Raw genomic sequence first — 42,052 nt, forward strand, 5'->3', positions numbered from 1 at the left:
CTCCGAGGCCGCGGCGCCGACCAAATCCTCAGACCAGCAGGACCCGGCGCCCGCGGGTGTGACCGGCCCGGCTGTCGATGTGCGCCGCCGCGGCCTCGGAGAGCGGGTACGACTTCTCGACCGGGATGTGGAGCCTTCCCCGCGTGATGAGGTCGACGGCCTCGGCGAGCGCTTCCGGCACGCTCCCGGCCGTGCCGGAGAACCGGACGCCGAGCCGGGGCGCGCTCAGGTCGGCGATGGAGACCACCTTCCGCGGATCCCCGGTCAGTTCGACGAGTTTGCGGATCACGCCCGACCCCGCCAGGTCGAGAGCCGCGTCGACCCGGCCGAGCCGCCGCACCCGCCCGACCCAGCCCTCGCCGTACGTCGTGGCAAGGGCCCCCAGGCCGCGCAGGTAGTCCTGGTTCGGGGCCCCGGCCGTGCCGATCACCGTGATGCCGCGGTCCCGGGCGATCTGCAGCACCGCCGATCCGACCCCTCCGGACGCGCCGCTGACCAGCAGCGTCCGCCCGGGCCGCACGCCGACCTCGCGGATGACGCGCAGCGCGGTCTCCACCACGGAGGGGTACCCCGCCGCCTCCTCGAACGACAGCCCCTCGGGCACCCGGGCCCAGGCCGACAGCACGGCGAACTCGGCGTAGGTACTCGCCCCTTCACCGAACACGCGGTCGCCGACCTCGACCCCTTCGACGCCCTCGCCGACCTCGTCCACCACCCCGGACGCGTCCAGCCCGACCCCGGAGGGAAGCTGGATCGGATGGGCGCCCAGGACCTGGCCCTCGCGGATCCTCCAGTCGACGGGGTTCACCCCCGCCGCCCGCACGGCGATGCGTATGCGGCCGGGGCTCGCGTGGGGCTTCTCGGCGTCCACGAGCCGCAGGACGTCCGGACCGCCGAACTCGGCGAAGCTCACTTTCTTCATGGTCTCCATGCCGACGACCATAACGCTAACGGTTAGTGTTTTGAAACAGTTACAGATTTGCATTTGGTAGCGTTACGGCATGACCGTCCCGACCGGGCGCCGTGAGCGCAAGAAGGCCGCGACCCGCCAGAAGATCGCGGACGCCGCCCTGCGGCTCTTCCTGGAACGCGGGTACGACGCGGTGGGCATCCGTGACGTGGCGGCCGAGGCCGACGTGGCCGTCACCACGCTCTTCTCCCACTTCGCCTCGAAAGAGGCCCTGGTGTTCGAGCGGGACGAGGAGTTCGAGCAGAGCCTCACGCGGGCGGTCACCGACCGGGCGCCGCACGAGCCGCTCGTCCCCGCACTGCGCCGCGCGACCGAGGCCCTGGTACGGCACTGCACGGCGGACGGCGCCGCCCCGATCTGGCACATGATCGACTCCTCGTCGGCCCTGCGGGAGTACGAGGAGTCGATGCGGCTGCGTCATGCGGAGTCGCTGGCCGCGGCCATCGCCGCCGACCCCGATCTGCGGCGGACCGCGACGGCCTGCCGGGCGGTCGCGAGGTTCGTGATCGACGCCTATTCGCTGGCCCGTGAGGCGGCCGATCCGGAGGCCGCGCTCGACGAGGTCTTCCGGATGATCGAGGCGGCCTGGGAGGCCGCCCGCCCCTCGGAGGACCACCGCCCGGCGGCTTCCTGACCCGGAACGGCCCTCTCCGACCCGGAACGACGTCCTTGCCGCAGTGGCGCCGTGGTGGCTACGCCGTCCGACGGAATGCTGTTCCGTCCGGAATGCCAGGGCTTCGGCGGCAAAGCCGGTTGAGATGGCACCCTTGGTGAGGAAAGCTCTGTGACCATGGAGTACTTCTGCTATCACCGGGACCGGCCGGGCTCCCTCGCGTTGCGCGAGGAGCTGCTGGAGGAGCACTGGTCCTACATGGACCGGTACGCGAAGGAACTGATCGCCCGCGGCCCGACCTTCACCGAAGACGGTGAGACGCTCACCGGGAGCGTGCACATCGTCGGTCTGCCCGACCCCGCCGCCGCCCGCGCATTCGCCTTCGACGAACCCAACTACCAGGCCGGAGCGTACCGGGACGTGCTGCTGCGCCGGTGGCACAACGTGCTGGGGCGCACCATGTGGGACTTTCCCGGCGACCGAAGCAGCGGCAGCCAATACCTGGTCCTCGGCCTCGGCGAAGGCCCGGCCGCAGACCTCACCCCACCACCCGACCAGGACGAACTGATCGCCTACGGACCACTGCTGTCCGACGACAACGACACATGGCTCGGCACCGCCGCACTGCTCCGGGCCCCGGACCCGGATGCGGCACGCACCGTCCTGACCCCGGACCGGTACGCGGACATCGAGGTCCACGCCTGGGAGTTCGGCGGACGCCGATGAACCACGAAGACACCGGCCCGATGGCACCCCCGGAACACAACGACCCGGGACAGGAACGATGACGGTGACGATGCGGACGGTCCCGCTGGTCGGCGGACCGGTGGAATTACGGGGCGCGCTGGACCTGGAGACCACAGCGGCAGGGGTGATGCCGCGCCGGCTGCCCGCGTGGACCAAGGAGCAGTACCAGGACCCGTCGGTCCACGGAGTGACCGTGATGCCTTCGGGAGTGCGGCTGGTGTTCCGCACCGATGCACGCGCACTGGAGCTGGAGATACTCACCTCCACCGGCCAGCTCGCCACCGACCCCCACCCCCGCCCGACCGGCATGCTGGAGCTGCTGGTGGACGGTGCCCTGGCCGGACGCCGACAGACACCGGTGGGCAACGTACTGAGAATGGCGGGCCCCAAAGCCGCACAGCGACTCATCCCGGGCAAACCCGGAACCGTACGGTTCGCCGGACTGCCGGCCGGCATGAAGAACGTCGAGCTGTGGCTTCCGCAACAGACCCCCACGGAACTGGTGGCACTGCGCGCCGACGGCGACGTACTGGCGCCACTGCAGGACGGGCGACGCCGCTGGGTGCACCACGGCAGCTCCATCAGCCACTGCATCGAGGCCGACGGTCCGACCGGGACCTGGCCGGTGGTGGCAGCCGCGCTCGGAGGCGTGGAGGTGATCAACCTCAGCCAGGCGGGCAACGCGCTGCTGGACCCCTACGTCGCCCGGACGATCCGCGACACGCCCGCCGACCTGATCAGCCTGAAGGTGGGCATCAACATCGTGGGCCTGTCCGCCTTCCGACTGCGGACGTTCGGCCCGGCCGTACACGGATTCCTGGACACGATCCGGGACGGCCACCCGGACACCCCACTCCTGCTGATCTCCCCGGTGAGCTGCCCGGCCCTTGAACAGGTCCCCGGCCCGACCAGGACCGGACCGGACGGAAGGATCACCGCCCTGGGCGACCCGGCCGACGTGGCCGACGGCGCACTGTCACTGACGGTGGTCCGCACCGAGCTGGCCCGGATCGTCGCAGCACGACAGGCATCCGATCCCCACCTCCACTGTCTCGACGGACGAGCACTGCTCGGCCCGGACGAGACGGACGACCTGCCCGACGGCCTTCACCCCACCGCCGCCGCGTACCGCCGCATGGGCAAGCGCTTCGCTGCCCACGCCTTCACACCCCACGGTCCCTTCCACTGAGCCGTTCTTGCCCTCCGGTGTCGAAACGCGCTTCGAACCGGGCCGCCGGCCCGGGCATTCGCCGGACGCCGGGGCGGCCTTCGTCTGATCATGTGCTCCGCCCCGGGACGGGTCAGGCGCGTCAGCCCGACCGCCGAGTGCATCGCACCCGGCGCACACAGCACCGCGTCCACCAGCTCGAACAGCTCATTGCCTCGAACGGTCGGACACGCGTACTTGCACACGGAGCTTGCCGGTCCGAGCGGTGTACTGACGTTGCCTCACGCAGCCCTGATGGTGCATGGCCAGGCTTGACGTTGCTCTGCCCAAGCGGATGGGCGAGGCTTCTTTGAACTCAAGGCTACTCAGATCCGGGGATCAGGAACACGTACTTCGAGACCCGGGACGTGACGCAGTGGCATGCCCGCCTGCGCCGTCTGCGCGCCGGGGAGGAGCGGATCGACTGGTCGACGACCCGGGTCGACACCTTCTGCGGACGTCTGGTGCGTCCGACCACCTATCGGCTGAGCCTGTTCGTACCCGACCCCCCCCCGCACGATCCGGACCATGAGCCCCGGGACCGTTCCTGGCCGTGAGCACCCGGATCGTTCCTGGCCGTGAGCCCCGGGACCGTTTCCGGCCATGGGTATCCGGGCCGTTGACCCTGCCGGCGCCCGGTCGGGGGATGTTCGCGGGACGGAGGAGGAAAGGCGACACAAGGTGTCCGGTTTCGGGCCGAGCATGGTTCCGTCGGCAGTCGAAAGGCGCCGGCGAGTACCGACGCGGGCCGACGCCCGCGGACGGAGAAGAGCGGAACCGAACGGACAAGGACACCGAGGGAACTCATGCCCGACAGGACGACACCGGACCTCGAAGGAAAGATCGCACTGGTCGCGGGGGCCACACGGGGCGCGGGACGCGGCATCGCCGTCCAGCTCGGCGCGGCGGGCGCCACCGTCTACGTCACCGGCCGCACCACCCGGGAACGACGCTCGGAGTACGACCGGCCCGAGACGATCGAGGAGACCGCGGAACTCGTCACCGCCGCGGGCGGAACCGGTATCGCGGTCCCGACCGACCACCTGGAGCCCGACCGGGTCCGCGCACTGGCCGAACGCGTCGACGCCGAACAGGGGCGGCTCGACGTACTGGTCAACGACATCTGGGGCGGCGAGCGGCTGTTCGAGTTCGACCGGCCGGTGTGGGAGCACGACCTCGACAACGGACTGCGGCTGCTCCGGCTGGGCGTGGAGACACACGCGATCACCAGCCACTTCCTGTTGCCCCTGCTGGTACGCCGACCGGGCGGCCTCGTGGTCGAGATGACCGACGGGACCGCCGCCTACAACACGGCGAACTACCGCAACTCCTACTTCTACGACCTGGTCAAGAACAGTGTGCTGCGCATGGCGTTCGTCCTCGGGCACGAACTGGAACCGCACGGCGGTACGGCGGTTGCCCTCACCCCGGGCTGGCTGCGCTCGGAGATGATGCTCGACGCGTTCGGCGTCACCGAGGACAACTGGCGTGACGCAGTGGCCACGGTGCCGCACTTCTGCATCTCGGAGAGTCCCGCGTACGTCGGACGGGCCGTCGCCGCGCTGGCCGGTGACCCCGACGCCACGCGCTGGAACGGCCGGTCGCTGTCCAGCGGCGGGCTCGCCCAGGAGTACGGCTTCACCGATCTCGACGGCTCCCGTCCGGACTGCTGGCGCTACCTGGCCGAGGTCGAGGCCGCGGGTGCACCGGCCGACGCCACCGGCTACCGGTGACCGACGCCACCGGCTGCCGGTGACCGGACTCACCGGCGATCGGCCCGGGTGGGGGCGGCGGCCGCCCAGCCGTCCGTGCGTCGAGCAGGCGCCGCCTGTGGTGCCGGTGCCTGCGCCGGGCGCGCGGAGCCCGATTCGTGTCCCCCGTGATCGGCCGGGCGCCGGGGCAGCCGCGACGCGGGCAGCAGGCCGAGCGCGGCGAGTGCGGCCAGGACCAGCAGGGCGGGACCCATCGTCGAAACGGCGGACCCGGTCGCGCCGGCCGCGACGGCGATGCCGAGGGTCGGCCCGATGTTCATGGCGGTCTGTTTGAGTCCACCGACGACCCCGGCGTACCCGGGCGGCGCGTCGCCGACGACGGTCCCGGTGGCGGTGACCATCACCGCGGCGAACCCGGCGCCGATGACGGCGAAGGCCGGGGTCATCGCCGTCCACGGACTGGTCGGGCCGAGCCGGGACAGCCACGCGATGCCGGCCGCGACGAGGGCCGTGCCGACGATCGCGGTGCTGCGCGCACCGTACCGGCGCAGTGCGGCGCCCGCGGCCGGTGCGCCGAGGACCATGAGCGCGGTCAGCGGAAGAACGCGCAGACCGGTGGCGAGCGGGTCGAGGCGAAGGGTGTCCTGGAGGTAGAACGTGGCTTTGAACAGCGCCCCGAACAGACCGGCGCCGATGACCAGCAGGATCGCCATCGACGCCGTCACCGGTGCGGACCGCGCCACGGCCGGTGGAACGATCGGGTGCGTGGTGCGGCGTTCGTGCCGGGCGAGCGCCGCTGCGACGCCCGCGACGGCGAGGAGTTCGAGCAGTGTCGGTGCGGCGGTCCACCCCCGCGCGGGCACCTCGGCCAGGACGTGGACCAGGAGCGCGAGTGCGATCGCGAGCAGGCCCGCACCGGTGAGGCCGAGCCGGGAGGAGTACGCACGCCCGGGTGCCGGCGCCCGCACGGCGAGGACGAGGGCCGCGATGACCAACGCGACGGGCACGTTGATCCAGAACACCGCGCGCCAGCCCAGATGCGCCACGAGCACACCGCCGAGGATCGGACCGGACCCCGCCGCCACCGCGATCGCACCGGTGCGGACGGCGATGGGCGTGCCGAGCCGGTCCGCGGGATGTGTCAGCCGCAGCAGCGCGAGCGTCGCGGGCTGCAGGAGCGCGCCGAACCCGCCCTGCACCGCGCGCAGGGCCACCACCCAGCCGATGGACGGCGCGAGCGCGATCCCGGCCGAGGCGGCCCCGAAGCCGAGGACGCCGACGAGCAGCAGGCGCGGATGCCCGTACCGGTCCCCGAGGCGCCCGGCGATGACGAGCAACGCGGCCACCGCGACCAGGTAACCGGTGCTCGTCCACTGGACCTGCGCCGTGCTCGCGCCGAGGTCACGCTGCAGGCCGGGCTGCGCCACGAGCAGGACGGTGCCGTCCAGCGCGACGATCATCGCCCCTGCCACGCAGACCAGGAGTGCGAGCCGCCGCTGTACGGGGGAGGTCACGGGGCCACCGGGCCGAGATGGGCGTCCAGAACCGCCGCGACGATCCGGTCGCGTCCGTCGTCTTCGGGTTCACCGTTCAACGGTTGGGCTCCGAGGGCGAGTTGCAGGCTGCCCCAGGACCACAGCTGGGCGACGCCGTGCAGGTTCGACCACAGGGCGGCGGCGACCACGGCGGGCGGCGGTCCGGCCCGATCCGGCCCGTCGGTGCGTCGCGCGGCGTCCTGCTCCGATCGGCACCGGGCGACGAGTTCGGTGATGTGCTCGAACAGCGGGAGGGTCGACTCGCGCAGCCGGGGCCCGTCCGACGCCTGCGCAGTGCTGTCGAGCAGGTCGTGCCGGAACATCAGCTCGAACATGCCGCGCCGTTCCAGCGCGTACCCGACGTACACGCGCGCGACGGCCTCCAACCGGCCGCGCGGTGTGGCCGCGTCGGCGACCGCGGCCTCGAACCGGGCTCCGAGGTCCTGGAAGCCGCGACGGGCGACAGCCGAGAGCAGCGCGTGGTGCGTGGGGAAGTAGCGACGCGGCGCCCCGTGCGACACCCCGGCCCGACGGGCCGTTTCCCTCAGGCCCACGGACGCGGAGCCCTCGTTGAGCACGAGGTCCACCCCGGCATCGATCAACCGCTCGCGGAGGGAGTTCTCATCAGCCATGGACACTGTCTACCAACAATTGGTAGACAGTGTCTACTCGCTTGGGTGATCATGCCGCTTGTTCGTGGGGACAGGGCTCCGGGGCGGGGCGCCGGGGTCAGGAAGGGGTGCACGCCTCGGCGATCGACATGCTGTTCTCGTAGAGGTGGTGCCGGGTGATCCGGCCCTCCTCGACGGTGAGGCGCAGCGCGAAGGGGCCCTCGAAGGACTTCCCCGTCGCGCGCACGGTCCCCGAGAGGTGCCCCATCAGGACGGCGTCGGTGCCGTCGACGAGGAACGTGTCGACGGAGGCCCGCGCGTCCTCGGCCACCGTGTGCTCGGCCAATTCCCCGGCCTGGGCGGCGCATTCGGCCCCGGTGGAGCGCGGCCTGATCCACGGGACCACGGGGTTCTCGGCGAGCATCCAGTCGACGTCGTCGGCGAAGAGCGCGACGATCCGCCCGGTGTCCCCGGCGATCCGGGCGGCGAGGAACTCCTGGACGACGCGGCGGGTGGTGTCGGCTACGGAACTCGCGTTGTTCTCGGCTGACTTGACGGTCATGGTCGCTCCTCGGTCCTGGGTGCCGGAATCCTCGTCGGGCATCTCGTCGACGTGCACCACACTGCCGCGGCGGGGGAGTGCGGTCGATTACGTCGGAAGTAATGGCCGGGCGGGGCCACGTCTTTCGCCCGCGCCCTGGTACTGCAACGGTTTTTGCGGTGGCGGTCGGGCAGGTCGGCCGTTGGTCTGCTCATGGGTGGGAAACCGTCTGATGTCCGGTCGTGGGCGTCCCCGCAACGAAGAAGTGCCTCGCACTCGGCGAGGCCACCGGCATCCCGGCCGGGATGCCGGTGGGCCTGTCCCGGACCAGCCGGTGGCCGGCCTCGGGCGAGGGCTCCCTCGTGGCTGTCCCGGCATGCTGAGACAGCTCATGGTGTTGCCCGGTGCGGTCCGTCTCACGGGCGGAGCGCTGCCATGAGGTTCTCGACCAGTTGGGTTTCCGCCCGCTTCACCGACTCGGTGGTCCGTGCCGCGTAGAGATCGTGCACGTCGATGCCCGGGACCCGGCGCACGGGGTCGCCGACGGCGTGAGCCGCACACGAGTCCAGGGCCACGCGGCCCGCACGGCCCGACTGCCAGGTGCGCAGGTCGCTCTCGGCCATGGGCAGGCCCAGTGTCGTCACGACGACGAAGGCGTCCCCGGGGATCAGGCGCAGGTCCTGGAGCGTGACGACGTGCCGGTAGGCCGGTGAGTGGAAGGACAGGCAGTCCGCGGAGCCGAGCACCTCGGCCAGCGGGGCCCAGCGCGCATCGCCCTCCGCCGTGGAGCGGGGAGTCGGCGTGTGGAAGAGGACCCGCATGCCCAGCGCGGCGGCGACCGAGGCAACGCGCCGGGCCACGGGGCCGTAGCCGATGAGCCCCAGGCGCCGCCCCGCCAGCTCCCCCGGCGCCTGCCCGCTGTGCCGCACGTGGGCGAGGAGCTGCTCGATCACGAACTCGACCGTGCCGATGTCGCCGTAGCCGTAGATGGGCGACACGGTGATGCCCTCGCGCCGCGCGTGGTCCAGGTCGACGCGATCGGTGGACGTGGCACGCAGACCCACGTACCGAAGGGCGGGCAGTTGGCTCAGGTGCCCGGCGTCGAGACGGTCCTTCCAGCCTGCCAGCAGGGCGTCCGTCCGCGCGAAGGACTCACCCGTGTCCGAGTCCGGTGACGGCCACTGGGTCAGGTGCAGCGGCGGCCTCTCGCTCAGCGGGCGCAGGGCGTCGAGGAGGCCTGGGGACGGCCATACGCCGGGCAGGAGGGAGACCTGCCGGAACACGGGAGTGGGCACCGTTCTTCCTTCCTTTTGGGGGTGGCAGTGGTCGGGGCGGTCGGGGAGATCAGGAACCGCCCGTCACGGGCGGCACCACCGCGTCGATGAGGTGCGGGCCCGGTTCCGCGACAGCCGCGCGCAGCTGACGGGTGAACTCCTCGGCCGTGCGGGCCCGCGTCGCCGGGACTCCCATGCCGTTCGCCATCGCCACGAAGTCGAGCCCCGGGATGTCGATGAACGACCGGCTGCGCCGCACCTCCTCGCCCTCGAACGCCCCGACCCGCCGCAGCTCGGAGTCGAGGATCGCGTACGAGGCGTTGTTGAAGACGACCGTGGTCACATCGAGGCCCTCGCGCGCCTGCGTCCACAGCGACTGGAGGGTGTACATCGCGCTGCCGTCCGCCTCCAGATTGAGGACGGGACGGTCCGGGCAGGCGACGGCCGCGCCCGTGGCGACCGGCATTCCCATGCCGATCGAACCGCCGGTGATGTTGAGCCAGTCGTGCACGGGCGCGCCGGCGGTGGCGCCCGGCAGCCACTGGTCGGACGTCATGGCCTCATCGACGACGACGGCCCCTTCCGGCAGCAGCGCGCCGATGACGGCCGCGGCCTTCCGGGCCGTCAGCTCCCCGCCCGGCAGCCCCGGCCTGTCCGTGTCGGTGACGAGTGGCGCGGTGCCGGGTGCCACCAGGTCGGCCAGGTATTCGAGGGCTCCGGGTGCGGCGCCGAGGTCGTGCACGTCGCACCCGGCCGGGATCAGGGTGCTCGGCTTGCCCGGGTAGGCGAAGAACGAGACGGGCTCGCGCGTGCCGGCCAGGACGAGATGCCGTGCTCCGGCGAGGCGTCGTGCCGCCAGGTCCCTGGGGTAGGGCAGCCGGTCGAAGCGCGGGAGGCCCGCCCCTCGCTCGTGCCGTGCCGGGGACTTCTCGGCCAGGACGTCGGCCCCGGTCGCCGCGGCGATGCGGCTCGCCGCCGCCAGGCCCGCGCGCCGCATGTTGCCGCCCCCGACGAGCAGGAGGCACTCCTCGTTCTCGCGCAGGGTCTTGGCGATCCGCTCCACCGCGACCTCGTCGAACGACGGGGCCTGCGCGGCGGGTACGGGCACGGGGATTCCGCCGTCGGACCAGCAGACGTCCGACGGCAGGACGAGCGTGGCGACGCCGCCCGGGAGGTGGCCGACCGGAGTCCGCGCGGCCCGGATGGCGTCGGCGGCGTCCTGCCCCGCGTCGGCGGAACGCTCGGTCCTGCGCACCCACGCCGACACCGTCCCGGCCATGCTCTCGATGTCGGAGTCCAGGGGCGCGTCGAACGGTTTGTGGTACGTCGCGTGGTCGCCCACCAGGTTGATCAGCGGCGTACCGGCGCGGCGGGCGTTGTGCAGGTTCGCGAGACCGTTGCCGAGGCCGGGCCCCAGGTGCAGCAGTGTCGAGGCGGGCCTGCCCGCCATCCGGCCGTACCCGTCGGCGGCGCCCGTCGCCACCCCCTCGAACAGACAGAGGACGCCGCGGATCTCCGGCGTCGAGACCATGCCTGCGACGAGGTGCATCTCGGAGGTGCCCGGATTGGTGAAACAGATGTCGATCCCGCCGTGCACAAGGGTGTTGAGCACTGCTCGAGCGCCGTTCATGGTGGTGCCTGCCTTTCGGGGTCAGCCTGCGATCTGGACGCGCTTGAGGTGCCGCTGTGGGTCCTCGAAGGCATTGCGGGAGTGCAGCATCCGCCAGTTGTCCCAGACCACGAGGTCCCTCTTCTCGTAGCGGATGGCGATGTGGTTCTCCTCGTAAAGGGCGCCGCCGCGGTCGATGAGACGTCGTGCCAGCTCGTCGCCCTCGGGTATCTCCAGGTAGCTGGTCGAGTACCGGAGGATCAGCTCGCCGTCGCGCTCCTCCAGGACCGGGTGCTCCGCGGTGGGCACCACGCCGCGGCGGGCGAGGCCCTCCGTGGACTTCCACCGGTACACGGTGTCGAGGAAGTGCTGCCGCTCGCTCGCGTCGAACTCCGCGAGCACGCGGTTCCCGTCGAGCATCGTGGTCTCGCCGCCGCGCCCCTCGGCCGGCTTGACGCACCACAGCGCGAGATACCGCGGCGGCGTGCCGCGGAACTCATATCCCTCCGTATGGGGCTGCAACCCCCCGCGGTTCTGGCCGTGGTTGACGTCGTCCATGCCGCGCTCGGGCTTCACGTCCCCGACGAGGGTGCCGGTGGGCGTGGGCTGGAACTCTCCCAGCTCCTTGAGGAAGCCGACGTGGTCGAAGGACTCGGGGACGTCGACGACGTGTACGTATCCGTTGTTGCCGAGCAGTTGGCGGAACGCGTACCTCAGTACGTCGTCGGCCAGCTCGTCACCGTTCATGTCGACGCATGAGACAACACTGTCGGGCCACTTAGCCACGGTCAATCCATTCGGTTGGTGAGTACAGTTCAATTCCGGTTGTCACAGTGGGAATTCAAGCGGACGTTCAGTAACTGACCAGCACCTTCAAGGCCGTTCTCTCGTCCATGGCCTTGTAGCCGCCCGGCACTCCCTCGAGTCCGACCGTCAGGTCGAACACCGGCGACGGGTCGATCACCCCGTCCAGCACGTCCGGCAGCAGCTGCGGAATGTAGGTCCGTACGGGCGCGACGCCGCCGCGCAGCGCGACGTTCCGCTCGAAGACGTCGCTGAGGTCCAGGCCCGTTTCGCTGCCGTGCGGCACGCCGACGCAGCCGATCGAGCCGCCGTCCCTGGTGATCTGCACCGCCGTCCGCAGGGACTGTGCGGTCCCCACGGCCTCGATGACCGCGGGCACGCCCCGGCCGCGGGTCAGTTCGCGCACGGCCTCGACCGCCTCCTCCCCGCGCTCGGGGACGACATCGGTCGCGCCGAAGGACCGCGCGATGTCCGTACGGGCGGGATGCCTACCGAGCGCGATGATCCGTTCGGCGCCCAGACGCCTGGCGGCCAGCACACCGCAGAGTCCGACAGCGCCGTCACCGACGACGGCCACCGTCGCGCCGGGCCCCGCGCCCGCGCCGACCGCGCCGTGGTGGCCGGTCCCCAACACGTCCGACAGCGTCAGGAGCGCGGTGAGCAGCCGCCGGTCGGACGCCGCCTCGTTCGGGAGGCGTACGAGGGTGCCGTCGGCGTACGGCACCCGGACCGCCTCGCCCTGGCCGCCGTCCGACCCCTGCGTGCCCCAGAAGCCTCCCCGTTCGCACGACGTGGTCAGCCCCTCGGCGCAGTAGCCGCACTCGCCGTCCGACCAGACGAACGGCACGACGACCAGGTCGCCGACGGCGCAGCGCACGACGTCGGCGCCGATGTCCTCGACGACGCCGACGAACTCGTGGCCGATGCGCTGGCCCGGCTCGAAGTCGGCCACGCCCCGGTACGCCCACAGGTCGGTGCCGCAGACGCAGGAGAGCACGACCCGCACCACGGCGTCGGTGGGCCGGCGGATCACCGGGTCCGGCACCTCCTCCACCCGTACGTCGTGGGAGGCGTGGATGACGGTGGCGCGCATGCGTGGGGACCTTCCTGTTGGGCGAACTGACCGTGGGCGTAGGGATCTCGGGCCTACTGGCCCCGGGCGAACGGATCGAGCACCTCGTCCGCGGCGGCGAGCAGTTCGCCCATCGTCGTCGGGGGCTCCTGCTCGGACGGTTTGGTAAGGATCTTGATCGACTCGGCGACCCGCCGGGCCCCGCGCGCGGCGGCCGCGCTGTTCTCCGCGCGCACCACGACCACCCCGGACCGGTCCTCCGACCAGTGCAGCGGGCGGACGTCCTGGCCCGGCTCGGCCTTGACCTCGACGCGCACCACACCATCGGCCGCGCGGGCCTCGTCGACGCCCTCGACCGACTCCACTCGCCCGGCGGGCGGTGTGAGGAAGCGCACCGCGGCGGCGCCGTCGGCGGCCGGTTCCGGGACGGTGACCGGGGCGGGCAGGGCGAGTCGGTACGTGAGCCGCTCCAGGTCGACGCCGTACACCATGGCCACGAGTTCGTTGATGTGCCCCCCCGCACAGCGGTTGTGGGACTCCACCACGCGCGGCCCGTCGGCGGTGAGGATGACCTCCGTGTGCGCGGGGCCCTCGACCAGGCCGACGGCGTCCAGCATCCGGCAGGTGAGCGCGGCGACCGCGGAGGCATCGTCCTGGCTCAGCTCCGCCGGGACCACGTGGCCCAGCGCGACCACGCCGTCGCCGTTGTCCTTGCCGGTGATCGCGAGGACGGAGTGCCGACCCGCCACGGAGAAGCTCTCCACGCTGAGTTCGGGACCGACCAGGAGTTCCTCGACCATGAAGTCGCGTACGCCGAAGGAGGCCAGCCAGTCCCAGGCCTCGGCCGCCTCGCCGGGCGAGCGGACCTTGCGCACCGCGAGGCTGCCCGACCCCATTGTCGGCTTCACCACCGCCCCGCCGTGGTGGGCGACGAAGTCCCGCAGCGCTTCGAAGGTGGTCCCGCGCCGCACGGCGACCCGGCCCAGGCCCCGGGTGTTCAGGAGGCCGCGCAGGGCGAGTTTGTCGTGGAGCACGCGGGTCACGTCGATGCCGTTGCCCGCGAGGCCCAGGGCCGTGGTGAGGTGCCCCGCGACCAGGGGACCCGCCTCGGTCTGGCTCAGGACCCGGGTGAACGGGGCGTGTTGGTGCAGCGCCCCGGCCAGCGCGGTGACCAGGCCGATGTCCTGGTAGTCGATCAGATGGGTCTGCGCGCAGTGCTCCTTGGCGGCCGGTTCGAAGAGGGCGGGCTTGTCGACGTTCACCACGGAGAGGCCGCACTCCGCCGCCTTCCGCGCGCTCTCCGCGGTCCCGCCGAGGAGCAGGATCCGCGGTGCGTCCGGGCCCGGTGCCGAAGTGCTCATCACCGGCTCCCCTCGTCGATGGACGTCGGCAGGAACCCGGAATCGGCGAAGTACCGCACGTAGCCCATGAAGACCTTCGCGTCGATGTCCGGGCAGGTGATGCCCGTGCCCTGCAGCAGCCGACGTGTGTCGGCCGCGTCGAAGCGAACGCTGCCCTCGGGGTCGTCGTCGCGGCCGTCGCCCATGACGCCGAGCAGCGGAAAGGCGGCGTTGTCGGGCAGGGTCTCGATGGCACGCAGCCACTCCCGTACGGGGACGTCCGTGATGGAGAGGCCCAGCTCGCGTCGCACGCACGCGACGGCACGGCCGAACGGCATGAGCCGCTCACCGGCGAGGTGGAAGTTCCTGCCCGCCGCCTCGGGGTTGCTCGCGAGGGCGACGACGGCGCGGCTGACGTGGTCCACCGGGACCAGGTCGAAGGCGACGTCGTCGAGGCGCGGGGCGAGGCCCGCCTGCGCGCAGCCCTTGAGGAGCAGCCACAGGAAGTCCGCGCTCTGGCAGGCGCCGGTGGTGGAGTCCCCCGCGATGCGGGTCGGCCGGTACACGGACACCGGCAGGCCGCGCTCCCTCGCGGTCTCGACCAGTCGCTCGGCCACCCACTTGCTCTGGGTGTAGCCGTGCACGAGCGCCTCGACCGGGGTGAGGGGTTCGTCGGGCCTGAGCCGGCGGGCGGTGAGCGCCGGTCCCGCGAACACCCCGACCGTCGAGATGTGATGGACGGGGACCGTGCGGTGGGCCGCGGCGAGCCGCAGCACCTCGACGGTGCCGCAGACGTTCGCGGGCCGCGACTGGGCGTACGCCTGGGCGAGGTTGACGCTGGCTCCCGCGTGGTGGACGACGTCCACGGTGCGCGCGAGCCGGTCGAAGACCTCCTCGGAGAGGCCGAGCCGGGGCAGCGCGAGGTCGCCGGCGTGGACGACGATCCGCCCCTGTGCCTCCTCGTTCACGATGCCGTACGCCTCCTGGACCGCGCGCAGCCGTGCGGCCGCGTGCGCCTGGTCAGTACCGCGCACGAGACAGTGCACCCTGGCGGACGTACGGATGAGGAGTTCACGCAGGAGGAAGGCGCCGAGGAAGCCGGTGGCGCCGGTGAGCAGCACCTCCTTGGGGTTGGTGACGACGGTGAGTACCTGCGGCGCGGGCACGATGTCCGGCGGCAGGACCAGGTCGGCCGTCGGGTCCGGGGCGTCCGGCCGCTGCCCGAGCCGGTCCACGAGCCGAGCCAGAGCCGCGGGCGTGGGCGCGGTGAACACGCAGTTCATCGGGACCGCGACGCCGAACTCCTCACGCAGGGCGAGGGCGAGCCGCACGGCGCGCAGGGAGTCCCCTCCCCGCGCGAAGAAGTCGTCCTCGACGCCGAGGGCGCCGACTCCGAGGACCTCGGCGCACAGTTCGGTGACCCGCTTCTCGGTGGGCGTGCGCGCGGGCTCGCCCGGCGGGTGCGTCGCCTGTGCACCGGCGCGGTCGAGTGCGAGTGCCGCCCTGTCCACCTTGCCGCTGGGCGTCAACGGGAAGGAGGTCAGCGGCACACAGGTGGTCGGCACCATGAAGGAGGGCAGGCGGTCGAGGAGGGCGGACCGCAGGGCCTCGGGCGTGATGCCGTCCTCGGCGGCGGGGAGGTAGCCCGCGACGAGGCGCTTGCCGTCCCCCGGTGCCCCGTCGGTGGTGACCACCACGGCGTCGGCCACTCCGGGAACGGCCTTGACGGCGGACTCGACCTCGCCCGTCTCCACCCGATGGCCACGGATCTTGACCTGGTCGTCGGTGCGGCCGAGGAGCTCGATGCGGCCGTCGGGCAGCAGCCTTGCCAGGTCGCCGGTGCGGTACACGCGGCCCGGCGCCGGAGCATGGGGGTCGCGCAGGAACCGCTCGGCGGTGAGTTCCGGAAGACCGAGGTAGCCCTGTGCGGGGGCCCGGCCGCCGATGTGGAGTTCGCCGGTGGTGCCGACCGGGCACGGCCGCAGGGCGCCGTCCAGCACGTAGACGCGGGCGCCCGGGACGGGACGGCCGATGGAGGGGCGCTCGGGCCAGGACGCGGGCGGTCCCGCGAGGCGCTCGGCGGTGACCACGTGCGTCTCCGTCGGGCCGTACTGGTTCTCCAGCGACGCGTGGGTGAGGTCGGTGAAGAACCTTCGGATCGCGGGCGTGACGAAGAGCTGTTCCCCGGCGGTCACCACTTCCCTGAGCGAGGGGCACCGGCGCCGTGCGGCGCACGCGTAGCGAGCGAGCTGCTGGAGGGCGACGTACGGCAGGAAGAGCCGCTCGACGCGGTGCTCGCTCAGCACGTCGCACAACCGCTCGGGGTCGGTGCGCACGGCGTCGTCGATCAGGACGACGGCGCCCCCCGAGGCCCAGGTGGCGAAGAGCTCCTGGAAGGCGACGTCGAAGCTGAGTGGGGCGAACTGCAGGGTGCGGGCGCCCGGACGGGAGTCGGAGCGGCGGTGCTGCCAGTCGACGAGGCCCGCCAGCGAACGGTGCGGCATGGCCACGCCCTTGGGACGGCCGGTGGATCCGGAGGTGTAGAGCACGTACGCGATGTCGTCGTCACCGGCGGCCGGCAGCCTGGACGGGGCCTTCGCCTCTTCGCCCGCGGCGGTCCGGTGCGGCGGGACGTCGTCCAGGAAGATCACGGGGAGGTCGTCGGGCAGCGTCAGCCCGGCGGCCACGGAGCGCCGCGTCACCAGCGCCGTGGCGCCGCTGTCCCGGAGCATGTACGCGATGCGTTCGGCCGGGTATCCGGCGTCCAGCGGCACGCAGGCGCCCGCCGCCTTGAGCACCGCGAGGACCGCGACCGGCAGGTCGAAGGTGCGTTCCACGCAGACGGCCACCCGACGGCCCGCGTGCCCCCGCTCGACGAGCAGCGCCGCGACGGCGTCGGCCGACGCGTCGAGATCCCGGTAGGACAAGGTGTCCTCGCCGCGCACCACGGCGGGGGCGTCCGGGGTCCGGCGCGCGCGGTCGGCGAAGACCGTGTGCGCCAGGAGCATGGGGGCATCCTGACCCGGCCGGTCCGGGCCCGAGGTCCAGCAGCCGCGGATGAGCCGCTCCTCGGCGTCGGACAGGATCCGCAGGTCCGCAAGGGCGGTCTCGGGGCGGGCCACCGCGTCCGCGACCACCATCCGGTAGCGCTCCGCGAGGAGTTCCGCGGTGCGCCGGTCGAACAGGTCGGTCGAGTACTCCAGGAAGCCGCGCAACCCGTCGCCCTCGGGCACCACGCTCAGGAAGACGTCGTACTTCGCCGTGCCGTTGTGGAGCGCCAGCCGCTCGGTGCTCGCGCCGGGCAGGTTCAGCCCCGCGGCCTCCTGGGAGTCGGCGGTGAAGACGATCTGGAAGAGCGGGAACCTGCTGAGTGTGCGCTCCACCCCCAGCTCGCCCACGAGCCGGCTGAAGGAGACCTCCCGGTGCTCGACCGTGTCCAGGACGACGTCCTGGGTCGCGGACACCAAGGCCGCGAACGATTTGGCGGGTACGACCTTCTGACGTACCGGCAGAACTTCGGCCAGGCAAGCGATCATCGAGTCGACCGCGGGCTCGTCCCGCAGCGAGACCGGCGTCCCGATGACCAGGTCGAGCTGCCCGCTCAACCGGTGCGTGAGCGCCGTCAGGGCGGCGAGCAGCACCACGTACGGCGAACTGCGGCGGTGCTCCGCGAGTGCGCCGATGCCACGGGTCACCGTCGCGTCGAGGGTGAACTCGACCTGTCCGCCGCGGTGGCTCATCACCGCGGCCCGTGGACGGTCGGTGGGGAAGGCCGTCTCGTCGGGGGCGTCGCGCAGCGCGGTCCGCCAGTACGCCAGGTGCGCGGCGTCCGTCAGCCGTGCCGAGCGACGGCGGCGCTCCGCGTATCCGCCGATCTGCTGCGGCAGTTCGGGCAGCCCGTGTCCGGTGCCTGCGAGGGCGGCCCGGTAGCAGGCGCTGAACTCGGCGTCGAGCAGATGAAGGCTGGTGCCGTCCATCGCGGCGTGGTGCAGGGCGACGAGGAGCACCGCGTCGCCGTCCACACCGCGGGCCTGTTCGAAGAGGTACGCCCTGAGCAGCGGCGGGGCATCGAGCGGGAGCGGCGCGGCCAGCGCCTCGCGCAGGGCCTCGGTCAGCTGGTCGGCGGGCACCGAACGCCTGGTGACCGTGACCGGCCCCGCGGGCAGCACGGTCTGCACGGGCCGCTCCCCGGCCAGGTGGAGGCGGGTGCGCAGCGCCTCGTGGCGCCGGACGATCTCGGAGAGCGCGGCCTCGACGGCGGGCACGTCGAGGCGGCCGCCGATGCGGTGGGCCCATGACTCCACGTACCGCGAACGGCCGTTCTGGAACTGGTCGTTGAGCCAGATCGACTCCTGCTCGAACGACATCGGGTGGCTGGCGTGCGGCATTTCCGCCGCCCGCTGCTCGAGTTGCTGGCTGGTCACTGTGGTCCGATCTGTTCAGGCCTGCTGGTCAGAGGCGAGCTCGACCTGCTGGAGGTAGTCGTCGAAGCGCGGGTGGGCGAAGACCGTCCTGAGCTTGACGGCGACGCCGGTCTCCCTGAGCAGGGCGCTGGAGAGCCGGGCCGCCGAGAGGGATCCGCCGCCGAGCGCGAAGAAGTCGGAGTCGGCGCCGACTTCGGGCACTCCGAGCACGTCCTGCCACAGCCGCCGCAGGACGGTCCGCACGTCAGGGGCGCCCGCGGGCGCGGTGCCGCCGTCCAGGCGGGCCGTGGCCGCCGCCCGCAGGGCCCGCACGTCGACCTTGCCGCCCTCGGTGAGGGGGAAGGCGTCCCAGCCGAGGATCTCGGCGGGGACCATGGCCGGGGGGAGCACGGCGCGCAGCCGGCCGGTCACCGCCTCCCGGTACGCCCGGTCGACGGGATGCGGGGTGCACACGCAGCCCACGAGGGTCTCACCGATCCGGAACACCTTGGCGTCCGTCACCGCGGGCTGCGCGGCCAGCACCGCGGCGATCTCGCCGGGTTCGACGCGTACGCCGTTGACCTTGAGCTGGTCGTCGACGCGTCCCAGGAAGTGGAGCAGACCGTGTTCCTCACGCACCCGGTCCCCGGTCCGGTACCAGGGGCCCTGCCCGGCTCCGGCGAGCGTCCCCTGGAGGAAGCGGTCCTCGGGGAGCGGATCCGTGCCGAGGTAGCCGAGGGCGACGCCGGGTCCACCGATGAGCAACTGCCCCTCGGCGCCCACGAGTACGGGGGTGTCCCGCTCGTCGACGACCGCTGTGCGCACGCCGGGCAGCGGTGCGCCGATGGGGACCCGCTCCCCCGCCGTCAGGTCCGGGGTCACCTCGCAGGCCACCGAGGTTATCGTGGCCTCGGAGACCCCGTAGGCGTGCACGAGGCGGGGGCGCCCCGCGGAGCACCAGCCGCGGGCCGCCTCCACCGGCAGCTCCTCGCTGCCCGTGACGACCAAACGCAGCGTGGGCAGGGCCGTGTCGCTCTCGTCGAGGTGGGCCGCCCAGCCGCTGAAGTACGAGGCGGGCAGGTTGCACACCGTGATGCCGCGTTCATGGACGATCCGGGCGAGCCGGTCGTAGCTCACGTCGCCGAGGCCCGTGGGGAGGATGTCGACCAGGGCTCCGGCGGCGAGGGCCGGCCAGATCTCCTCGGCGGCGACGTCGAACGCGAGCGAGGACACCTGCAGGACCCGGTCCTCCGGGGCCAGTTCGAAGAGCGCGTGGACGGCTCTGCGGTGAACCGCCAGGGAGCGTCTGGCGATGACGACTCCCTTGGGCACGCCGGTCGTTCCGGAGGTGTACACGAGGTAGGCGGGAAGGCTCCCGCGCTCGGCAGGGGTGATGTGCCACTCGTGGCTCCGCTCCGGAGCCGGCTCGTGGCCGCGCGCCTCGCCGTGCGTCACCACGGCCGGGCCGCCGGGTCCGCCGCGCCCGAACAGCTCCTGGTCCGCACTCTCCTCGGCGAGCACCGCGCGGGGCGCCGCCTCGGCGAGCATGTGACGCAGGCGGGCGGCGGGCACGTTCTCGCCGAGCGCGAGGTACGCGGCGTCGGCCAGGAGGACGCCCAGCAGCGCCGCCACGACCCGTGGGTTTCTGCGGCCCTGGACGGCCACCACATCACCGGCCCGGACACCGCGGTCGCGCAGGCATTGCTCGACGCGCCGTGCGTGGAGGGCCAGTTCGGCGTACGTCCAGGACTCGCTCCCCGCGGCCAGCGCGGGCCGATCGGGGTGGCGGTGCGCTGCGGCGAGCACGGCGTCCGCCACGTCGACGACCTCGGGTTTGTTGGCATCCATCACGACTTGACCTCTTTCGTCTTGACCTCTTTCACCTCGGCCTCGCGCGATTCGGCCCCGTGCGTCACGGCTTTTTGCGACGCGACCTCATCCGCCGGGCCCACGGACCTCGTCCGCAGTGCCCACGCCATCGCGGGCACGACCGCCACGGCCACCAGGAGGAACCCCGCGGCCAGCGCCGCCCAACCCATCGCCTCGTACCGCTCGACGACGAGCGTGACCACCGCGGGGCCGAGGACGAGGTTGAGCGAGCTGCCGAGCGCGAAGACTCCGCCCCAGGTGCCCTGGGCCCGGGCCGGCGCGAGCTCGTACCGGAGTTTCCAGCCCGCCGCGGAACTCCACACCTCGCTCAGCGAAAGGAGCGCCACGGAGACCACCAGGGCCCCCACGCCGACCAGGGCGGGCACTCCGGCGCTCATGGCGATGGCCAGGCACGACGCCGTGGAGGCGAAGCTCGCGAGGACCAGCAGCCTGCGCACCCCGCCGAAGGTCTCCGCGCCCCGGCTGAGCGGCACCTGCAGGGCCACGACCAGGACCGCGTTGAGGCCGTAGAGCCAGGCTCCGAGGCCCCGGGGCAGATCCGAGAGCGTCACGATCCACAGCGGGATGCCGATGCGCAGCACGATGTCCCCGACGGCGAGCAGGCCGTAGAGGACCGACAGCGTCAGGTACGGCACATCGCGCACGGCGTGGCGGATCGGCACGGCGTCGGCCCGCCGCTCCGGCCCGGCCTCCCGCTTCGGCAGCCCCAGGCACAGGACGGTCGCCGCCGCCTCGGCCAGGGCGCTGCCCAGGATGAGCCCGAGGTAGGCGGGCGCGTCGTCCAGGGTCAGGGCGAGCCCCGCGGCGAGCGCGCCGAGGATGATCCCCACGTTGAACGCGCTGCGCAGGTACGCGGAGACGCTCACGCGGGCCTCGCTGTCCACCATCTCCGCGACCAGCGCCTCGCGGCAGATCCAGCCTCCCTGGACGAAGACGCCGAGCAGGGAGACCACGACGACGAACTCCGCGAGCCCGTGGACCGCGGTCGCGGCGACGAGCAGCAGGACCTGCGCCACACCCATGACGACGGTCGCCCGGCGCGCCCCGACCTTGTCGGCGAACCGTCCCAGGTTGATGGAGAGGGGCAGCCAGATGAGGCCGGCGACGGTCAGGCCGACGCCGACCTGGGACACCGGGAGCCCGACGTAGCGGGTGAAGTAGATCGCGTTGCCGGAGGCGTACATCCCGAAGCCGATGCTGGCCAGGAAGTTCACCACCGCGAGCCTGAGCAGCGGTCCGGACAGGGGTATGAGGCGGCGCACGGCTACGAGAGCGGCTTGGCGGGAGTGGCGGCGGCCTCGCCGACCTCGTGCAGGATGCGCCCGATGCGGTTCTCGCAGTGGGCCACTTCGGCGCTGCGCAGCTCCTCCGGCCGTTCGTCGCCACCGTGTCCCAGTGGGTAGAGGCCCCGGGACGCGACGTCCGACGCCACCGCGTCCAGTCTGCGCAGGAGCTGGCTGGTGATGCCTTCGCCGTCCACGGGCGCGCGCAGGGTCATGAAGAAGTTGTCGTACAGGATCGCCGTGCGCTCCGAGGGCCGGACGACGGTCTCCTTCATGGTCTGCTGCAACAGGGACCGGCCCTCGGGCACGAGGCGTGCGGCGATGCCGTCGTGGATGGTCTTGTGGACGTCCACGGCGCGGGCGAGCCCGGCGGCCTCCGGGGCGTCTCCCCTGACCACGCCCCGGCCCCGGAACAGGCCGCGCACGGGGGCGAAGTCCGAGGCCCAGGTCCCGCTGAAGCTGCGGTGCTGGAGGTACATGCGGGGTCTGATCAGGCTCTGGTAGAGGTCGATCGGGCAGGATCCGGTGTAGAGCAGCATGGCGCAGTAGCCGTACGCGTACGTCTCGAGGCAGGCCAGCGAAGCGCGGTCCGGTATCTCCCGGTCCGTGTTCCGCTCCAGGATCTCGCCCATCAAGTGCCAGATCAGGAAGGTGATCTGATGCCCCGTGATCCATCGGAACCAGAACAGCTGGTCGTCGGTGGGGTCCGTGGAGGTGTCGGGCAGGTCCGACGTCCCGCCCTCGGCGAGGAGGCGCAGACGGAACAGGACGAGGTCGGGGTTGCAGGGGGGCAGGGCGCTCGGGACCACGGCGGAGGAGACGGCCGCGTGGCCGACCGGCGGCATCGTCAGGGGTTCGAGGCCGTAGGCGAAGTCCCCGAACTCCCATGCATCGGTACGTGGTTCGGCGACCAGGGTTCCGTCGCTCGGGCTTGTCATCGGGGACCGTCCGGTATGTAGCTGAGTTCGTACTCGAGGCCGTTCACGTCGAAGAGGTAGAGGCTGCGCACGCCGTCGTCGTCGACGACGATCTCGGTCGGCAGCTCCGGTCGGGCGAAGGTGTAGCGCCCCGATTCGTAGAGCTCGATCCACCGGCGGCGGCGCTCGACGAGCTCCTGCGGCGTGGCTACCTGGACGCACACGTGCTGGAAGAGGAAGCCGTCGTCGTCGGGCGTCCTGCCGTTGTGGCCCGCGCGGTCGAAGAGGTGCAGCCGGATGTCTCCGAAGGAGATCTCGATCAGCTTTCGGATGCCCGGCAGCCTGCTGAGGGTGAGTTCGGAGAAACGGTCGAGTTCCCACTTCTTCTCGGCGTCGAAGAACTCCAGGTACCAGCCGAGGCAGTTGTCCAGATCTGCGGTCTGCACGCCCACGTGGTGAATTCTGGGGTGGTTCGGACGATCCACTGCGGCATCTTCCTTTCGGGGCACAACCGGTCGGTGCGAAGGTGTCTTTCCGTTGCGGAGCGGTCGCGGTGACCGGGCCGGTGGGCCCGGTCACCGCCGGGTGCTCCCATCAGGCCTTGCTGTAGAGCACCCCGTCGGCCCAGACGTGCCGGGTGCGGCCCCACTTCATCGCGGACGCCGCGTCCGGGAAGAAGCCGTGGCCGTTGAGGTTGGCGCTGGTGTTGCACAGCACCGGGATGCCGCTCAACTCGTGGTACGCGCACAGGATTTCGGCGAGCACGGGATCGTCGTCCTCGCTGACGGTCTGCAGGCGCGCGGTGCCGTCGAGGTGGGTGATGGCGGGCACGCGGTCCAACCACTCGGAGCGCACGTCGTGGTCGAAGAGCATGTACGGGTCCGGGGTGCCCGGGTCGAAGATCTGAGGGGCGTGCTCGGTGAGGCAGATGGGGGCCACCGGGCGGTAGTGCTCGCGGTCCTTGAGGTCGTTGAGCAGGCCCTTCATCGCCGGATCGTTCGCCGGGGCGATGATGCTGCGGGCGCCGAGCGCACGCGGGCCCAGCTCCGCGCGGCCGCGCAGGAAGACCAGCGGCTCGCCGCTCTCGTGCAGGATGCGGGCGACCTCCGCGGGGGCGCATTCCCTGGATGTCCAGCCGTCCGGGGTGCGGGGGGTCGGGACCAGGGCGGGGCCCTGGCGCTGGTGCCACTGGACGGCCGAGACGCCGTTGCCGCGCGCGTACTCGGCGCATGCGGTGCCGATGGCGGATCCGGAGTCGTCCGGATAGGGCGGCACCCAGACGTCGTTGAAGACCGAGTGGGCGCGCAAGGCGCTGTTCCACTTGATGTTGAGGGCACAGCCGCCGGCGAAGCTGAGGTTCCAGGGGCCCTCGCCCTTCCAGCGCGTGATCTTCTCGACGACCCGCTCGACGAGGAGCTCCTCCATGAACTGGTGCATGCTCGCGAGGACGTCCTCGTCCGAGACGCCGAGCGCGGCGATGCGCTCGGCCGCGTCGCCGAGGTAGGCGTGCGTGTAGCGGTGCGAGGGCTCGCCGTTGCTGCCGCAGCCGATGACGGCGCGGCGGTACTCGGCGACGGCGTCGGTCGGCGCCTCGAAGTTCCGGTGGAAGGCGTCGCGCATGGCTTCCTGCACGGCGTCCTGCGGCTTGCCGAGAGCGATGTACGCCATGAGCTTGCCGGCGACGGAGAGGTCGTCGACGACCTGGGACCGGTCGCCCGTCTTCCGCGCCCAGGGACCGAAGTACTGCGCGGCCATGGCGTACGAGTGGCCGATCAGCGGGAAGACCTCGCCGCCGTTCTCGACGGTGCCCCGCGCGGCGTCCACGAAGTACAGCCGCGGGAAGCAGCCGCCGTCCCAGACGAGGACGAAGGAGTCCTCGCCGCGTGCGGCGAAGGGGCTGGAACAGTAGGCCGCCCCGAAGTGGCTCGACATATGGACGTAGCTGTTGTACGTCACCGTGGTCCCGCCGATGGGGAGTTCACCGGTGACGCCGGGCCGGACCAGGCTGTTGATGGTGTCGTTCTCGCGGTAGGGCGCGACCTTCAGTTCCAGGGGCGTGCCGTGGTCGAGGACGGAGAGGTGGCCGTAGTCCGCGCCGTCCCAGCCGTCGAGGGCCCAGTGGTCGACGTCGGACACCTTGAAGCCGTGCTCGGCGAGGATCTCGGGGATCAGCCGGAGGTCGGCGACCGGACTGTAGCGGGCGTTGTTCGCCAGCTTCTGCACCTCGATGTGAAAGAGGAGCTTGTCGTCCTCCAAGAGGGCGAGTCCGCCACTGTGGGTGAGCTTCAGGCCAGCTGTGATCATGGTCGCTTCTCCCTAACAGGCGTTCATGCGAGAAGATTGGCGTTGCGGACGTTGGCGCGGGTCCGCTCCGTGCACCGGTCGAGACCGGCTTCGTTGCCGGAGAGCAAGGTGAATCCGGTCGGGCGGAGCCGGAGTTCGACGCAGTCGAGCCGAGCCCGGGGGTTCATGCCGGCGAAGACCTCGCGCAGCCGGGAGCTCTTGAACAGATCGCTGCTCGCGAGCGTGCCGAACTCGCCCTCGGCCCAGTGGTCCGAGTCGATGAGGCTGGAGCCGCCGTCCCAGTTGATGCCGTGCACGACGGTCCATTCCGTGCCGTCGCGGAAGAAGTCCGCGGCTTCCTGGAACAGGTAGGCGTTGACGATCGGGTGGAGGTAGGCGTCGGCGTCGGCGGCGAGCTGGGTCTGCGCCGAGACCTCCGCGAAGGAGGTGCGCGTTCCGTACTGCTCGACCGAGAGGGCGAGTCCGAGGTCCGCGAGGACTGTCTTCGAGATGTCCTCGGCGGAGTGGTCCATGAGCACATGGACGAGTCGGCGGCTCAGCAGACGGTCGAATTCACCGTACGGATGATAGTACCAAGTGTAGGCTATTCCATCATCTTTCAGGTGCTGTTGCAACCATTTCGCGCCGCCCGCGGGATCGGCCAGATGGTGAATGACCCCCGTGCTCGTGATCAGGTCGAAATCGCGCCCAAGATGGTCGCCGCCGATCTCGGCGTGCCGGAAGCTCACGTTGTCGCAGTCGTGATTCTTCGCCAACTCCCGGGCGACCGAAAGCGAATGCTCGCTGAAGTCGACACCGAGGAATTCCGTGTCCGGGTACTGCAGGGCGAGACCGACGAGACGGTGTCCCGTACCGCATCCCGCGTCCATCACCTGGCAGTCTTCCAGGGAGGGGAGCACCAGGTCGAGGCCCATGGCCACGTCGTAGATGGGCTCGGTGTCGGAATTCGGCAGCGGGTAAGGGAATTCCTCGTACAGCGCGCGTACATCGCCTGAGGAAGGGGGGTGGGACGACATGAATCAACTCCTGTCCGTGCGGAGATGCCTGAGCCCCTGCGGAGGGGCCCAAGTCATTGCGGTGAGATCTACGCCATTGCGGGGAAGCCTGCGGAACGAACCGCTACCGAGTGCCGCTTTCCGTGCGCTGCTCGATCGCCTTGGCGATTTCGTCGGCCATCACGCCCACATGGGATGCGCGCAGGAACGTGAGATGGTCTCCCGGTGTGAGCCGCGCATCGAGTTCGGTGACGAACGGCGACCAGCTGTCGGCGATCGACAGCGACCAGGGGGAGCTCTCCGCCTGGTAGAGCAGTACCGGGCAGGAGACCGTCGTCGGCCGGTAGGACAGGAGCGCCCTGGTGTGCGCCTCCATCGTCCGCAGGTGGTCGAGGAGTTCGCCGCGGCGCAGGGCGAGCATGCCGGCGGGCAGATTGAGCTCCAGCATCAGCGCGGCGACGGCCTCGGACCGCTCCGGATCGCCCTCTGCCGCGTCGGTCAGGCGCGCGAGCAGATCGGTGGTGGCGGTGTGGTCGCGCTCGACCAGCTCCATCGATTCGCTGACGGGCAGGCAGGAGTCGAGGCCGACGAGCAGGGCGACGCTGCCGCCCGACTCCTCGATCAGCCGGGTCACCTCGATGGCCAGGGCGCCGCCGAAGGAGTAGCCCGCCAGCAGGTAGGGGCCCTCGGGCTGCAGGGTGCGGATGGCCTCCCAGTAGCCACGGGCCATCGCGGCCACGTCGGTCTGTGGCGGGGCGTCGAACGCCACGCTGCGGGCCTCGATACCGACCACGCGGACCGTCGGTGCCAGCGCCTCGGCGAGGTGGACGTAGCCGCTGACGTTGCCGCCGCCCTCGTGGAAGGCGAACAACGTCCTCGGCGCGGTGCCGCGGTTGAGCTCCACGATGGACACGCGGGTGTCACCGTCCGCCGTGAGGGCGCCGACGGCCGTGAACGGCTGCTGCCCCGCGGCCGGTTTGCCGGGCGCGCCGGTCGTGTCGGGTGCGGTCCTCGACGCCGCGGCATGCTTGGTCCTCGCGCGTGCCGCCAGGCCCGTGATCGTCGGGTTCTGGAAGAGCAGCCTCGGCGTGATCCTGACGCCGCCCCGCCGTGCCTGGGCGATGACCTGCATGCCGAGGAAGGAGTCGCCGCCGAGTTCGAAGAAGTTGTCGTCGGCGCCGACCCGGTCGACCTTCAGGACCTCGCGCCAGATGCCGGCCAGGAGTTCCTCGGTCGGCGTCGCGGGCGCCACGTACCGTGTGGCGACCTCGGCCCGGTCCTCGCCGGGGGCCGGGAGCGCCTTGCGGTCCACGCCCTTGCCGTTGGCCGTGACGGGCAGCGCGTCCAGAAACGTGAACACGGAGGGGATCATGAAGTCGGGCAGCCCGCGCGCGCACCACTCGCGCAGGTCGGAGACCGCGGGGCGGTCGCCGTCCGCGGCGATGCAGTAGGCGACGAGGCGGCGTGTGCCCGGCTCATCCTCACGGAGCAGTACCACGGCCGCCGTGAGCCCCGGGTGGGCGCCGAGCGTCGACTCGATCTCGCCCAGCTCGATGCGGAAGCCGCGGAGTTTGACCTGGTCGTCGATGCGGCCGATGAAGTCGATCCGCCCGTCGGCCAGCCAGCGCACCAGGTCCCCTGTGCGGTACATCCGCCCCGCTGCCCCTTCAGCCCTCGGGTCGCGGACGAACCGCTCGGCGGTCAGCTCGGGCCGGTTGAGGTAGCCGCGGGCGACTCCCCTGCCGCCGATCCAGAGCTCGCCCGGGGCGCCGATGGGGGCGGGGCGGCCCGTGCCGTCGACTACCAGGACGTCGGTGTTGGCCACCGGCGTCCCGATCGGTACGACGGCCTCGGGCCCGGTGAGCAGGCACGTGGTCATGTTGACGGTGGTCTCGGTCGGTCCGTAGATGTTGAACAGCGGCACGGACGTGCGCCGGAACCAGCGCTCCACCGAGGTCGCGAGGACCCGCTCGCCGCCCATGCTCATCAGGCGCAGCCGCGGCCCGGGGCGGGCGCCCTCGTCCAGGTGCGGGATCAGCTCGTTCCAGACGAAGGGCGGCAGCTGGCAGACCGTGATGTCCTTGGTCCGCAGGGTCTCCAGGACCTCGACCGGGGTCCAGTCGTCGCCCCTGGGGACGAGGCGCGCGCCGGCGATCAGCGTCGGGAAGATCTCGCCGACGGATCCGTCGAAGGTCACCGAGGAGAACTGCAGATACGCGTCGTCCGGGGTGAGCCCGTACTGGCGGCGCATCTCCTGGACCCGGTCGCTCATCGACCGGTGCTCGATCATGACGCCCTTCGGCCGGCCTGTGGAGCCGGACGTGTAGATCACGTACGCGAGGTCGTCGGGCCCGGCGAGCGGCTCGGGATCGGTCACCGGGGCGGAGCCGAGCAGGGCCGTGTCGGCCTCGCGGTCCAGGCAGAGGATGTCCACGGAAGCGGGCAGCCGGGCGGACAGGTGCTGCTGGGTGACCACCACCGGCAGGGCCGTGTCCTCGATCATGAAGGCGAGGCGCTCGGCCGGGTACTGCGTGTCCAGCGGCACAAAGGCACCACCGGACTTCAGGATGCCGAGCAGCGCGACGATCATGTCGAGGCCGCGCTCCAGGCACAGGCCGACCATCGTCTCGGGCCGGATACCCAAGGACCGCAGATGGTGGGCGAGTCGGTTGGCCCGTTCGTTGAGCGCGCGGTACGTGAGGGTCTCGTCGCCGAACTCGACGGCGACGGCGTCGGGCCTCTCCCGCGCCTGGCGCTCGATGAGCGCGTGGACCGGCACGTCGTCGGCATGGGGCAGTTCCGGCCCGTTCCAGGCGGCGAGCTGGGAGCGGTCCGCCGCGGTGAACAGTTCGACGGAGCCGACCGTCCCCTCCGGGTCGCCGTCGACGATGCCGGCGAGCAGCTGCTCCAGGTGGCCCGCCATGCGCCGAGCCGTGGCGTCGTCGATCATGCCGCGGTCGTGGACGAGGTGCAGATGGAGACGGTTGCCCTCGTGGGCGGCACCGAGGACGAGGGGGTAGCCGGTCCGCTCGACGTACTGCAGGCGACGCCGGCTGAGCCCCTGCGGGAGGTCGTCGCCGCTCAGCAGCTTCGGGTAGTTCTCGAAGACGAGGATCGACCGGAAGAGGGCGTCGGGGCCGGGTATCGCGCTCCACCGCTGGATGTCGGCGAGGGAGCTGTACTCGTACTGGCGGAGCTCGACGTGCCCTTCCTGCAGGGTCCGCAGCCAGTCGACGACCCGCGCCTCGTCGGGCGCGGCGGCACGGACGGGCAGGGTGTTGATGAAGAGGCCCACCATCGACTCGACGTCGGGCAGGTCGGCGGGGCGGCCGGAGACCGTGGAGCCGTACAGGACGTCCTCGCTGCCGCTGTAGCGGGACAGCAGGAGCGTCCACATGCCTTGGACGATCGTATTGACGGTGATCCGGTGGGACTTGGCGAACTCGCCCATGCGGACGGAGAGTTCGCCGTCCACCGTGAACTCCACGTCACCGAAGCCGCACTCGCCGGTCTCGCGGTCGACGCCCAGCGCCGTGGGCTCCGTGAGGCCGTCCAGGGCGCGGTTCCAGAACGCCTCGGCCTCGGAGCGCGAGCGCTCCTCGATCCACTCGATGTAGCGGGAGTACGGGACGGGGTCGGGCAGCGCGGGAACGGTCCCGGAGAGTGCGGCCCGGTAGCGCGTGTAGAACTCCTGCTGGACGAGCTGGGCGCTCCAGCCGTCGAGCAGCAGGTGGTGGAAGGACCAGATCACGATGGTCCGGTCGGCGGCGGTCCGCGCGAGGGTGAACCGCATCAACGGTGGCCGCGCCGGGTCGAAGCCTCGGCTCCGGTCGTCGGCGAGCAGCCGCTCCAGGCGCTCGCGTCGGGCGTCGGCGTCGGTGTCGCGCCAGTCGACCTCGTCGAAGGGGATCTCGGCCCGCGCGTGGACCGTCTGGCGTGCGCCGCTCTCGCCGTCCATGGTGAAGGAGCTGCGCAGGATGGTGTGCCGGTCCACGACCTCCTGCCAGCCGCGGCGGAAGCACGCGACGTCGAGCGGCCCGGTGAACTCGTCGACGAACTGCACCACGTAGGGCCGGACCTCGGCCGAATCGGCGGTGCCGTCGGCCGTTTCGGCCAGCGACTGGAAGAGCATGCCGGCCTGCATCGGGCTCAGCCCGCACTCCATGGGCTCGGCGTCGCCGGCGCCCCCGGCGGCGGCCTGCTCCCGCTGGGCCCGCATCAGGGACCTGAGAGCGGCGGCCACGCCCTCGACGAGCTTCTCGGCGGTCTGCCGCTCGTGGATGTTCGTGCTGTACGAGACGCTCAGCGACATGCGATCGCCCCGGACGCTCGCGGCGATGTCGATCAGATGGGCGCGCCGTCCGTCCGGGTCCACGGAACGGCCGTGGGGCTCGGCGGCGTCGGCCAGGCGGCCGAGGCCGGGGACGTCGCTGTCGAACTGGCCGAGGTAGTTGAAGCTGATCTCGGGCAGGGCCGCGTCGCGCAGCCTCCGCCGGGTCTCCTCCGTCCCCAGGTGGCGCAGGATTCCGTACCCGACGCCGTGGTGCGGCACCGCGGCCAGCTGCTCGCCGACGCTCGCCAGGCATTCCGCCGGGCCGCTGCCCGCCGGGAGGCTCAGTTCGACGGGGAAGATGCTGGTGAACCAGCCCAAGGTGCGGGACAGGTCGACGTCGTCGAACAGGTCCTCGCGGCCGTGCCCCTCCAGCGCGACGAGAGCGCTCGATCCGCCGGTCCACGCCTTGACGGCCTGGGCGACGGCGGTCAGCAGCACGTCGTTGATCCGGGCGCCGAAGGTGCGGGGCACGTCCCGCAGCAGGGCCGCGGTCTCCTCGCCGTCCAGGGTGACCGTCACCGCGTCGTACGAGGCGTTGGTGTTCTCTCCCGACCGGTCACGCGGGATCGGCGACGAGGTGCGGGGCCGCGTCCAGTGGCCGAGTTCGCCGGTCGCCGCGGGCGTGCTCCCGTAGTGCTGGAGCCGGGCGGACCACGCCTGGTACGAGGTGGTCTTCAGGGGCAGCACGGGGCGCTCGCCCGCCGCCAGCGAGCGGTAGGTGTCAGCGAGGTCCTGCAGCAGGATCCGCCAGGAGACGCCGTCGACCGCGAGGTGGTGGACGGCGAGCAGCAGTCGCTGGCCCCGCCCGGCACCGAGGTCGAACAGGGCCGCGCGCAGCAGTGGACCCGACGCGAGGTCCATGCCCTGCTGCACCTCGTCGGCGGCGGCTTCGACCCGCTCCCACGCGTCGGCCTCGGACAGCGCGGACAGGTCGTGGTGCGCCGTGCACGGCGCCGGCTCATCGGCGGTGTGGGTCTGGCGCCAGCCGTCGGCGCCGTGCTCGAACCGGAGCCGCAGCGCGTCGTGGTGTGCCACGAGCAGAGCGAGGGCTTCGTCCAGGGTCGCGGCGTCGAGCCCCTCGGTCTCCAGGAGCCGGGACTGGTTGAACTGCGCCCTGTTCGGCAGTTCCAGGCCGAAGAACCAGTGCTGGATGGGCGTCAGCGCCGCCTCTCCCTGCACGGGCCCCTGCTCGGCCCAGACCACGGCGCCCTCTTCGGCGTGCCGGGCGATCCCGGCGACGGTCTGGTGCCGGAAGATCATGCGCGGCGTGAGGTGCAGCCCGTACCGCTTGACGCGGGAGATCACCTGGATCGTGAGGATCGAGTCGCCGCCGAGCTCGAAGAAGTTGTCGTGGACGCCGACCCGCTCGACGCCGAGGACCTCGGCCCAGACCCGGGTGATCGCCTCTTCCACGGGGGTGCTCGGGGCCATGTACTCCGCACCGAGCCGGGGGCGGGCGCCGCCGGCTCGGTGCGGAGTCCGCCCGGCCCCTGAACGCCTCCACCAGCCGGTCGAACAGGACCCCCGCACAAGGATGGGGATCACGGCACGGCGTGAGCACATGGATGCCCCGCGTCGGAGGATCGACCAGAGCCACCGCGACGACATCCGCCCGCAGCGCACGGGCCAGCACCCCCGGCACCAGCGCGATGGCATGCCCCGTCGCCACCAGGGCCAGCTTGCCGGGCAGATCCGCCGCGGCGAGATCGATCCGGGCACCGACCCCCGCACGGTCCGCGTGCTGACGCAACAACACCGCCGAACCCTCGTTGTCCTCGGCCCAGACCTCCCCGGCCAGCGCCCGCACGTCCACCCGCCCCCGCCCGGCCAGCCGGTGCCCGAGGGGCAGCACCACGACCATCTCGTCCAGCCCGAGCAGCCGGCGCTCCACCCGCACGTCCCGCACCAGCCCCGGCGGCGCATCGGTGACCACGGCGACATCCAGATCACCGGAGGCCACCCGGTCGTGCAACTGCGCGCTCGGACCCGGCAGCAGACTCCACCGCACGGCCCTCGACTCCAGCAGCCCCCCGATGGCCTCCGGCACGATCCCCGCGGCCAGCGAGGGCGTCGCACCCACGGCCAGCGGCCGGCCCGACCCCCCGTCCCGCACGTCCCGAACCGCCCGCACCGCCCGGTCCGCCTCGTCGAGCACCACCAGCGCATGACGGCAGAACACCTCACCGGCCGCGGTGGGACGCACCCCACGCGCATGACGCTCCACCAGCACCACACCCAGCCGCTGCTCCAGCCCCGCGACCTGCCGGGAGACCGCCGACTGCGTGTGATGGAGCTCGTCCGCCGCCGCCGACAGCGAACCGAGCCGGCACACACTCACAAAAGTCCGCCACACCGTCAGATCCACGACGCCAGTATGCCCACCAGCCATGCGAGTTGCGCATACCGGCCCTGCGAAACCTGCGCTTGTCGCAGCCATGACGGTGCACGACCCTGACACCCATGACCACACCGCACACCGTCGCCGTCCTCGGCCTGGGACGCATGGGCAACGCCCTCGCGACACGCCTGACCGCCCGGGGCCACGACGTCATCGGCTGGACCCGCTCCGGACGAAACCCGGCCGCACACCGCACGACCGCCGACCCGAACGACGCCGTCACGAAGGCCGGCCTCGTCCTCCTGGCCCTCTTCGACGGACCGGCCTGCCGGCAGGTCCTCGACACCGTCCGCGACTCACTGCGCACGGACACCATCGTGCTCAACACCAGCACCATCGCCCCCGCCGAAGCAGCCGAACTGGCCCTCGAAACAGGCCCCTCCTACATCCACGCCCCCGTGCTCGGCTCCGTACCGGCCGCCACCGCCGGCACCCTGAAGATCCTCACCGCCGCCCCCCACGACACCCTCGACCGCGCCCGGCCGGTCCTGGAAGCACTGGGCACCCCCCTGCGCGTCGACGACGCCCGCACCGCCGCTGCACTCAAACTGGTCGCCAACAACAGCCTCGCCGGCGCGGTCCTGGCACTGCGCGACTCACTGCGCCAGGCCGACGCCCTCGGCCTGCCCCGCGACCAGGCACTGGACATCCTCGAACTCGGCCGGCTCGGCACACTGGTCGGCCACAAACGAACCCTCCTCACCGGCGAACCGGCCACCGCCCCCGCCGAGTTCACCATCGGCGCACTGACCAAGGACATGGACCTGCTGGCCGCCGCGACACACACTCCCCTGCGCAGCGCGGCCGGCCTCGCCCACACCCCCGCCGACCCCGGAGCCGACATCGCCGCCMCGGCCACGGCCCCCGCCGCGCACGACGCCGTGCTCGAACCCCTGCACGCCTACATCCGCACCCACGCCACCGGCGACCCCGCCCACCTCCACGACGCGTTCCTGCCCACCGCCCGCATCGAGGGAATCCGCGACGGCACATTCGTCTCCTGGCCCCTGGAGGAGTACCGCACACTCTTCCCCGGACGACCCGCCCCCGACGAACCGGCCCGCTCCCGCCGCATCGACACCCTCGACGTCCACGGCACCGTCGCCACCGCCACCATGACCCTCTCGCACGGAACGGACACCTTCACCGACATCTTCCTGCTGGTCCGCACCGACGACGGCTGGCGCATCGCCAACAAGGCATACCACCGCAGCCCCTGACGGAACATCATCCCGCCCCCGGCCCCGCGCACGGCCGGACCGGCACGAACACCGGGGGAGGAGCAGGGAGGCGGGAAGAACCACCGCACGAGCCGGCACACCGGCACGGCCCGACACACACCGGCACCGCACACCGCGCACCGGCACCGCACACCGTGCACCGGCACCGCTCACCCGCCCCCGCGCGCCCTCCCGTGCACCGCGTCGAGCGCCAGGGACAGCAGCCGGCGGGCCTGCTCGGCATCCTCGTCACGGGCCGTGGACAACGCGATCCCGACGACGAGCCGCACCAGATCGTCGGCACCCAGATCGGCACGGGCCGTGCCCCGCCGCTGCGCCCGGCCGAGCAGACCGGCCGCCGCCTCCAGGATCGGCCGGTGGCAGTCGAGCTCCGGCGCGCCGGGCCCGTCGAGCAGCAGGACGCTGCCCATCGCCTGATGGGCACGGGCATGGGCCAAGAACGCCTCCAGCCACCGCTCCAGGGCCTCATCGGCGCTGCCCTCGGCACCCAGCCGCTCCGCCTGCCCGCACAGCACCCCGACCCGGTCCCGCAGCACCGCGGTCAGCAGGGCCTGACGGCTGGGGAAGTGCCGGTACAGGGTTCCCGGACCGACGCCGGCCCGCCGGGCGATCTCGTTGAGGGAGGCCCCCGGGCCGTCCGCGGCGAACACCTCGTGCGCGGCGGCCACCAGGCGCTCCCGGTTCAGGAGCGCGTCCGTGCGCCTCGCGGATCGGCCGCCGCCCTGTCCCGTCGTCATCGCCCCGCCCCTTCCGGTCGCACCCCTCCGGCTGGCCATGCGGAGAGGTTCTCCGTATCGTAGCGGGCGCCAACCGGAGAACCTCTCCGGTACGGACGGGGGGACACCCATGCCCAACAGCACACCGCCGGCACTCGGCCAGGTCGGAATCTGGACCTTCGCCTACGAACGGCAACCCGCCACCCTGGTACGGGAATCGGCCGCCGAGATCGAGGAACTGGGCTACGGGGCCCTCTGGTACGGAGAAGCGTTCGGCCGCGACACCGTGGGCCAGGCATGGCTGCTGCTCTCGGCGACCCGCCGCATCACCGTCGCGTCCGGCATCGCGAACATCGCCTTCCGCGAACCGATCACCACCGCCGCCGCGACCCGCACCCTCGGCGAGGCGTTCCCCGGCCGCTACGTCCTGGGCCTGGGCGGACACCGCGTCGACGACACCGTCCACACCGTGGACGGCTACCCCGTACCGGCCCGCGGCAGAGCCGTGACCACCATGCGCTCCTACCTGCAGGCCATGGACGCCTCACCCGCCCACGGCCCCGACCCGGACCCGGCCCCGCGCCGGCTCCTGGCCGCCCTGGGCCCGAAGATGCTGGAACTGGCCGCCGAACACACCTGGGGCGCACACACCTACTTCGTACCCGTCGAACACACCGCACGAGCACGCCGGATCATGGGCCCCCACGCCTGCCTCGCGGTCGAACAGGCCGTCGTGCTCGACCACGACCCCGACCGGGCCCGGGAAGTGGCCACCGCACACGTCGCCGGATACCTGGCAGCCCCGCACCAGCAGGCGAACATACGCCGGCTCGGCTTCGGGGACCAGGACACCACCGACGGCCCGAGCCGCCGACTGGTGGACGCGATCGTCGCCCACGGCGACACCGAAACCATCCACCGACGCGTACAGCAACACCTCCGGGCCGGGGCCGACCACGTCTGCCTGCAGGTACTGACCGCCGACCCCACCGAACCGCCCCGACGAGAATGGCGCGAACTCGCCCCCGCCCTCATACCCCGCCCGGCCACCGGACACGGACAGCACCGGCCCCCTTCGGCCGGTGGCGGACCGGACGCCGCCCCGGCAGGCTCACACCCATGACCTCATCAGTGATACAGAACGTGGCGATCGACTGCGCCGACGCCTACGAACTGGCCCGGTTCTGGAGCCGGGTACTCGACAGCCCCCTGCACCCGGAAGCCGAACCCGGCACCCCGGAAACGGCAGTGATGCCGCCCCAGGGCCCGCTGCTGCACTTCAACCAGGTACCGGAACCCAAAACCGCCAAGAACAGAATCCACCTGTGCCTGCGCCCGGAGACCTCGCGCGAGGAGGAGGTCGAGCGGCTCCTCGGCCTCGGCGCCACCCTCGTCGCCGACCGCCGGGAACCCGACGGCACGGGCTGGGCCGTCCTCGCGGACCCCGAGGGCAACGAGTTCTGCGTCCTGCGCAGCGCGGCCGAACGCGCCGCGACATCCGCACCGGCAGGCTGAGCACCCGGCCCGGCCCGGCGCTCCCGGGCCGGGCCCCGCACCACCGGTGCGGGCCGGCGGAGCGGTTGCAGGCGGTCGGGGCTCAACTCCCGTGGCGGGGCTGCCGGTCGCGGCCGAGCTCCCCGGCCAGCCGTGCGACCGGATCACCGGCAGGGCGGTGACGGGACCGGCCGCCCGGCCACGTGGAGATCCCGTCGTCCGCCCACCGCGGGACGACATGGAAATGCAGATGGGGAACGGACTGCTCCGACCCGGGCCCGCTCGCGCTCAGCACGTTGACCCCCGAAGCGCCCAGCGCCGCCCGCATGGCCACCGCCACGCGCTGGACCAGCACCGCCGCTGCGGCCAGGACATCGGGCGGGGCGTCGAACACGTCCGCGTGATGACGGGTGGGAACCACCAGCGTGTGCCCCGGAGCGAGCGGGTCCGGCGGGGCGAAGGCACAGACCTCGGCGCCCCGGGCCACCCAGCGGGCGGTGTCCTCACGGATGAGCCGGCAAAAGACGCAGTCCATGCCGCCCCACCCTGCCACAGCCGCCCCGAACCCCGGAGCTAGCCGGTGACGAGCGCGACCAGGAACCCGTCGTAGCCCTTGGAGCCGACGGTCTGGAGCGCGGTGGCCTCCAGCCGGGGATCGGCGCCGACCAGTTCGGCGAAGCGGCGGACCCCGTCCACCCGCGCGTCGCCGGTGTCCGGGGAGACCACCGCGCCGTCACGCACGACGTTGTCCCCGACGATGAGACTGCCGGGCCGGGTCAGCCGCAGAGCCCACTCCAGGTACTCAGGGTTGGACGGCTTGTCGGCGTCGATGAAGACCAGGTCGAACGGCTCCAGACCCCGCTCCCGCATCTCCTCCGCCAACTGCGGCAGAGTCTCCGCGGCCCGGCCCTCACGCACTTCGACCACATGGCCGAGCCGGGCACGGGCGATGCTCGCGGCGGCGGTCGCCGCACACACCGGGTCCGCCTCCAGCGTCACCAGACGCCCGCCCTCGGGGAGCGCGCGGGCCAGCCAGATGGTGCTGTACCCGCCGAGCGTCCCGATCTCCAGCACCCGGCGGGCGCCGCCGAGCCGGGCCAACAGATGCAGCAGCTTGCCCTGGTTGGGGGCGACCTCGTGCGCGGGAAGACCTGCGGCGACGGAGCTCTCACGGGCGGCGGTCAGCGCCTCGTCCTCCTCCACCAGATGCCCGTTGAAGTAGGCGTCGACAGCCGACCAGGTACCCTGCGACATAGTGAGTTCCTTTTCGATACTTACTCTCCGACCGGTGCGAACACTACACTTCCCGGAGCCGCGACGAACCCGCGGGCAACCGCTGCGCCCCGCGGGAGGCGTTTGCCGCGTGCGGCTTTCAGACGGGCCGCACGGCGGGCGCCGGGGCGGAGGCACTGCGGGTCTCGCGGAGGACCAGCAGGCCGGTGAGCGCGATCAGTGCCGAGGTCAGGCCGTGGATGCCGAACGCGGCGGCGGTGGAACCGTGGTGGGCCAGGACGTTGATCATGTCGCCGAACGGGGCGACGGCCTCCATCAGCAGGACCCAGCCCAGGGCGCGGCGGTGGCCCGTCACCAGCAGGATGCCGATGACCAGGCCCATCGCGAATTCGCGGATGCCCTTCATGACGAGGAAGCCGCCGCCGTCGCCCTCGGGCCAGTCCGGCAGACCGACGCCCGGGGCGGACGTCTCGGGGGCCAGGATGAAGGACAGCCCGAGATAGAGGACGAACAGGGTGATGGCGATGGTCAGGACGGTGTTGACGTTCTTCAGCGACATGGTGCTTCTCCTTTGACGTTCGGTCCGGGGGCAGGGTTCGGCGACGGCCGGGCGCCCGGGCCCGCGGGCTCAGGCGAGGGCGGCGGCCAGCAGGGCGAAGGCGGCGATGATGACGGCGACGCGGACGTAGTGCCAGCGCTCCCAGCGGTTCATCTGCTCCCTCCAGTCCGCGGGCCGGTTCTCGGGCGTCCACGTCCTGTTCCGGTTGTTGATCGGAACGAGCAGCAGAAGCGACATGACCACGCTGAGGGCCAGAAGCGCTCCGGCGGTGACGACGAGGCCGGAGCCGTGGTGGTCCCACCCGGCGGCGGCCCAGATGCCGACGAGCACGAGCGAGCCGATGTACCAGAACGGCATCACGGCGCCGAGCATCCGGCCCCCGTGGGCGTGGCCGAGCTGGCCGCTGTCCTCCGGGAGGGCGTTGAGGATCGGACGGATGACGAAGGCGACGGAGAACTCCACCCCCACCATCACGCCGACTGTCACGGTGGTGACGACCTCGAGCACATTGAGCATGACGATCCCCCTGAGATCTAGCGTTGCTAGCTGGCGAGGCAACGCTAGTACTACTGCCGCTCGAATGTCTAGCGATGCTAGGATCGAGTCATGTCGGTACAGCAACGCAAGCAACGCGAACGGGCAGAACGCGAACACCTCATCGTGACGACAGCCCGCGAACTCGCCGAGCAACAAGGCTGGGACGCAGTCACCACCCGCCGGCTCGCCGAACGCATCGAATACAGCCAGCCCGTCCTCTACAGCCACTTCCGCGGCAAACGCGAGATCATCGGCGCCGTCGCCCTCCAGGGCGCCACCGAAATGGCCGCAGAAGTACGGGCCGCAACCGCCGCCGCGGACAGCCCCCGCGCCCGGGTATACGCCCTCGCCCGCACCTACCTCGACTTCGCCGCCCGCAACCCGGCCGTCTACGACGCCCTCTTCCAACTCGACGGCGGCCTCGCATACGCACAGGAAGAAACCCCCCAACCCCTCAAGGACGCCTTCGCCGCACTACTGGAATGCCTCGAAGAAGTCGCAGGCAACGGCGTCGCCCCAGGACTGTTCACCGAAGTGTTCTGGGCATCCCTCCACGGAGTGGCAACCCTGACCCGAACAGGACGACTGCCACCGGAACACACCGAACCAAGAGTGCAACTACTGGTGGACCGACTCACCATGGCCTGAAGGAACACAAGAACCCCGGCGACAAAGCCGATCGAGACAACGCCCTCGACGAGGAAGGCTCTGTGACCATGGAGTACTTCTGCTATCACCGAGACCGGCCGGGCTCCCTCGCGTTGCGCGAGGAGTTGCTGGAGGAGCACTGGTCCTACATGGACCGGTACGCGAAGGAACTGATCGCCCGCGGCCCGACCTTCACCGAAGACGGTGAGACGCTCACCGGGAGCGTGCACATCGTCGGTCTGCCCGACCCCGCCGCCGCCCGCGCATTCGCCTTCGACGAACCCAACTACCAGGCCGGAGCGTACCGGGACGTGCTGCTGCGCCGGTGGCACAACGTGCTGGGGCGCACCATGTGGGACTTTCCCGGCGACCGAAGCAGCGGCAGCCAGTACCTGGTCCTCGGCCTCGGCGAAGGCCCGGCCGCAGACCTCACCCCACCACCCGACCAGGACGAACTGATCGCCTACGGGCCACTGCTGTCCGACGACAACGACACATGGCTCGGCACCGCCGCACTGCTCCGGGCCCCGGACCCGGATGCGGCACGCACCGTTCGATGATGGGTCCTGTCGTTGGCTTTGATAGCCCGGACAGCAGTGCCCGGCCCTCCAAGTGGCACAGGCTCCACGGTCGGCTCTTGCGAACCGCGTTCGCACCCTTGTGTCGCAGAGTTGCCGATTGTGGTGCCCATATGCACGATCTTGTCCCCGGGCGGGAAGGAGACCCATAGCATCGTCTGTCATGGCTACAGTGATCTTGACCGTCGGGCTGGCGTTCATCGGCTACCTGGCGACCTATCTGAACGGACTGCGCCTTGCACAGCGACAGGCCCGACTCACTCGCGTCAACCAGCAGCTGAGCGACTTCTACGGGCCACTGTTCGCCCTCATGGAAGCCAATAGCCGAACCTACGACACCTTCTCGGAGAAGTACGCTCGTCCCGATGGTCGTGATCCCTTCCGCCATGACACACCACCTACCGAGCAAGAACTTGCGGAGTGGCGCACCTGGGCCACAACCGTCTTCATCCCCAACATCAAGGCCATGCGAGACGTGGTGGTCACCAAGGCCGACCTCCTCATCGAGGAAGAGATGCCCCCCGCCCTCCTTCAGCTTTGCGCCCATGTCTCGGGCTACGAGATCACTGCTGCCCGATGGGCCCAAGGCAACTACGAAGAGCACCTGTCACTCATATCCTTCCCTGGCCGGGAACTCAGGAAGTACATCCGCGACAGGTTCACACAGCTCAAGAGCGAGCAGGCGAGTCTGTTGGGACACAGCCGAACCGCCAGCGGAAACCGATGAACGAGCCCCGTCGGGTGACGAGACGAACCCTGCTGGTATTTACGTGACAGCCCCTGGCTTGTTGTTCATGGGCTGGCGTTGAATGCGGCTTGGATCTGGTTGGTGTTTTCATGGTCCAGCGGGTGTGAGGGCGACCTTTGTCTGATCTTTTGTTCCGTCGCAGAGGCAGAAGAACCGGTACGAAGGCCGCAGTGGTGAGCCTGGAGCATCAAGACGTCCCGCAGGACGCGTGTGCGGAAGTGTCACGCTTCCGGACGGAGTTGTACGCGTGCATGACCGCGCGGGGCGACACGCTGCTGTGCACGGACGGGCTGGTACGCACGCTGGCCGGCCTGGCGCTCGCGCCGGAACATCGCCGTGGTCACGTGGCTCTGTACGGCGGATGGTCGGCTGGTGCTGGCAGTGGATGTCTCGCGATGGCTGCGCCGGACGCCAACACGTGTGCTGCCCGGTTCTTTTGCCTCACGTTCGGCCGGGGCGAGGCTGGAGAGTGGCCGCACCTCGTGGACGGCGGCGCTCGACGCTGTCCGCCCGGAGCCCGTTGCCCACGTTGAGTCAGTGACCATGGAGCAGATTCGAGAGGTCGTCGAACGGATGGATGCAGCCGGCCAGCGGGAGCCGGGCGGCCCAGAGGTCCTGGCTGTGCTGGACGCCGGATACGACGTTTCGCGCATCGTCCACCTGCCGGCCGGACTGACCGTCGAGATCCTGGGCGGCTCTGTTCGGATCGGGTGATCCGACGACCAGCACCCTCGCGTGAAAAGTTTTTCCTGGCCAACCTTATCGAGCACACGTCTCGCCTGTTCAAGCAGACGCTCGGCTGGACCAGACCGCAGCTTCGCAGCCGGAGGCAGCCGACCGGTGGACCTGGCTGGTGATCGCTGCCTGTGCCCAGCCCCAGGCTCGTCCGGCCACTGGCCGGTGACCTACGAAGCCCCTGGGAGAAGCTGGCCGAGCAGAGAACAGACTCACCCCCGCCCGAGTCCGACAGGGGCTCAGGAACCCGCACATGAAGACCGGCCTCCTTCCGGTGCACCGAAGCTGTCACGCCCGGGCCTGGCTGACCGCCGGGCCCCAAGGAACCGTCGCTCCGTTACTCGTCATGACGTGGGCAGAGTCCTCGTGACCGGCGAGGGGTACAGCCGCCCGGCCCACTATGAGACCGGCACCAAAACTCACCGAAAAGGATAAATAACAGGTTCAACACCAACCGCTTTTTTTCGGGTTTCCCTGTATCCGGAATCCCTTGCCAGGAACATTTTCCTCAAGGGGTGAGCGAGAATTTACAAGAGCTCGCCGACTCCATTTTTTTATAAAGCGTCAAATTGATTGCGTTTCCCGTCCTCCATCGTGAAGGAATTTTTTCGACAGAGTGTCAGAAAATTTATCCGGTCTCGAAAATGACGTGTTCTCAGATGGAATCAATGCGTGAATACGGGCGCACCAGGAGGCTCAAGACCAGATCATTTCTCCGGGCGAGCGAGCGCCGGGTCTCGTCAGAACTGACGAAACATCAGATCTAATCCCCAGGACTGCATGACTTCCCGTCACCAGGACCACCTCACCCAGTAGCCAGCCGCCCGCGAAGCGGGCCAAGGAACGGGCGCGGAGCGGCTGTTCAGGTCTGCGAAGCAGACCGTCACATCAGGCGCGGAGCGCCAGATGTGACCCAGGGCCACGGAGTGGCCCAACACTCAGGAGCGCGGAGCGCTCCTGAGACGCGACGCGTAGCGTCGCCGCGTCGCGTCTGCGGAGCAGACC

At 71.2% G+C, this 42,052-nt stretch carries 34 protein-coding genes and 2 pseudogenes; 12 read left to right on the forward strand and 24 right to left on the reverse strand.

Annotated elements, in window-relative coordinates; genetic code table 11:
• Positions 1 to 28: 28 nt before the first annotated feature.
• On the reverse strand, positions 29 to 922 hold the full coding sequence (locus EAO76_RS00535; RefSeq protein ID WP_148832263.1) for an NADP-dependent oxidoreductase: 894 nt from the start codon (positions 920 to 922) through the stop codon (positions 29 to 31).
• A gap of 79 nt (positions 923 to 1,001) precedes the next feature.
• On the opposite strand from EAO76_RS00535, the gene EAO76_RS00540 reads away from it, so the two are divergent.
• The 5 genes from EAO76_RS00540 (at position 1,002) to EAO76_RS00565 (ending at position 5,270) form a co-directional block, all read left to right on the forward strand.
• Complete coding sequence (locus EAO76_RS00540; RefSeq protein WP_148832130.1) at positions 1,002 to 1,604, forward strand: TetR/AcrR family transcriptional regulator; 603 nt, start codon at positions 1,002 to 1,004, stop codon at positions 1,602 to 1,604.
• A gap of 156 nt (positions 1,605 to 1,760) precedes the next feature.
• Positions 1,761 to 2,309: a YciI family protein gene (locus tag EAO76_RS00545; protein WP_148832265.1), complete on the forward strand. Its 549-nt coding sequence runs from the start codon at positions 1,761 to 1,763 to the stop codon at positions 2,307 to 2,309.
• Positions 2,310 to 2,367: 58 nt separating this feature from the next.
• On the forward strand, positions 2,368 to 3,519 hold the full coding sequence (locus tag EAO76_RS00550; protein WP_148832133.1) for a GDSL-type esterase/lipase family protein: 1,152 nt from the start codon (positions 2,368 to 2,370) through the stop codon (positions 3,517 to 3,519).
• A gap of 386 nt (positions 3,520 to 3,905) precedes the next feature.
• On the forward strand, positions 3,906 to 4,094 hold the full coding sequence (locus EAO76_RS00560) for a hypothetical protein (protein ID WP_148832140.1): 189 nt from the start codon (positions 3,906 to 3,908) through the stop codon (positions 4,092 to 4,094).
• A gap of 249 nt (positions 4,095 to 4,343) precedes the next feature.
• Positions 4,344 to 5,270 carry an SDR family oxidoreductase gene (locus EAO76_RS00565; RefSeq protein WP_148832143.1) on the forward strand — a complete coding sequence of 309 codons (927 nt, stop codon included), beginning with the start codon at positions 4,344 to 4,346 and terminating at the stop codon, positions 5,268 to 5,270.
• 29 nt (positions 5,271 to 5,299) lie between these two features.
• Here EAO76_RS00565 and EAO76_RS00570 read toward each other — a convergent pair whose 3' ends face one another.
• From EAO76_RS00570 to EAO76_RS00650, 18 genes and pseudogenes are all read right to left on the reverse strand, one after another.
• Entirely contained in the window at positions 5,300 to 6,709 is a 1,410-nt protein-coding gene (locus EAO76_RS00570) for an MFS transporter (protein ID WP_148832267.1), read from the reverse strand.
• A gap of 50 nt (positions 6,710 to 6,759) precedes the next feature.
• The gene (locus tag EAO76_RS00575; protein WP_148832146.1) at positions 6,760 to 7,416 is read right to left on the reverse strand and encodes a TetR/AcrR family transcriptional regulator; all 657 of its coding nucleotides are present in this window, start codon (positions 7,414 to 7,416) and stop codon (positions 6,760 to 6,762) included.
• A 97-nt stretch (positions 7,417 to 7,513) separates the two neighbouring features.
• On the reverse strand, positions 7,514 to 7,957 hold the full coding sequence (locus EAO76_RS00580) for a nuclear transport factor 2 family protein (protein ID WP_148832149.1): 444 nt from the start codon (positions 7,955 to 7,957) through the stop codon (positions 7,514 to 7,516).
• Between the two features lie 395 nt (positions 7,958 to 8,352).
• On the reverse strand, positions 8,353 to 9,231 hold the full coding sequence (locus EAO76_RS00585) for an NAD(P)-dependent oxidoreductase (RefSeq protein ID WP_148832154.1): 879 nt from the start codon (positions 9,229 to 9,231) through the stop codon (positions 8,353 to 8,355).
• A 49-nt stretch (positions 9,232 to 9,280) separates the two neighbouring features.
• Positions 9,281 to 10,840, reverse strand: coding sequence for an acetolactate synthase large subunit (locus EAO76_RS00590; RefSeq protein WP_148832156.1), 1,560 nt, complete (start codon positions 10,838 to 10,840; stop codon positions 9,281 to 9,283).
• 21 nt (positions 10,841 to 10,861) lie between these two features.
• Entirely contained in the window at positions 10,862 to 11,566 is a 705-nt protein-coding gene (locus EAO76_RS00595) for a TauD/TfdA family dioxygenase (RefSeq protein ID WP_148832159.1), read from the reverse strand.
• A 106-nt stretch (positions 11,567 to 11,672) separates the two neighbouring features.
• Entirely contained in the window at positions 11,673 to 12,716 is a 1,044-nt protein-coding gene (locus tag EAO76_RS00600; RefSeq protein ID WP_148832162.1) for a zinc-binding dehydrogenase, read from the reverse strand.
• Between the two features lie 53 nt (positions 12,717 to 12,769).
• Positions 12,770 to 14,056, reverse strand: coding sequence for an ATP-grasp domain-containing protein (locus EAO76_RS00605; RefSeq protein ID WP_148832165.1), 1,287 nt, complete (start codon positions 14,054 to 14,056; stop codon positions 12,770 to 12,772).
• Complete coding sequence (locus EAO76_RS00610; RefSeq protein ID WP_148832168.1) at positions 14,056 to 18,459, reverse strand: non-ribosomal peptide synthetase; 4,404 nt, start codon at positions 18,457 to 18,459, stop codon at positions 14,056 to 14,058. Before EAO76_RS00610 ends, EAO76_RS00605 begins: the two co-directional genes overlap by 1 nt.
• A 15-nt stretch (positions 18,460 to 18,474) precedes the next feature.
• Positions 18,475 to 20,286: a non-ribosomal peptide synthetase gene (locus EAO76_RS00615; RefSeq protein WP_148832170.1), complete on the reverse strand. Its 1,812-nt coding sequence runs from the start codon at positions 20,284 to 20,286 to the stop codon at positions 18,475 to 18,477.
• Positions 20,286 to 21,590: an MFS transporter gene (locus tag EAO76_RS00620; protein WP_148832174.1), complete on the reverse strand. Its 1,305-nt coding sequence runs from the start codon at positions 21,588 to 21,590 to the stop codon at positions 20,286 to 20,288. Before EAO76_RS00620 ends, EAO76_RS00615 begins: the two co-directional genes overlap by 1 nt.
• A gap of 2 nt (positions 21,591 to 21,592) precedes the next feature.
• Positions 21,593 to 22,549, reverse strand: a complete 957-nt coding sequence (locus tag EAO76_RS00625; RefSeq protein WP_148832177.1) for a hypothetical protein — start codon at positions 22,547 to 22,549, stop codon at positions 21,593 to 21,595.
• Positions 22,546 to 22,974, reverse strand: a complete 429-nt coding sequence (locus tag EAO76_RS00630; RefSeq protein ID WP_262375194.1) for a VOC family protein — start codon at positions 22,972 to 22,974, stop codon at positions 22,546 to 22,548. The genes EAO76_RS00625 and EAO76_RS00630 overlap by 4 nt, the downstream gene beginning before the upstream one ends.
• A gap of 148 nt (positions 22,975 to 23,122) precedes the next feature.
• On the reverse strand, positions 23,123 to 24,832 hold the full coding sequence (locus EAO76_RS00635; protein ID WP_148832183.1) for a carbamoyltransferase N-terminal domain-containing protein: 1,710 nt from the start codon (positions 24,830 to 24,832) through the stop codon (positions 23,123 to 23,125).
• Between the two features lie 23 nt (positions 24,833 to 24,855).
• The gene (locus EAO76_RS45695) at positions 24,856 to 25,344 is read right to left on the reverse strand and encodes a hypothetical protein (RefSeq protein WP_262375195.1); all 489 of its coding nucleotides are present in this window, start codon (positions 25,342 to 25,344) and stop codon (positions 24,856 to 24,858) included.
• Positions 25,345 to 25,464: 120 nt separating this feature from the next.
• Positions 25,465 to 25,848 (reverse strand): annotated as a pseudogene (locus EAO76_RS47430) (class I SAM-dependent methyltransferase); the annotation flags it as partial.
• 103 nt (positions 25,849 to 25,951) lie between these two features.
• A complete protein-coding gene (locus tag EAO76_RS00645; RefSeq protein ID WP_187438404.1) occupies positions 25,952 to 31,591 on the reverse strand; it encodes a non-ribosomal peptide synthetase in 5,640 nt (1,879 codons plus the stop codon).
• 61 nt (positions 31,592 to 31,652) lie between these two features.
• A pseudogene (locus EAO76_RS00650) lies at positions 31,653 to 32,525 on the reverse strand (LysR family transcriptional regulator); the annotation flags it as partial.
• A 95-nt stretch (positions 32,526 to 32,620) separates the two neighbouring features.
• On the opposite strand from EAO76_RS00650, the gene EAO76_RS00655 reads away from it, so the two are divergent.
• Positions 32,621 to 33,778 carry a nuclear transport factor 2 family protein gene (locus tag EAO76_RS00655; RefSeq protein WP_148832192.1) on the forward strand — a complete coding sequence of 386 codons (1,158 nt, stop codon included), beginning with the start codon at positions 32,621 to 32,623 and terminating at the stop codon, positions 33,776 to 33,778.
• 170 nt (positions 33,779 to 33,948) lie between these two features.
• On the opposite strand, the gene EAO76_RS00660 is transcribed toward EAO76_RS00655, so the two are convergent.
• Positions 33,949 to 34,536, reverse strand: a complete 588-nt coding sequence (locus EAO76_RS00660) for a TetR/AcrR family transcriptional regulator (protein WP_148832195.1) — start codon at positions 34,534 to 34,536, stop codon at positions 33,949 to 33,951.
• 109 nt (positions 34,537 to 34,645) lie between these two features.
• On the opposite strand from EAO76_RS00660, the gene EAO76_RS00665 reads away from it, so the two are divergent.
• Together EAO76_RS00665 and EAO76_RS00670 are read left to right on the forward strand one after the other, a co-directional pair.
• A complete protein-coding gene (locus EAO76_RS00665; protein ID WP_148832198.1) occupies positions 34,646 to 35,638 on the forward strand; it encodes a TIGR03620 family F420-dependent LLM class oxidoreductase in 993 nt (330 codons plus the stop codon).
• Positions 35,635 to 36,030 (forward strand): VOC family protein, encoded by a 396-nt coding sequence (locus EAO76_RS00670; RefSeq protein ID WP_148832201.1) that lies wholly within the window; start codon positions 35,635 to 35,637, stop codon positions 36,028 to 36,030. Before EAO76_RS00665 ends, EAO76_RS00670 begins: the two co-directional genes overlap by 4 nt.
• Positions 36,031 to 36,112: 82 nt before the next feature.
• Here EAO76_RS00670 and EAO76_RS00675 read toward each other — a convergent pair whose 3' ends face one another.
• The 4 genes from EAO76_RS00675 to EAO76_RS00690 form a co-directional block, all read right to left on the reverse strand.
• The gene (locus tag EAO76_RS00675; protein WP_148832204.1) at positions 36,113 to 36,544 is read right to left on the reverse strand and encodes an HIT family protein; all 432 of its coding nucleotides are present in this window, start codon (positions 36,542 to 36,544) and stop codon (positions 36,113 to 36,115) included.
• A gap of 38 nt (positions 36,545 to 36,582) precedes the next feature.
• A complete protein-coding gene (locus tag EAO76_RS00680; RefSeq protein WP_148832207.1) occupies positions 36,583 to 37,263 on the reverse strand; it encodes an O-methyltransferase in 681 nt (226 codons plus the stop codon).
• 118 nt (positions 37,264 to 37,381) lie between these two features.
• Positions 37,382 to 37,801 (reverse strand): DUF4267 domain-containing protein, encoded by a 420-nt coding sequence (locus EAO76_RS00685; RefSeq protein ID WP_148832210.1) that lies wholly within the window; start codon positions 37,799 to 37,801, stop codon positions 37,382 to 37,384.
• A gap of 69 nt (positions 37,802 to 37,870) precedes the next feature.
• Positions 37,871 to 38,317 carry a DUF1772 domain-containing protein gene (locus EAO76_RS00690; protein ID WP_148832213.1) on the reverse strand — a complete coding sequence of 149 codons (447 nt, stop codon included), beginning with the start codon at positions 38,315 to 38,317 and terminating at the stop codon, positions 37,871 to 37,873.
• A 90-nt stretch (positions 38,318 to 38,407) separates the two neighbouring features.
• On the opposite strand from EAO76_RS00690, the gene EAO76_RS00695 reads away from it, so the two are divergent.
• From EAO76_RS00695 to EAO76_RS45705, 4 genes are all read left to right on the forward strand, one after another.
• Entirely contained in the window at positions 38,408 to 38,986 is a 579-nt protein-coding gene (locus tag EAO76_RS00695) for a TetR/AcrR family transcriptional regulator (RefSeq protein WP_148832217.1), read from the forward strand.
• Positions 38,987 to 39,054: 68 nt separating this feature from the next.
• Positions 39,055 to 39,546: a YciI family protein gene (locus EAO76_RS00700; protein ID WP_148832269.1), complete on the forward strand. Its 492-nt coding sequence runs from the start codon at positions 39,055 to 39,057 to the stop codon at positions 39,544 to 39,546.
• 181 nt (positions 39,547 to 39,727) lie between these two features.
• Entirely contained in the window at positions 39,728 to 40,291 is a 564-nt protein-coding gene (locus EAO76_RS00705; RefSeq protein ID WP_148832218.1) for a hypothetical protein, read from the forward strand.
• Positions 40,292 to 40,849: 558 nt separating this feature from the next.
• Positions 40,850 to 41,026: a hypothetical protein gene (locus tag EAO76_RS45705; RefSeq protein WP_262375197.1), complete on the forward strand. Its 177-nt coding sequence runs from the start codon at positions 40,850 to 40,852 to the stop codon at positions 41,024 to 41,026.
• Positions 41,027 to 42,052 lie beyond the last annotated feature (1,026 nt).

It is taken from the genome of Streptomyces sp. sk2.1, from assembly GCF_008120935.1.
Taxonomy (GTDB): domain Bacteria; phylum Actinomycetota; class Actinomycetes; order Streptomycetales; family Streptomycetaceae; genus Streptomyces.

Bases quoted from the DNA above. Each gene is read 5' to 3' on its own strand.
- EAO76_RS00535 (WP_148832263.1), bottom strand. From the start codon at position 922: ATGAAGAAAGTGAGCTTCGCCGAGTTCGGCGGTCCGGACGTCCTGCGG.
- EAO76_RS00540 (WP_148832130.1), top strand. From the start codon at position 1,002: ATGACCGTCCCGACCGGGCGCCGTGAGCGCAAGAAGGCCGCGACCCGC.
- EAO76_RS00545 (WP_148832265.1), top strand. From the start codon at position 1,761: ATGGAGTACTTCTGCTATCACCGGGACCGGCCGGGCTCCCTCGCGTTG.
- EAO76_RS00550 (WP_148832133.1), top strand. From the start codon at position 2,368: ATGACGGTGACGATGCGGACGGTCCCGCTGGTCGGCGGACCGGTGGAA.
- EAO76_RS00565 (WP_148832143.1), top strand. From the start codon at position 4,344: ATGCCCGACAGGACGACACCGGACCTCGAAGGAAAGATCGCACTGGTC.
- EAO76_RS00570 (WP_148832267.1), bottom strand. From the start codon at position 6,709: ATGATCGTCGCGCTGGACGGCACCGTCCTGCTCGTGGCGCAGCCCGGC.
- EAO76_RS00575 (WP_148832146.1), bottom strand. From the start codon at position 7,416: ATGGCTGATGAGAACTCCCTCCGCGAGCGGTTGATCGATGCCGGGGTG.
- EAO76_RS00580 (WP_148832149.1), bottom strand. From the start codon at position 7,957: ATGACCGTCAAGTCAGCCGAGAACAACGCGAGTTCCGTAGCCGACACC.
- EAO76_RS00590 (WP_148832156.1), bottom strand. From the start codon at position 10,840: ATGAACGGCGCTCGAGCAGTGCTCAACACCCTTGTGCACGGCGGGATC.
- EAO76_RS00595 (WP_148832159.1), bottom strand. From the start codon at position 11,566: ATGAACGGTGACGAGCTGGCCGACGACGTACTGAGGTACGCGTTCCGC.
- EAO76_RS00600 (WP_148832162.1), bottom strand. From the start codon at position 12,716: ATGCGCGCCACCGTCATCCACGCCTCCCACGACGTACGGGTGGAGGAG.
- EAO76_RS00605 (WP_148832165.1), bottom strand. From the start codon at position 14,056: ATGAGCACTTCGGCACCGGGCCCGGACGCACCGCGGATCCTGCTCCTC.
- EAO76_RS00615 (WP_148832170.1), bottom strand. From the start codon at position 20,286: ATGGATGCCAACAAACCCGAGGTCGTCGACGTGGCGGACGCCGTGCTC.
- EAO76_RS00625 (WP_148832177.1), bottom strand. From the start codon at position 22,549: ATGACAAGCCCGAGCGACGGAACCCTGGTCGCCGAACCACGTACCGAT.
- EAO76_RS00635 (WP_148832183.1), bottom strand. From the start codon at position 24,832: ATGATCACAGCTGGCCTGAAGCTCACCCACAGTGGCGGACTCGCCCTC.
- EAO76_RS45695 (WP_262375195.1), bottom strand. From the start codon at position 25,344: ATGGACCACTCCGCCGAGGACATCTCGAAGACAGTCCTCGCGGACCTC.
- EAO76_RS00645 (WP_187438404.1), bottom strand. From the start codon at position 31,591: ATGGCCCCGAGCACCCCCGTGGAAGAGGCGATCACCCGGGTCTGGGCC.
- EAO76_RS00660 (WP_148832195.1), bottom strand. From the start codon at position 34,536: ATGACGACGGGACAGGGCGGCGGCCGATCCGCGAGGCGCACGGACGCG.
- EAO76_RS00665 (WP_148832198.1), top strand. From the start codon at position 34,646: ATGCCCAACAGCACACCGCCGGCACTCGGCCAGGTCGGAATCTGGACC.
- EAO76_RS00670 (WP_148832201.1), top strand. From the start codon at position 35,635: ATGACCTCATCAGTGATACAGAACGTGGCGATCGACTGCGCCGACGCC.
- EAO76_RS00675 (WP_148832204.1), bottom strand. From the start codon at position 36,544: ATGGACTGCGTCTTTTGCCGGCTCATCCGTGAGGACACCGCCCGCTGG.
- EAO76_RS00680 (WP_148832207.1), bottom strand. From the start codon at position 37,263: ATGTCGCAGGGTACCTGGTCGGCTGTCGACGCCTACTTCAACGGGCAT.
- EAO76_RS00685 (WP_148832210.1), bottom strand. From the start codon at position 37,801: ATGTCGCTGAAGAACGTCAACACCGTCCTGACCATCGCCATCACCCTG.
- EAO76_RS00690 (WP_148832213.1), bottom strand. From the start codon at position 38,317: ATGCTCAATGTGCTCGAGGTCGTCACCACCGTGACAGTCGGCGTGATG.
- EAO76_RS00695 (WP_148832217.1), top strand. From the start codon at position 38,408: ATGTCGGTACAGCAACGCAAGCAACGCGAACGGGCAGAACGCGAACAC.
- EAO76_RS00700 (WP_148832269.1), top strand. From the start codon at position 39,055: ATGGAGTACTTCTGCTATCACCGAGACCGGCCGGGCTCCCTCGCGTTG.
- EAO76_RS00705 (WP_148832218.1), top strand. From the start codon at position 39,728: ATGGCTACAGTGATCTTGACCGTCGGGCTGGCGTTCATCGGCTACCTG.